The sequence below is a fragment of the Rhodococcus sp. T2V genome (genome assembly GCF_029269925.1).
Taxonomy (GTDB): domain Bacteria; phylum Actinomycetota; class Actinomycetes; order Mycobacteriales; family Mycobacteriaceae; genus Rhodococcus_F; species Rhodococcus_F koreensis.
Genome location: NZ_JARJBD010000079.1, coordinates 1 through 47,816 on the forward strand (window position 1 = coordinate 1; position 47,816 = coordinate 47,816).

Consider the following 47,816-nt stretch of genomic DNA (forward strand, 5'->3'; position numbering starts at 1 on the left):
CAGTTCGGTTTGCGTTCGATCGGAGTCTCCGCGTTTCGGATCTCGAGGCGGAGCAGCTTGCGGCCGGGCGGAGCCTGCACGGCCCCGGACGGTGTTCGTGGTGTGGCAGTCACGTGTCGATTCCTGGGTGGTGGTTCCCACCGAACCGCAGTGCCGGAGCGCAACCACGGTTCGGCGGGGAGTGCTACATGTTGATCGGGCGGCCGAGCGCCGACAGGACCGATTCGTGCATGGCCTCGGACAGCGTCGGGTGCGCGAAGACCACGTCCGCGAGATCGTCACCGGTGGCCTCCAGGGATCGTGCGATGCCGAATCCCTGGATCTGCTCGGTGACTTCGGGCCCGACCATGTGGGCACCCAGCAGTTCACCGCTGTCGGCGTCGAAGATGGTCTTGACGAAGCCTTCGGATTCACCGATGGCGAGTGCCTTGCCGGACGCCTGCAGATCGAACTGTCCGATCTGCAGGGAACGTCCGCTTGCCCGCGCCTGGTCCTCGGTGAGGCCGAGGCTGGCGACCTGGGGCCTCGAGTACGTGCATCCGGGGACATAGTCCTTGTTCAACGGTGTCACGTGCGGGGCTCCCGCCAGCTTGTCGACACACAGCACGCCTTCGTGACTCGCCTTGTGGGCGAGGCACGGGGCGCCGGCGAGGTCGCCGATGGCGTAGATCCCGAATGCGGTGGTGCGGCACCACTCGTCGGTGGTGACGAACCCGCGGTCCACCTCGACGCCGACGTCCTCGAGCCCGAGATTCTCGACGTTGCCCTGGATGCCGGCGGCGACCAGAACCCGCTCCACGACCAGTTCTTCGAGGGATCCGTCCGCGCACTTCACCGTCACGGCGACGGAATCCGCGCCGACGGTGAGTTCGGACACCGAGGCGCCGGTGTGGATCTCGATCCCGCGCTTCTCGAACTGCCGGCGCACGTGGCCGGCCACCGCGGCATCCTCGACGGGCATGATCTGCGGTGCCAGTTCGACGAGGGTGACCGCACTACCCAAATCGTGGTAGAGGCTCGCGAACTCGACGCCGATCGCACCGGAACCGATGACCAGCAGCGACTTCGGAAGTTCCTGGGGCACCAGCGCGTCGAAGTAGGTCCAGACCCGATCGCCGTCCGGTGTCACCCCGGGCACCGAACGGGGACGCGCACCCGTGGCGAGGATGATGTGGTCGGCCCGGTACTCGGTGAGCGGCGACGCCGAGTCACCGTCCTCCCGAACACCCACCACACCCTTTTCTGTCAGTCGCGCGGTGCCGCTGATCACGTCGATGCCGTTCTTCTTCATCAGATATCCGATACCGTCGGACAACCGCCCCGACACCCCACGGCTGAACTCGACCAATTGGGCCATGTCGAATTCGACACCGCTGGTGGAGAACCCGAGGGGACGCAGATTTGCCAGCGTGTGCGCCACGTCGGCGCCGTGCAGCAGGGCCTTGGTGGGAATGCAACCCCAGTTCAGGCAGATTCCGCCGAGCCGGTCCCGTTCGATCACCGCGGCGCGGAGTCCGTGTTGGGCGGCGCGGATGGCGGCGACGTAGCCGCCGGGTCCGCTTCCGATCACCAGGACGTCGTAGTTGTCAGTCATCAACACTCCCTAGACCAGCATCAACGCGGGTGATTCGACGAAGCGCCGCAGTTCCTGCAGGAACGTCGCACCGAGGGCACCGTCGATCACGCGGTGGTCGCACGACAGCGTGACGGTCAGCATCGTGCGGACCTCCATCCGACCGTCCACGACGATCGGTCGTTGCTGCCCCGCACCGACGGCGAGGATGGCGCCCTGCGGTGGGTTGATGATCGCGTCGAATTCGCGCACGCCGAACATACCGAGGTTCGAGATGGTGAACGTGCCGCCCTGGAACTGCTCGGGCGTCAGCTTGCCGGTCTTGGCCCTGGTCACCAATGCGTGAACCTCACCGGAGATCTCGGCCAGGCTCTTGCTCTCCGCTCCGCGAACGATCGGCGTGATCAGCCCCGACGGCAAGGCGACGGCCACCGAGATATCGACGGCGGAGAATCTCAGCACCGATTGCGCCGCTTCGTCGAACTGGACGTTGACGTCCGGGACCTTGCGCAGCGCCGCAGCGCAGGCCTTGACCACGAAGTCGTTGACCGACAGCTTGACGGCCGGCACCGTTGCGTTGATCTCCGTGCGGAGTGCGAGGAGATTGTCGATCTCGAGGTCCGCGGTGAGCCGGAAGTGCGGGGCGTTGCGCTTCGATTCCTGCAGGCGCTGACCGATCGCCTTGCGCATCGAGTTGAAGGGGATCGTCTCGAACTCGGGTATCGCGTGCAGGGTGTCCGTACCGCCGGCGGGCGCCGGTGTCGGTTCGGGAACCAGTCGGAACGTCCTTTCGGCTTCCCGGACGTCCGCCTCGCAGACGCGCCCCCGCGAACCGGTGGCCCGGCAGTCGTGCAGGTTGATGCCCAGAGATTTCGCCAGTCGACGTGCCACCGGCGTCGCATCGACCGCGCCGTCGTCCTCGGCGGAGCGTCCGGGCACACCTGAGCGAGTCGGCGACGGTGCCTCTGCGACGGTTCCGCCTGCCGAGCGAATCGCATCGTGGACGTCGGCGAGCGAGATCCGGCCGTCGCGGCCGGTCCCGGCCACCCGGCCCAGGTCGATCGACAGTTTCTCGGCCAACCGCAGGGAGTGTGGCGTCGCGAAGACGTCGCCATTCGTCTGTCCCCGTAGCGAATCCGGGACGGTGGTGGTGCCGGATGGCCGCGCCGATTCCTGGGCCGCCGGAGCGGACGGGGTAGTAGTCACGCGCGGCTCTGCGGGCGTGGGCTGCCCGCCCGGTGTCCGCTCCGGCTCGGACGCGGGGAGGTGATCCGCGCCGATTCCGGTCAGGAACTCCTCGATCTCGGCATCGGAGACGGCCGCGTCCGCCGACACCGCCAGGACCGCACCCACCGGCAGCGTGGCACCCGGCTCGGCGACGATGCGCCGCAGTGCGCCGTCGAACGGCGCCTCCAACTCGTTGGTGATCTTGCTGGTCTCGATCTCGCAGATCAGATCGCCTTTTGCGAAGGGCGATCCTTCGTCGATCAACCACGCGGTGACGGTGCCCTCGTCCATGGACAGGCCCCATTTGGGAACTTCGATCAGCTTGATGTCGCTCATGGTCAGGCAGTCACCACCTTGCGTACCGCGGCCTCGATGCGCGCCGCGTTGGGAAGCCATGCCTGTTCGAGCACGGGGGAGAACGGCACCGGGGTGTGCGGCGGGGTGACCAGTTCGATCGGTGCCTTCAGCGAACCGAACGCCTTGGTGGCGATCAGTGCGGCGACGTCGTGGCCGAACCCGCACCGCGCCGCGGACTCGTCGACGATCACGACCCGTCCGGTGGACGCGACGGATTCGAGGACGCCTTCCTCGTCGAGGGGCGAGACGGTCCGCGGGTCGACCACCTCGACGGAGATGCCCTCGGTGGCAAGTTTGTCGGCGGCCGTGTTGGCGGCGTTCACCATCGCCGAGAGCGCGATGATCGTGACGTCCGTACCTTCCCGGGTGTAGTTGGCGACCCCGAACGGGATCGTGTACGGCTCGTCGGGAACCTCGCCCTTCAGGTCGTACAGGGTCTTGTGCTCGCAGAACACCACCGGGTCGTCGTCGCGAATGGACTGGATGAGAAGACCTTTGGCGTCATACGCGTTGGACGGGGCCACGACCTTGAGGCCGGGGACCGCGGCGAACACGTTGTACGGGGACTGCGAATGCTGCGCCGCCGCCGAGAATCCGGCACCGATCATGCCGCGCACCACGAGCGGGGTGCGGGCCTTTCCGCCGAACATGTAGCGGAACTTCGCCGCCTGGTTGTACAGGGCGTCGTAGCAGACTCCGAAGAAGTCCATGAACATCAGTTCGGCGACCGGACGCAGCCCGGTCAATGCGGCGCCGGCTGCCATCCCGATGATCGCGGACTCGGTGATCGGGGTGTCGATGACCCGGTCGGAACCGAATTCGGTCCACAGGCCCTTCGTCACACCCAGCACCCCGCCGAACGCCTCGAGTTGTCCGGACTCGAGTTCCGGATTGGTACCCGCCTGGCCGCCACGCAGGTCTTCGCCGATCTGCACAACCGTCGCGTCGCGTTCCATCTCCTGGGCGAGCGCGGCCTTGATCGCTTCGCGGTACGTCGTCTTCGACGTTGTCATTTCTGTTCTCACTCTCAGTACGACACGTAGACGTCGGTCAGAAGGTTTGCCAACGGCGGATACTCGGCCTGCCGGGCCTTCGCCACGGCGTCGTCGACGCGGGCCCGGGCGTCGGCGTCGATCGCGTCGAGCTCCTTCGCGGACACCTTCTTGCTGTCCGGGTGGTTGCGAAAATTCAGCAGCGGGTCTTTCGTCTTGCGCAGCTCCGCAACCTGATCCGCGGTGCGGTACAGTTGCGCGTCACCTTCGAAGTGTCCGTGCCAGCGGTACGCGATCGCCTCGATCGACGTGGGTCCGCCTCCCATGCGCGCACGCTCGACGGCCTCACGGGTTGCCTCGTACACGGCGAAGAAGTCGGTTCCGTCGACGGTCACGGCAGGCATGCCGAAGGAAGCCGCACGGGAAGCGATACTGGGTGCGCCGACGGCGTAGTCCCGGCCGGTGGCCTCGCCGAAACCGTTGTTCTCGGTGACGAAGACGATGGGAAGGTCGAGCACGACGGCCATGTTCATGGCTTCGAAGACCGTTCCCTGGTTGGAGCCGCCGTCGCCGGTGAACGAGGCGGCGACACCGCCGTTGCGCAGTGTCTTCGCGCTGAGTGCCGCGCCGATGGCGAGGGAGGGTGCCCCGCCGACGATGGCGTTCGCGCCGAGCATGCCCACCGACAGGTCGGCGATGTGCATCGAACCGCCCTTGCCGTGGCAGAGGCCGTCGTCCTTCCCGAAGATCTCCGCCATCATTCCGTGGAGGTCGCACCCCTTGGCGATACAGTGTCCGTGACCGCGGTGGGTGGAGCCGATGTAATCGCTGTCCTGCAGGTTCTCGCACACGCCGACGGCAATGGCTTCCTGACCGGAGTACAGGTGGATGAAGCCGGGAATGTCGCCGGTGGCGTTCTCCTCGTGAAGCCGGTCTTCGAACGCTCGGATCTCGGACATCTTCCGATACGCGCTCAGTAACGAATTCTTGTTCAGCGCCATTGCACTCCCTTGGTTTCTGCGTTGTCGCCGGCTACCTCGGGGCCGACCTCCGATCGCGATGCGGCGCCGGAACGGTTCGTGCCTCGTGTAACCCGGGTCATGAATGTAGGGAGATATGACGTGCGCACTAAAGGTTGCAGCGGATTGCAATCGGGCGGAGCTTTCGATGCGCTGTCGGCCGGAGCGCCTATTTCCCTAAGCGAATCATCGATGACATCGCGAGCGGCGCGGAGGACAATGAAAGCCGACCGGCCCCGGCAGCTGGAGTCGGCCATGGTCGTGTTGTGTCAGAGTCTCGTTCCGCAGTAGTGGCCGAGGCTGCATGCCAGCGTGTCTCGCGTCAACCTGCATGGAGTGGAGATGTCTGATCACAGCCCGACCTCGACAACTTCTCCTCCGCCGAACGACGTCTCCAATGCGCTACTCGTTCGGTGGGCTTTCGGTCGGATCAACGCCAAGGACGTCGACAGCCTGCGAAGTTTCTGGACCTCCGACTCCACCGTGCACTTCCCGACCGGGACGTGTCGCGGGAGCGACGAGATCGCCGGCTACTTCGACCAGGTATTCGCCGCCGTCTCCGACCTCGCCTTCGAGATCGTCTCGATGGCCGAAGCCGGCAATGACGTCCTCGTCCACTGGCACCTGACCGGGCGGCACGTCGGCACCTTCGTCGGCGTCGCCGCCACCGGCCGGCGAATCGAATTCGAGGGATTCGACCATTTCGTCATTGCCGACGGAAAGGTTGTCACCAACACGGTGCGCTACGACCAAATGGAGTTCGCCCGCCAGATCAAGTTGCTACCGCCCGACGGTTCGATTGCGGATCGCGCGTTGAAGGTGGCTTTCAACGCCAAGACCCGTGTCGTGGGTATGGCTCGTCGGCGTTAGCTCGCGAATACGGGACCTCGCAGTAGAACTCGATCCGGGACGTCGTCTGCCTGCGCGTCAGATCAGGGTGCAAACTTTCCGACGGCGTCGAGGTTGGCGAACACCTCACCCGGCTGGACGAGATTGGCGCCGGCGGTGTCGTTGAAAACCTGCGCGAAATATGGGGAGAAGCGGAACGGCCAATATGTGGGTCCTATCCCGCCACCGTGGGGCGTCATGAGCGTCGGCATCATTTCACCCACGTTGTAGGTGGCGACCATCCTCTCGCCCTGTGGGACCCCGTTGATCGTCACAAGCCCGTAGGCGCCGTCCATCCGCAGCCAGATATTCTCGACCGCAACAGAATTCCCGGTCTTGCTGATCAATCTCGGGCCGCCGGGATAGTACACGCCCTGGCATGCGTCGATGTAATTGGTGTGCGATCCGATCGGCAGGTAGAGACCGGTTTTCCCGGGCTTGGCCTCGAACGGTGTGATGCCTTCGACCGCGATCTCGTTGTCGTTCACCAGCGCAACCATTCGCGGGGGGAAATCGAAGTTGGCATATCCGAAGGGCGTGAAGTACGGCATCCTCAGACACTCGGCCTGAGCAGTCGGCACGGGCGCGTGAAGAGATAGTCCCAGAACCAGAATGATCGCCCCGGCGATCCCTCCTACAAACGCACGTAAGATACGCATCTCTGCTCCAATCTTCGGGTTTGTATTGCGCGGCACCGGGCGGCAGGTAGCACCGAGAAGCGCTAGGAAGCGCCGAGAAGCCTCATGTAGTAGATTACGCGCCCAGCGCCCGACATTGAATCGCCATTTTTGCGGGGCTTGAACTTCTGTTGGGAGTATTGCCGCCGGGGACTGACGTTCGACTTCAACGCCAGCGTCCGGGCGAGGCCGTCAAGCGACCGGCACCCGACCGGCACCCGTGTGGTCGACCGCCAACCGTCGCCGCCGCGGGGTGCTCACCCTGCACGATTGTGGCGAAGTCCGGCTTGGGCAGATTCCGGCGGGTCGAGATCGACTCGGGCCGAGAATCACGGCTATGGAACCTTTTCCGGGCGCCGTCGAGCGGGACCGCTCTGTGAACACATGCTCGACGCCCCCGTACGAAGACCGCGAATCTGGCAGCGAGCCTGAAGGAGTGTTGGGGCGAGGTGGCCCGCCCCAAATCGGTACCGCTCGTGTGAGTTTCGCGCATTGCCATTGCGGAGAGTTGACCATTTGTGCGGTGCCGGATCGACTTCGGGCCATCCAGGCGTTTGACCGCCGGGAGTTCACACGGTCAGGGCCGCGGGCGCGCCGATCGGCAGGCCGGGGACCGCGTACACCGCGCCGTCGTGGTAATCGGTGACGTACAGCGTGTCGCCCGCGATCAGCACGTTCCGCAGCGGACCGTAGGGCCCGGTGACCGAGCCGTCCGCGTCGGTCACGAACGTTCCGACGACGGTGTTGGTGGTGGTGTCGATCACCGCGACGGTGCGTCCGTCCCCGACGGTGACGAATGCCCGGCTGCCGTCGGCGCTCAGCGCGAGATCCTGTGCGTCGCCGGTCAGTCGCACGGTCGCGATCTCGCTGCCGTACGTGGCACTCGCCAAATCGATGTCGATCACGGTGACGAGTCCGTATCCGCCCGTCACGCGCCACCTCCCTCCTGTTTGGTCGGTGATGAACTCTCCGTTGGAGTAGCCGCCGAAGGCACGCTCCACGGTGGTGACGTGCTGGGTGACGTACAGCCGGTTCCCGTCCACGACGGTGACGCTGTGCGGGACGTCGGTGAATGCGCCGCTCATGCTGTTGAGGTCCCACTCGGGACCGATGGCGAACTCCGCCGTCTCGGTCAGGGAGGCGCTGTCGATCACGCTGACCGTCGCGCCGCTCGCGCCGTACAGGTGACGACCGTCCGCGCTGATGCCGAGAGCGGTGAACGCGCCGAGCGGTTGCGCTGCCACGACGGTGTTGGTGGCGGTGTCGATCACCGACACCGTGCCGTCCTCGCCGGAGGCGTAGAGACGGGTGCCGTCGGGGCTGACGATCATCTCTTCGTTCAGGGTCCACCCCTGGTACTCCTCGGAGTAATACGGCCAGATGGTCGCGACGACGGTGTCAGTGCTGGTGTCGATCACCGAGATGGTGAACTGTCCCGGGTTGCTGACATACACCCGGCTGCCGTCCGGGGCGGCCGCGATCGTCGACGAACCCCAGTCGACCGCGATCGGTGTCCCGACTGTCCCGTCTGCGTCGATGACCCGTACGTAGCCGTCCTCGCTGAGGACGTAGAGCCGGTCGTCGACGAGGGCCGCGTCGGTCGGGTGCCCAACCGTGATCTCCGTCGACTCGACGTCGAGGACGGCGGGGGGAGGCGCCGGCGAGACGGGCACGGTGACGTCGACGTTGGTCACGTACTGGCCGTCTCTGACTGTGAAGGTGACCGTGTCGGTGTCCGGTCCCTCCGACTGTCGGGCGAGGTCGCGGGCAGCGGCGGTCGGGGTGAAGACGAACGCCCCGTCCCCGTCGGAGACGACGGAACCGGACGGTGGTGTGGTGTAGGTGAAGGTCACGGGGTCGCCGTCGGGGTCGGGCGGGAGCGTGATCGTGACCGCGCCGTCGGACGTGCTGGGAGCGCCGACCGTCGATGCCGCGGATGGCGCGGAGTTTACGAATGTGAGCGAGAGCACCCGCACCCGCCCGTCGACGGCGTCGGTGACGAGCATCCGGGAACCGTCGGCGCTCATGGCGATGCTGTGCGTGCCGGCCTCGGGGGACGTCTCGTCGATACCGACAATCGACACCACCTTGGCGGTCGCGGTGTCGATCACCCACAACCGATCCGAGTCGGTCACGACATAGGCTCCGCTGCCGTCGGGGGTGACGCGCACGGCGGTCGGCCGCGACCCGACGGCGACGGTGCCCACGACCTTGTTTGTGGTGGTGTCGATGACCGAGACGGTGTTGCTGCCGCGGTTGGTCACGTAGACCCGGGTGCCAGTGGGGTTGACGGCGACGGCGTTGGGTGTGGTGCCGACCCCGACGGTGGCGACGACCTTGTTCGTGGCGGTGTCGATGACGGAGACCGTGCCCGGGGAGAAGAGGCTGCCCGCGTTCGTGACGTACGCGCGGGTGCCGGTAGGGGTGTTGGCGACGGTGACGGCGTTGGGTGTGGTGCCGGTCGTGATGGTGGCGACGACCTTGTTGGTGGTGGTGTCGATGACCGAGACGGTGTTGCTGCCGCTGTTGGTGACGTACACCCGGGTGCCGGTCGGGTTGGCCGCGACGCCGGTCGGCGAGGTGCCGACGGTCACCGAGCCGACGACGACGTTGGTTGCGTCGAGCACGGAGACGCTCTTCGAACCCTGGTTTGCCACATAGGTTCTGGTGCCGGCGAACACCACACCGGACGGGTTGGACCCGACGGTGGTGGACTGCACGACCTTCATCTGTGCCGCGGACACCGGCACCTGCACCGGCACGTCCACCCGGTTGCCGGACTGGATGTCTGTGACGGTGACCGTGAACGAGTCGTAATTGGCGCTCGGGTCCAGCGCGGCCGGGTTCAGCGCGTCCGCAGAGGCCGCCTGGCGCGCTGCCTGGGTGGGGGTGTAGATGAAGCCGCCTGTGGCGTCGACGGTGACCGTTCCGCCGCTCGGCTGGGTGACCTCGTAACGAAGTTGGTTTCCGGACGCATTGATCGAGCCGAGTACCGCACCGGTGCGGCGGTCGGGCACACCGACGATCGGCCCGGCAGTGGAGGCAGAGCTCGTGTCGGCGGATGCGGTGCTCGCGACGGCGAACGATGCGATCGACTCGCCGGTCCCGACGGAGGATGTTCGTGTTCCGGCGAACGATTCGATCGGCTCGCTGGTCGTGACGGGTGCGACAGCCAGCGCTCGGCTCGACGACGTCTGCCGTTCGGATACGGCGGAGATGCGAGCACCAATCGGGTTCGTTCCAGGTCACGGCGCAGAGCGCTGTGGACGATCCCCATGCTTCGTGTATCGGCGGGCTCATGCAGGTCTTTCATGTCCCTCTCCCTTCCCTCGTCCGCACCGCGCAATCACGTTGGACCGCATCATTCCGCCGACCAACGACTTACGCGGTTTCGACAGGGCTGGACGCCGTCTCGCGATTTCGGCCGACAGGTATGTCGAATATCCGTCTTGGTGATTCGGCCGCTGGTGTGCACGAAGGTGGGCCCGGCTCGACCGAAGATCTCCCAGACGCCGCGGATCGCTCGCCGATTCGTGCGCCCGATGACCCGCGGGGTGGCGAGGGGTTCGGGTCGTTCACGACGACTCCAGGTTGTGATTGCGGTGCTATGGCGTCAGCCCTGATACATTAGGTTCAATCAGGTTGTACTCAAATTATCGGAGCTGCGATGGTCGAAGTCAAGAGGCGTTACGACGTTTCCGGCAGGCAGGAGCGGGCGAGAGCGAGACGGCGTGCCGTGGTCGTGGCTGCGAAGGAGCTGTTCGAGCGAGACGGCTTCCGTGCCACGACACTCGCGGCCGTCGCCGATCGGGGGGGTGTCTCGGTGAAGGGCCTCTACAAGAGTTTCGGTAGCAAGGCCGCCCTGGCGAAGGCGGTGTTCGATTTCGTGATCGCCGGTGACGACGAGCCGGTGTCGGTCGCCGACCGGCCGGAGCAGCAGGCGATGCGCGAAGAGCCGGACGTGCGCCGCAAGATCGAGATGTTCATCCACGCACTGGCGCGGCGGCAGCAACGGTCGGCCAAAGTGCAGATCCTAATTCGCGACGGACAACATGTGGACGACTCGCTCATTCCAGTCTGGCGGCAACTGAGCGAGGAGGGGTTGACCGCGATGACGATGATCGGGGGCCACCTCGCGGCGACGGGCCAACTTCGCGCCGGCATCGAACTCGACGAGGTACGCGACGTGCTGTGGAACTACCTCGCGATAGACACGTACGAGCGGCTCGTCCTCGAACGGGGATGGACACTCGACCGATACTCGGACTGGATGACGCGAACGATCATCGCCGCCCTGTGCCCGCAGGGGTAGGGAGCGCTCGGGAGCCGGTCCGAACCGCCGGTGAGATTGCGATGGCGTCGTCCCGCGTAATGATCGTTCCTCTATTGTCTTGCAGCGCCTTTGAGGATCCCGTGCGGCCGCCGACGATGAGTGAGCCGGCGGTATCCCGAGCAGGTGCCACACGAACGCGACCGCCACCTCGGGTGAGGTGGCGGCCGCGGCTGTTGTCCGTGGTGCTCAGGCCATTGCGGGAACGGCTACCAGGATGAACCAGCACAGCGCTGGTGCGACTGCGACGACGATGCCTGCGTTGAGGAGGAGCTGGCGGTAGAACGCCGGCCGCTCGATGTTCTGGGCGTTGGCGAGGACGAGGGCGCCGTTCGTGGAGAACGGGGACACGTCGACGACGGTCGCCGAGATGGCCAGGGCCGCGACGACTCCGACGACGGGGAGTGCGCCGGTCTGCAGCAGGGGCAGGGCGAGCGGGATGATCGCGGTGAGTAGTGCGGTCGAGGATGCGAATGCTGACGTGACGCCGATGACGTAGCAGAGGACGAACGCGACGAGCAGCGGTGCGCCGACGGTGATGGCCATTTCGGCGAGGTGGTCGATCGTGCCCATCTCCTCCATGATCGAGATGTAGGTGACCATGCCGGCGACGAGCAGGACGGTGGACCAGCTGATGCCGGCGATGGCTTCGTTCTGCTTCGACAGATCGGTGAAGGCGAGGACCGCGCCTGCGGCGATGGCGACGAAGCTGATCGGCAGATGCAGCACCAGCACGAGTACGAGCACGGTCGCGATGAGGAACAGGGTGAGCTTCTGGACCCGGGTCACGGGGTGCGCGTCGGGCACGATGCTGGTCGAGGTGTGCTTGCGAGTGAGTACCTGCGTCCCGCCCGACGAACCTGCACCGCCGGTGGTCGGCGTGCAGTCCGGTGCCTCATCAGTAGTGGGACGCGATGTACCGCTGCCGGTTTCGTCACTCGTGCCGGTGGCGGTGTATTCGAGGTCGCGGACTCGGGCGAGGACCGAGTAGCCGACCACGGTCAGCACCGACAGCAGGAGGTTGATGCCGTAGCTGGCGAAGAACAGCGTCCAGGGTGCGATGGTCAGGCCGCTGGAGTTGACGATGTCGGTGACGAGGACACCGGAGACCGAGATCGGCGAGAACGCGCCGGCGTGGGCGCCGTTGATCGTCATGATGCCCATCACGAGCGGACTCATCCGGGTGCGCGCGGCGAAGGACATCGCCGCGGGCGAAATCAGCGCGACCGCGGCGGGGCTGAAGGTGCCCAGTGCCGTCAGCACGGAGGCGGAGAAGAAGAACACCCAGGGAACGATCACCGTCCGGCCGCCGACGGCGCGGATACAGGCGTTGACGAGGAGGTCGATGGTGCCGTTCCTCTTGGCCATGCCGAAGAAATAGGTGACGCCGATGATCGTCAGGACGATCGAACTCGGGAATGCGGCGAGGATTTCCTTGTCGTCGTATCCGAGGGCGAAGGCGCCGACGAGGAAGGCGCCGATGAAGCCCAGGATGCCGATGTTGATCGGGAAGATGGTGGCGATCACGAACATCGCGACCAAGGCGATCAGGGGGAGTATTTCGATGGAGGTCATGGTCGTTCTTTCGCTTGCTGTCCGGCAGGGTCGCCTGTCCGGTCGTCGGCTGTTCCGGTTGCGTGAACAAGGGGGGCCTCGGCGCGTCCGCGGGCACTGAATGACGGTGCCGTGGTGCGCGTCTGCGGTGTCTCCCGACTTGTGACGGGGTCACGGTGTGGGGTCGGAGCGGGCGCGGTGGAATCGACCAGTTCGGTGGACAGCTCCTCGACCCGGTCCCGGTCGGCGGGAACGTCTGCGCTTCGGGGTAGCCGGCTCGTGGTTCGCATGTCACATCCTCTCGTCGATCATGTCCTACATCACGCTAGAGACGACGGAAGTTCAGAACAATGTCACGTTTCTATCCGGGGGTTTAGTTCTGCTTAAGTCAGTGCCGCGACCCGTCAATTGCAGTGCTGGTGCTATCCCCGCCTGGTTACCAGTAGCTATGCGCGCCGCCCGGCGGGACGATCGCCCCGTGATGTAAGTCAAACTTAAGGACGGTCCCCATATTCGAAATTGTGCTCCAACCTGGTGTGGCGCAGGGTGGACGGTGTCACCGCTGGAGATTCCGTTCCCTTACCCCGATCAGAGCCTTCGGCGGTGCCTCAGACTTCGTCACGAACGAAAGGTGGCCGGACGGTGTTCACACTCCGTGGAACCTGGATGCGAGGCGGCACCAGCAAGTGCTGGCTCTTCAACGCGGTTGATGTCGACCCTCTGGTCGAACAGGCGGGCGGGCTCGACGCCATACTCACGTCGGCCTTCGGGTCGGGTGACCCCCGTCAGCTCGACGGCGTGGGCGGCGGCAGCTCGACGACGTCCAAGGCCGCGATCGTGCGCCGATCCGCCGAGCCGGGCATCGACGTCGAGTACCTGTTCGCGCAGGTGGCGATCGGTGACCGCCGGGTCGAGTGGGGCAGCAACTGCGGAAACTGCGCCACCGGGATAGGGCTGTATGCGCTGCAGTCCGGGCTCGTCGCGGTCGACAGTGCGACGACGATCGTCCGGATGCGCAACACCAACACCGGTGCAATCCTCACCGCCGAGATCGCGACCCCGGGCGGGGTGATCCCCACCGAGGGGGTTGCCGCCGTGCCGGGGACCAGTGCGCTCGGTGTTCCGGTTGCCCTGACCTTCACCGGCCTCGCCTCCGGTACCGCACTGCTGCCCACCGGGTCGGCGTCCGATTCGATCACGCTCGGTGATCGCCGCTACCGGGGCACGATGGTGGCCGCCGGGGCGCCGGCCGCGCTGTTCGACGCCGCCGACCTGGGCCTGAGCGGGGCGGAGGACAATGCGGTGATCGCCGACCACGTCTCCGATCTCGTGGCTTTGCGGCGCGAATCGTCACTGCGGATGGGGCTGAGCAGGCCCGGTGACCCCATCTCGCATGCCATTCCGAAGGTCGGTGTGATCGGCCCGCCGCGGGACTATCGCACGAGCGCGGGCATCGACATCGCCGGTAAGGACTACGACGTCTCGGTCCGCATGCTGTCCATGCTCGCCCCGCATCCGGCGATCGGCCTGACATCGGCCGTCGCCGTCGCCGCGGCCGCCACCGTGAGAGGGGGAGTGGTGGCCGACAACGCCCGGGTGCGGTGGCCCGGATCGCTGCGACTGGGAACGGCCGCGGGCGTCCTCGACATCGACCTCACCACCTCCCCCGACGGAGTGATCGAGGCGGTCTCACTGCACCGCGCGGCGCGGCGCATCGCGGCCGCAGAACTGTTCGTCGCCTCGCCGGCCGCCGTGCTGGCGGGATCCGCACGGTGACCCGCTAAGCGTCGGCGAAACCTTCCTCGAGGCGCCGCGCTGCCGCCATGCACTGCGTGATGGCCTCCTGCGCGGCCGGGCTCAGCCGCCGCTCGGTCAGGTGCGCGACCAGGATTCGGCGCTGCGGAGAGCGGGTCGCGAGCGGGATCGACCGGACGTCAGGGCGGGGATTGAGGACCGCGAGCCGCGGCGCGATGGCCACCCCCAGCTCGACCCCCACCATCGCCTGAACCTCCCCGTAGTCGTGGGCGAGGAAGCTTGTCCGGGGCGTGAATCCTCCTTGCTGGCAGAGTCGTTCGAGGGTGTGGGCCACCGGGTGATCGTCGGCGCGCACCACCCACGACTCGTCTCGCAGTTCGGTGATCCGGATCGACTCCCGGTCGGCGAGTCGGTGTTTCTCCGACACCAGCAGCAGGGTCGGGTCGTTCATCAGGTGGTGGTACGTCAGGAGTGGATCGTCGATCCGGTTCCACTCGTAGTCCCACAACAGGGACAGTTCCGTCTCCCGGCGACGAAGCGATTCGACCAGCTGCGCGAATCGTCCACTGAGGACACGCAGGTCGATGCCGGGGTGGTGGGTCTTGAATTCCTTGACCACCAACGGCAGCAGCGTGGATCCTGCCGTGGGGAAGGTTCCTATTGCCAGCATTCCCGCGCGCAGTCCGCGGATCTCCGCGAGCTCGGCGTCCGTGGCCTCGAGTTCGACGAGGATCCGTTCGGTGTGTTTGACGACGGAGCGGCCCGCGTCGGTGAGCATGATGCCGCGTGCGTGCCGTTCCAGCAGCGGTTGCCCGGCCTCCTTCTCGAGTTTGGCGATCTGCTGCGAGACCGCCGACGTGGTGTATCCGAGCGCCGCGGCAGCCGCGGTGATGGAGCCGTGCTTCGCGACCTCGCACAGAGTGAACATCCGCGTCGTGTCGAGCACGTGGCCACCTGCCTTTAGAAGAATTTAAAGGGAGTCAAGATACTTGCGATTGTACTTCACTCGGGCGGATGACAGATTGGAGTCCGCACGCGCGGGAAAGGTGCCGTCCGACTTCCACACAGGCGCCACCGCACCTTCCCGCCTCCATCGCCTCTCGACAATGCCGAGGACTGCCCATGAGCGTGAATCCACACGATGACACCCCGACCTCGAGTTCGCCAGGGAAGGCGAACCGCGGTCCGCTGCGGGGGATCCGAGTTCTCGACATCAGCACCGTATACGCCGCTCCGATTACCGCGATGCTGCTGGGCGACTTCGGCGCCGACGTGATCAAGATTGAACACCCGACGGGCGACCCCGCCCGATCCCACGGGGCGAACAAGGACGGCCACGGACTGTGGTGGAAAGTCATTGCGCGCAACAAGAAGTGCATCACCCTCGACCTCGGCACCCCCGAGGGCCAGCAGATCCTGCGGGATCTCGTCGTCGACGCCGACGTGCTCGTGGAGAACTTCCGACCCGGAGTGCTGGAGAAGTGGGGGCTCGGACCCGACCGGCTGATGGCGCTCAATCCAGGCTTGATCATGTTGCGGGTCACCGGCTTCGGACAGGACGGGCCCTACGCGGAACGTCGCGCATTCGGTACCCTCGCCGAGGCGATGAGCGGATTCGCACACCAGACCGGTGAGGAGGACGGACCGCCGACGCTGCCTCCGTTCGGTCTCGCCGACGGTGTCGCCGGCATTACCGGCGCCTTCGGCGTGGTCACGGCACTGCTGCACCGCAACAGCCTCGAAGGCGACGAGCAAGGGCAGGTCATCGACCTCTCGCTGCTCGAACCCCTGGTCGGCATCCTCGGCCCGGGCCCCACCGCCTTCGACCAGCTCGGCGCGATCGCCGGCCGCCTAGGCAACCGCTCGCCCAACAACGCCCCCCGCAACACGTACCTCACCAAGGACGGCCGGTGGGTGGCGATCTCGGCCAGCGCCACGTCCGTCGCCGAACGGGTCATGCGCCTGGTCGGACGAGCGGACCTCGTCGAACAGCCGTGGTTCGCCTCCGCCGGGGACCGCAGCCGCAACGGCGATCTCCTCGACGAGGCGGTCGGGAAATGGATCGCCGCCCGCCCGTTCGACGAGGTCGTCGCCGAGTTCGAGCGCGTCGGCGCCGCCCTAGCACCCATCTACGACGTCGAGCAACTGATGAACGACCCGCACGTCCGCGCCCGCGACATGATCACCACCGTCGACGACGAGGACCTCGGACCCCTCGCCATGCAGAACCTCATGGTGCGCATGCTCGGCACCCCGGGCGCCATCCGATTCCCCGGACGGCGACTCGGACAGGACAACACGCAGATCTACCGCGACACACTCGGATTGAATATCGAGGATCTACAGGAGAAGGGTGTCATCTGATGGCCCGCAGCTACCTCTTCGTGCCCGGACACAATGAGAAACTCCTCGGTAAGGTCTTCGAAGCCGGTGCGGACGCGGTGATCCTCGACCTCGAGGACGCGGTCCCGCCGGAGTACAAGGATGCCGCCCGCGCTCGCGTCGCCGACACTCTGACCATCCACCCGGAGTGGGTGCGCATCAACGCTGTCGGCACCGCGCTCGCCGCCGACGATCTGGCCGCGGTCGCCGACCGTGCTCACGGCATCCGCATCCCGAAGGTCGACTCGGTCGACGACGTGCGGTGGGTGCGGGACCGGGCACCGGAGACGCCACTGATCTGCGCGATCGAAACCGCGAAGGGAGTTGCCAACGCCCCGGCCATCGCCGCCGAACCCGGCGTCGAACACCTCGCCCTCGGCGGCATCGACCTCCGGAAAGACCTCGGCATCGGCGACGGGGACGCCCCGCTGCAGTACGCGCGATCGCACCTGGTCATCGCCTCCCGGGCCGCGGGCATCGCACCACCGATCGACAGTGTCTACCCCCACCTGCGGGACACCGACGGACTCGCCCGGCAAGCCGCCCACGCCCGTTCTCTCGGCTTCGGCGGCAAATCCGCGATCCACCCCTCCCAGCTGCCGATCATTCACACCGCCTTCATCCCCGGCGAGGACGAACTCGCCTGGGCACGACGGGTTGTGAACGTCTTCGAGGAGTCCGGCGGGGCCGCCGTCCAGCTGCCGGACGGCGAGTTCGTGGATCTGCCCGTCGCCGAGCGGGCTCGCAGAATCCTCCAGTCTCAGTAGCCTGCAGGAACGGCTGTTGATCGCCGTGCAGGCGAGGGTGGCCGCGCAGCGACGGCGCGATCCTGCACGGCGAAGACATCCCGGCTTCTGCACGTGGCAGCAAATGTGCGAACCGGATCTGGCGTCCGCGGTGTGCCGCGACCACGGATGAGCACCACGGACATACATCAATCCTGTTCATGTCTGTACATGCCTAATATGAGTTGGATTTATGTGAGTGGACTCACTTCACTGGAGGCATGAACAGAAACACTCCGGCGAGTAGCGATGCGGACCTCTTCGCAGACGAGGTCGTGATCGACCCCTATCCGACGTACGCCGAACTCCGAGATCTCGGCGCGGTGGTACATCTGCCCGCCAACGACGTCTATGCCCTGACCCGCTACGACGTCATCCGCGACGCACTGGCCGACCCCGGTACCTTCTCGTCCCGGACGATCGGCTTCAATTCCGTTGTCAACGAGGCGCTTCAGGGCACGTCACTGGCATCCGACCCGCCGATCCACACAGAATTGCGCGCGACCCTTTCCGAGAACCTCTCTCCGCGGGCGCTGCGGGGGCTCCGGGATCAGATCCACACCAAGGCCGATGCGCTGGTCGCGGATCTGGTAGCCAGGGGATCGTTCGACGCCATCGATGCATTGGCGCGCGCCTTCCCGCTCGAGATCGTCGCGGACTTGATCGGTTTCACCGGCGAGGTGCGCGACAACATGCTGCGCTGGGGACAGGCCGCGATGGAAGTCATCGGTCCGATGAATCAGCGGACCGCGGAGAACTTCCCGATCGCCGGCGAACTCTACGGTTGGTGCACCGGGGTCGGGGCCGCCGATCTGGCGCCGGGGTCGGTCGGTCGCGGCATCTTCGACGCCGAGGACCGCGGCGCCATTCCTCCCGGCACCGCCGGCCACATCATCCACCAGTACCTGGGCGCGGGTGTCGACACCACGATCGCCGCGCTCGGCAACATCGTCGCGCTCTTCTCGGCTTTCCCCGATCAGTTCGACCTGGTCCGCAGAGATCCCGCGCTGGTGCCGGCCTCGTTCAACGAGGTACTCCGGTTCTGGGCGCCGGTCCATGCCTGGGGCCGCTCGGTGACCCGGGACGTGAACATCGACGGCACCCTCGTGCCGGCCGGATCCCAGGTGGCGATCCTGTTCGGCGCAGGCAACCGCGACCCGAGGCACTACGAGAACCCGGACGCCTTCCTGGTCCAGCGAAATCCCGTCGACCACCTCTCCTTCGGATACGGACCGCACGGCTGCGCCGGCCAGGGCCTGGCCCGCTTGGAAGCCCACGCCGTCATCGGGGCACTCGCCGTCCACGCGCAGCGGCTGGTGGCCGCCGAGCCGGTTCGGTTGCCCAGCAACATCACCCGCTCCATCGACGCACTCGAGATCCTGAAGGTGGTCCCAGCATGAAAAGAATCGTGATCGACCGGCCTCGCTGTGAAGGCCATGGACTGTGCGAAGAGATCGCTCCCGACCTGATGCACCTCGACGGCGCGGGCGAACTGATCCTCGACGTCGAGAACATCGCCGAGGGAAGCCCGGAACTCACGGACGCCGGCGCCGCGGTCCGGGTCTGCCCGGTGGCCGCACTCAGGCTCGCATGAAACTCACCGACGTTCCCCAACGAATCCTGGTCATCGGCAACGGGATCGCCGGCCAGACCGCGTGTGACAGTCTCCGCGCCGCGGGTTTCGACGGCGATCTGACCATTGTGGGGGCCGAACCCCGGGCGGCGTACTCGCGGCCCGCACTCTCCAAGGCGCTCCTGGTCGACGGCGGTTCCCACGAACTGGCACCGCCTACGCACGAGGCGACCGAGGTGCTCGGGGTGGCGGCCGTCGACCTCGACGTCGAGTCCCGCCGGGTGCGTCTCGACGACGGTTCGGACCGGACCTACGACGGACTCGTGATCGCCACCGGTTCCAGGGCACGGCGCCTGGGCGGCGACCACAGCGTGGAGCTGTCCTTGCGCACCGTGGACGACGCCCTGGCCCTCCGGGAACGGCTGGCGGCCCGGCCCACGGTCGTGGTCGTCGGTGCCGGTCCGCTGGGCATGGAGATCGCATCCGCGGCCCTGTCGGCGGGGTGCCGGGCCACGCTGGTAGCCGACGGCCCGCCGATGCTGTCGCACCTGGGGCGCTGCCTGTCCGAGACGTTCACCGCGGCCGCGGTGGCCAGAGGGCTCACGGTCGTCGTCGGCTCGGCTGCCGGGATCGACGACGCGCGTGGGGTGGTCCTGCGCGACGGATCGCGAGTCGACGCCGACCTGATCGTCAGTGCGATCGGCGACATACCCGACACGGAGTGGCTGGCCTCCAGCGGACTGCTGACCGGCGGCCGTCTCGAGGTGGACTCGCGCGGCCGGGTCCGGCCCGACATCGTCGCGTCCGGGGACGCCGCCGCCGTTCCGACGCCGACGGGAATACGTCGAATTCCACTGTGGAGCAGCGCTATCGAGCAAGCGAAGGTCGCTGCCCACGCGCTCCTGGCGGGCGACGATGCGCCGGAACTCGACCTCGAACCGTACTTCTGGACCGAGCAGTTCGGGCTGAACCTCAAGGCCACCGGGCACCTCCCGGCCGCCGGTGAACCCGAGTTCCTGCTCGGCGACAGCCCGCACGGACCGTCGGTGATGCGCTGGACCCACGTCGGCGGCGACGGTGTCGCGGTCGCCGTCAACCATCGGATGCCGATCCCGACGCTGCGCCGCATGGCCGCCGCGGCCGGATGACGTCGACCCCTCGGGAGGAGGACGCGTAACTTCGTGTGGATGAACCAACCCGGTGATCACTCGAGTGATCTCGGCCTGGAGCGGCTCGCCTCGGTCAACCTCAACTTGCTGGTGCCGTTGCTGGCCCTGCTGGAGGAAGGATCGGTCACCCGCGCCGCGGCCCGGGTGGGCATGTCCCAGCCCGCGATGAGTCATGCCCTGGGGCGGATGCGCCGACTGATCGGTGACGATCTGGTGACGCGGCAGGGGAGCGGGCTGATACTCACACCGCGTGCCCGGGAACTCATCGCACCACTGCGCGAAGTGCTGCGGCAGACCGCGCAGGTGGTGAATTTCCCGGGCTTCGACCCCGCGCGTGACAGCCGCACCATCACGGTTGCGATGACCACCAGCACCGCATTCGTGGTCGGGCCGGGTTTGGCGCGGCTGATCGCCGAGCGGGCACCGAATGCGACTCTGCGGGTGCGCAACTTCGTTCAGCCGCAGCCGAGCGACTTCACCGACGACGGCGTGGACGTCGTACTCCTGTCCGAGGCGTTCACCTCGCCGTACCCGCGCGAGCGCCTGTACGAGAATCGCTGGGTGGTGATCGCCCACCCGGACAGCGATCCCGGGGCATCCGCACTGGATCTGCTCACGTCTCTGCCCCATGTCACCTACGACTCCCGGCACCGGGTGGCGCCGTACGCCGCGATGGACGCGCACGGCGTGCAATACCGGATCGGGCAATTGATCTCCGACCACCTGCTCATCCCGCACATGGTCGCGTCGGCCGGCGGGGTGGCGGTGCACACATTCCGCGTTGCTGTCGCGATGCGGGAACGGGTGGACCTCCGCATCGAGGAGTTCCCGCTGCCGGTCTCGCCGTTGGGGATCGACATGGTGTGGAATCCGCGTCTGGCGGATGCGGCGTTCATCGCCTGGTTGCGGGAGATCCTCGTCGACGCGACGGCTTTCGAGTTCTAGTCGTCCGACGCGAGTAGGTGGCACCACGAGTCGGTGAGTTCGTCGAGGCACGCCTCGCGGGGAGTCTGCCAGCCGACCGCGAAGTAGCGGCGCGAGAGGTACTCGAGCTGACCGAACGCGAGCACGCAGCGAATCCGGCGCCGATCGGGAGGGAACCGCGTGGCCTGGTCCAGTCCGGCCGTCATGTCGCCGACGGCGGACTCGAACCACTGCTCGGTCTTGGCTGCGACGTCCGGTTCCTGGGCTGCCTGGTAGGACGCGGTGAGATAGGGCTTGATCTCGTCCCACTGGGAGAACTTGCGGTCCAGCCACTCCTGGATCCGGTCACGCGAGCCCGAGGCCACCACCGCGGTGAGCGTGGGGTCGTCGGCAGCGGTGAGTATTGCGTCGACCTTCGTCAGCAGCGCGCTCATTACGTCCGCCTTGGACGAGAAGTGCAGGTAGAAGGTCGTCCGGGTCGATCCCGCGGCGCTGGCTATGTCATCGATCGTGGTTGCGGCATAGCCCTTGGTGCCGAACAGCTCGAGCCCTTTGGCGAGGAAAAGGTCGTAGGTCATTTGCTTCTGTGCGGCGCGGAGCGACATGACCTCAGATTGTAGCCGCAGTCCACCCACGAATCAGGTAGGCCATTCACAAGACGATCAATCAATTCACTTGACGAGCTGTAATGTTAATGGCTACCGTGGCGAGTACCACGTCATGCGCACATGACGTTGACGAAAGGAAGTGCCGATGAAGGGCTCCCAGACCGCCGAGAGAAACACCGTCCACACCGTTCTCGGCCCAGTTCCCGCCGACGAACTGGGGGTTGTGTCGGTTCACGAAGCGCTGCTGTCCGTGGTCCCGGGCGCAGAGCACGCATTCGACATCACCCCGGACCGCGCCGCGACCTTCGAGGTGCTGGTGGGGAAGCTCACCGAATTCCGGGACCACGGCGGGCGGACGATCGTCGACAGCACCGGCATGTTCCACGGCCGCGATGTCAAGCTCTACGAAGCACTGTCACGCACGACCGGAGTGCACATCGTCGCGTCGACGGGAATGGGACCCGAGGAGATGCTCGGCGGATACTTCGTGACGCCGCAGACCAATCCGCCGACACCCTGGCCGGCAGACAAATTCGCCGACCTCTTCACCAAGGAGATCACCGAGGGCATGGTGGTTCCCCGGGTGGAGCGCCGGGGTGCCGCAGGCCTGGTGGCTACCGCCGCGAATCCCGGCGGAATGACCGCCACCGAGGAAAGCCTCCTCCGCGCCGCGGCCCGAACCGCCCGTGACACCGGCGTACCGGTGTCACTCCGCTTCGGTAAGGACGCGGTGCACGACCTCGGGATCGTTGTGGACGAGGGACTGCAGGCCGACCGCGTCGTCGTCGGCGGACTCGACCGCAGGGATGCGGTCGACGCCGGCGCGCCGCTCGAGATCGCCCGCCGCGGAGCCTACGTCGCCCTCGACCACGTGGGTGCGGACGGCGGCATACACGTCACCGACGACGAGCGCGCCACCCTGATCCGCGAACTGGTCGACGCCGGCCATGGCGACCGAATCCTCCTGTCGAGCAACGCCACCGGCGTGTCGGTGGGAGAACCGGGTCTCGATCTGCCGTTCAGCTACATCCTGTCGACTTTCGTGCCGCTCCTCACCGCGCAGGGACTCGGCGTCACCGACATCCAGCGCGTGCTCGTAGACAACCCGCGCGACCTACTGTCGGTGCGCTGAGCACCCGACCCCACATCATCGAAGAATCGTCCGCCCCGAAGGGGAGCTGCCTGTGTCAAGAGTGAACACCGTCCTGGGATCGATCCCGCCCGAAGAGTTGGGCATCGTCGCCGTCCACGAGCACATCGGATACGGCATGCCCGGCTCCGAGCTGGATACGAGGTGGTGGAAGACCCCAGAGGAGCGGTACCAGGAGACCGTGCCGAAATTGCGCAAGTTCCACGAGTACGGCGGCGGAACCTTCGTCGACGTCACCGGAATCTGCAACGGCCGTGACGTCGACTACTACAAGTCGCTGTCCGCGAAGACCGGCGTCCACATCGTCGCCTGCACCGGATTCGTCGGCGGCGACACCGCCCTGCCGTTCTTCGAACGCGCGAGCGTCGACTACCTGACCAAGCAGTTCCTCCACGAGATCACCGTCGGCATCGGTAATACCGGCAGCCGCGCCGGAGTCATCAAGGTCGGCGTCAGCCGCGGCGGCAAGATGACCGACCTCGACAAGCGCATCTACCGGGCCGCGGCTCGCGCCGCACTCGAGACCGGCGTACCGATCCTGACCCACCTGGCCATCGACGCCGAGAACGCCATCGCGATCTTCACCGAAGAAGGACTCCCGCTGCACCGCGTGCTGTTCGGGCACGCCGACGACGGAGTCAACGCGTCGAAGACACGCGACCGGTGGATCGCCGAACAGGGCGGCCGCGTCGGCTTCGACACCTTCGGCTACGAAACCGAACTCGAGGACCCGCCGTTCTGGGCCCGCCCGCGCAAGGAACGCCTCGACCACTTTCTCGGGTTCCTCGCCGCCGGTCACCTCGATCAGGCGCTCGCCGGCGTCGACGCCAACTGCAGCCCACTCGGTTGGCCCGGAGTCAAGGGTCACACCTGCAACTACCTGTTCGAGGACCTCATCCCGGATCTGCGCGAAGCAGGCCTGGACGAGGCGACCATCACCACGCTCTTCGTCGAGAACCCGGCCGACTTCCTGACCATCCAGAACTGACTAGGACGAGAATCATGCAATCTTCGGACCTGAAGAATCTGACCGTCGCCGTCATCGGCGCCGGGTACGCCGGCGCCGCATCCGCCAAGGCCCTCAGCCTGCTCGGCGCCGACGTCACCGTGTACGAGCAGGCCACCGAAATCCGTGAGGTCGGCGCCGGCATCGGCCTGCGCCCCTCCACCATGGACCGCTTCCGCCAGTGGGGCATCTTCGACGCGATTGCGAACGTCAGCTCACCGAGCGACTACTTCGAGATCCTCACCGCCACAGGCGAACCGATCATGAAGGAATCGTGGCCGGGGATGGACGAGTACACCGTCGAAACCCACACTCACCTGATCCACCGCGGTGACTTCATCGAGGCCCTCGTGAGTGTCCTGCCCGGCGGCATGGTCGAGCTCGGCCACAAACTCGCCACCGTGGATGACCGCGGCGAGCGTTCCCTGCTCACCTTCACGAACGGCACGACCGTCGAAGCGGATCTGGTCGTCGGTGCCGACGGCATCAAATCCGTCGTGCGCCGACAACTCTTCGGCGACAACGAACCGGTGTTCTCCGGCGAGCGGGCCTACCGCGCCGTCATCGACATCGCCGACGCCCACGGCATGGTCGTCGACGACAACCTCCGCATGTACATCGGCAAGGGCACCAAGGTATACCTGCTGCCCCTGCGCCACCGCAGCCAGGTCTCCTTCGACATCACCGCCCTGTGCCCCGACAGCGACTGGGCGCCACAGGTATCCAAGGACGACATGCTCGCCACCGTCGACGGCTTCGACCCGAGGATCGTCGACATCACTCGCGACCTCGACATGAGCATCGTCAACACCCGCGGCGTGTACGACATCGACCCGGTCGACACGTGGCATTCCGATTCGGCGGTCCTCGTCGGCGACGCCGCCCACTCGATGCTGCACCACCAGGGTCAGGGCGCGAACTCGGCGATCCTCGACGCCGGCGCACTCGCCGACGCCCTGCGGGACGCCGACACCGTCGCCGGGGCATTGGCACTCTACCAGGCCACCCGCAAACCGGTCACCGACGAACTGCAGCGCATCTCCCGTCAGGGCTGGACCGAGGACGAGGTCGACGACGTCTTCCCGGGGCAGAAGCCCACCGCTCGGGCACGGGCGTGACACGATGACCCTTCACCCCGCCATCGCCGACGTCCTCAGCACACTGCCGGCTCCGCCGGACTCTCTCGACCCGGCCGTCCTGCGCGCGATCGAAGAGTCGCAGGTCGTTCCGATCGACGAGCGCCTGCCCCTCCACGCCGTCGAGGACACTTCTGCGCACACACGCGTGGGTGAGGTGCCGATCCGCATCTACACCCCGGTCGAGGGCGACTCGTTCGGGTTGCTCGTCTACTTCCACGGTGGCGCGTTCTTCCTCGGAAGCCTCGACACCCACGACCACGTCGCCCGGAACCTGGCCGTCGAAACCGGATTGAAGGTCGTCTCCGTCGGCTACCGGCGCGCGCCCGAGGCGAAATTCCCGGCCGGACTGGACGACTGCGACGCGGTGGTCCGCTGGGTCGTGGAGCAGGGCGAGAGCCTCGGCTGGGACGGCGACACCCTAGCGATCGCGGGCGACAGCTCCGGCGGCACCTTCGTCGCGGCCGTCGCCGCAACGGCCCACGACGAGGGGTTCGACCGCATCACGCATCAGGTGCTGTTCTATCCGTCCTTGGACCTGGACTTCGACGTCGACCGCTACGACTCCCTCCGGGAGAATGCCGAAGGCTACGGAGTGGAGACGGCCGGGTTGAAACCCTTCAACGCGTTCTATTTCGACAGCGGCGCCGACCCCGCCGACCCGCGCGTCTCGCCCATCAAGCGCGAAGACCTCACCGGCCTGCCGCCGGCCCTGATCGTCACCGCCGAGTTCGACCCGATGCGCGACGAGGGCGAACTCTATGGCGCGCGTCTGGCCGAGGCCGGGGTGAAGGCGACGATCAGTCGCTACGCCGGCGCCAATCACGGCTTCGTCCAGAACTTCTCGTGGATCCCCGAGTTCCACCGGGCGTTCGAGGAGACCGCCGAGTTCCTGACGCGGCCGGGGGAGTGACGTGGCGAAGGACGGGACCATCCACCCGCTCGTCTCACCGTGGGGCCGGTTCGGGCTGTACAGCTTCTTCATCGATGCTCCGGAGCCGGCGATCGTCGACACCGGCATCGCGACGTCGCCCGTCGAGGGCATGGCGCCCGCCCTCGAGGCCCTCGGGCGCCGGATCGAGGACGTCCGATGGATCCTGTTGACCCACGGCCACATCGACCACATCGGCGGGGCGCACGCGCTGTGGGAACTCACCGGACGGCGCGCCCAGGTCGTCATCCACGAGGCCGACGCGCACCTGCTGCGCTCACGGCAGGCGCACGTCGACGAGTACCTGTCGGTGCGCGGACAGTACCTGCACGACCCCGAGGGTGAGGCGAAGCAGATCGCGGCGACGCACGCGGTGATCTCCGGTGAGATGGAACCGACGATGCTGGTCCGCGGCGGCGAGACCCTGTCGCTCGGAGGAGGTGTCACCGTCACGGTGCATTCCGTCCCCGGCCACACACCGGGATCGGTGGCCTACGTCGTGGACCGTCGGAACTCCGTGTTCGTCGGCGACGCCGTCCAGGTCCACGGAGCGGCCAACGGATTCCCCGGCTACGAGAATTCGGATGCCTACCGGTCGAGCCTGGAGTACCTGCGGGACGAGATCCGCCCGAATCACCTGTACCTCGGGCATCCCTACCGGCGGGCGGACGGGGTCGCCTACGGCGTCGAACTCGACCGGGACCAGGCCGCCGAAGCGCTTCGCGAAAGCCTCGACATCGAAGGCGACGTCCGTGGCGCAGCCCACCGGTGCCTGTGTGGGGGCCTACGCGAGATCGACTCGCCGTATTCGCCGTTCACCCCGGTGGCCGAGGACCTCGGCTACGACGGCGATCCCACCCTCGAACCGTCCCCGTTCTTCACAACGCTGCACGGCTACCGCACGCAGTATACCCAGAAAGCCTGACACAGAAGAGGAGTCGCGCCCCATGGCCGAGTTCCAGACGTTCGACGCGGGTGGGCAGACCATCCACATCCGCAAGGATCTCCGCGTCCCGATGCGAGACGGCATCGAGTTGGCAGCGGACGCCTACCACGGCGTCGGCGACACACCACGACCGGCGCTGGTGGCCCTGAGCCCGTACGGCAAAGAGCTGCAGGCACTCGCCCTCACCACACCGCCGCAGCGTCGCCCCTCCCCGATGTGGGACGGCTGCATCGAAGCCGGCGACATCGCCCGCGTCGTCGAAGCGGACTACGTCCACGTCATCGGTGATCTGCGCGGCTCCGGCGCCTCCGAAGGCGAGCACATCGGCAACTACAACGCCGGCGGCGTCTCCCTGGGCCAGGACGCGTACGACTTCATCGAGTGGGTCGCCGAACAGCCGTGGTGCGACGGCAACGTCGGCATGATCGGCATCTCCTACTTCGGGTCGATGCAGGTGCTCGCCGCCGCGGAGCGGCCGCCGCACCTCAAAGCGATCTTCGTCAGCGGCGGTCATTTCGACTTCTACGAGACCACCTATCACGGCGGCATCATGTGGTTCATGCCGCGTGCCGCCCGCGAGGGCCGCGGCGGCGACTCCGGCTGGGCCTTCACCGACAGCGTCAAGTCCCGCATGGTCGAGACGTGCTCCCCGGAGGAGCTGAGGAAGCGCGTCGCGGCGCGCCTGGAGGATCCGGATGTGGCCGCCTGGCCGAACCTGGTGCACGTGCTGAACTACCCGAATCACCACGAGGCCTGGTTCGACATCGTGATGAACGACCTGGACGGCGAGTGGTACGAGGAACGAAACCCCATCACGCTGGCCCCGAACATCGACATCCCCGTCTATCTGCAGATCGACCAGGGTCGCGGCTGGACGGTCGACGGCACGATCGCGCTGTTCGACGCGCTGCAGGGACCGAAGAAACTCGATATCGGCCCGTACCCACCCATGCAGTCGCGGCCGTTCATCGAGGAACACGACAAGATGTTCCGCTGGTACGACTACTGGATCAAGGGCATCGACAACGGTGTGATGGACGAGCCGGCGGTCACCGTCCACGTCGAGGGCGCACGCGAATGGGTCACCGGTGGCCAGTGGCCGCCGAAGGATGTGGAGTACCGGTCGCTGTATCTGCGACCGCGCGGCAAGCTGTCCACCGACCCCGAACCGATGGCCGCCCGGTACGCCGCCCCGGACGGCTTCTATCAGGCGCCGCTGACCGTCACCGACAAGGTCGAGATCCTGAAATGGGAGACCGCGCCGTTCGAGGAGCCCACGGAACTGATCGGCACCGGAGCCGCGCACCTCTTCGCGGAGATCGACCAACCCGACTCCAATTTCATTCTGCGGCTGTGGGATTACGCCCCGAATGGTCAACGCCAGCTGATCACCTCCGGGTACCTGAAGGCCTCGCACCGCGAACTCGACGAGCGCACCACCGAGGGAAACCCGCACCACCCACACACCCGCGCGCTGCCGGTCGAGCCGGGGACGATCGAGGAGTACGTGCTGCGCCTCTACCCCTTCGCCGCGACGTTCCGGCCGGGGCATCGCCTGGTGGCGGAACTGTCGAACGCCGAACCGCTGGCGGACGAGCACAACGCGCTGCTACCACCGGATGCGTTCCATCTGCCGGTCGGCCGCCCCGTGACCCACAAGATCTACCGGGACGCCGCCCACCCGTCCCGCCTCGTGTTGCCGTTCACGACGCGCACGTCGGAGGAGACGGTGTAGCAACAGCGGTGTCGGCCGAGCACTGGCGCCGGCCGAGTCATTCGGTCACGATCGACTGGTGGACCGCACCGCCCGACTCGCCCTCGCCGTCGACCGGCAGGGTGGGCGATGCCTGTGGTGTGGTCGGCGTTTCGGGCCGTTGATTCCGCCGACCACCGAACATCTGGTGCCGCGACTCAAAGGCGGGCCCAGCATCGTGGCCAATGAGGCCGCCGCGTGCCGGCGGTGCAACGCGGACCGCGGCCACATCGGTCCGGTCGACTGGCTCGCACAGTGCCGGCGTCGCCATGGATGGGCGCCACAGGCGACCCTGCTCGCGACGCTCCTGAACGCGCTGGACATCGAACTCGAGAACGTGGGTGGTCATCGCCGTGCCAGGCGGTACCTGTCCAGCCAACTACGACGCTGCCGGAGCAGTTACTGATGCGAGCCACGGCGCCGGACGCGTCGTGATCGGAGGACTACGAAGCGGGCAGTGAAGTGGTCCGCCCCTGCGTGACTCGACCAGGTGCGGTCGGTCGATCCGTTATCGTCGACGGATGATCGATGACGCGACTTCGTCCGGTCCAACCCGCGCTCCGACGAGCACCCGGCGGGCGGTGCTCAACACGATGAAGGGTTCGGCAGGAAACCTCGTCGAGTGGTACGACGTGTACATCTACACGGTCTTCGCAACGTATTTCGAGGCGCAGTTCTTCGACGAGAACGACTCCAACTCCACGGTGTACATCTATGCGATCTTCGCGGTCACCTTCGTCATGCGACCGGTGGGGTCCTGGTTCTTCGGGCGGTTCGCCGACCGTCGCGGTCGCAAGGCGGCCCTGATGCTCAGCATCACCATCATGTCGTCGTGCTCCTTCTTGGTGGCGGTCATGCCGACTCGCGACACCATCGGGTATTGGGCGGCGGTCATTCTGGTCGTCGCCCGGCTCGTGCAGGGATTTGCCACGGGTGGCGAGTACGGCACCTCGGCGACGTACATGTCCGAAGCGGCAACCGCGAATCGGCGTGGCTTCCTGTCGTCGTTCCAGTACGTGACCCTCGTGGGCGGTCACGTCCTCGCGCAGTTCACGCTCCTGATCGCGCTCAGCGTTCTCGATGTCGACGCGTTGCACGAGTGGGGGTGGCGGATCGGCTTCTTCATCGGCGGCGTCGCCGCCCTGGTCGTGCTGTGGATTCGGCGGTCGATGGACGAGTCGCTCAGCGAGTCGCATCTGAAAGCCATCCGTGCGGGTGAAGACCGGACAGCGGGTTCCTTGACGGCGTTGTTCACCCAGCACTGGCGTCCGCTGCTGCTGGTGTTCCTCATCACCGCGGGCGGCACGGTCGCGTTCTACACCTACAGTGTCAACGCGCCGGCGATTGTGAAGTCCACCTTCGGGGACGACCGGGCGCTGACGGCAACGTGGATCAACCTGCTCGGACTGATCCTGCTGTTACTGCTGCAGCCGGTCGGCGGCATCGTCAGCGACCACGTCGGGCGCAAGCCGCTGCTGATCTTCTTCGGCGTGGGTGGGGTCCTCTACACCTACGTCCTGCTCACCTACCTTCCGAAGACCACCTCGGCACTGGCGGCGTTCACGCTGGTCGCGGTCGGCTACATCATCCTCACCGGGTACACCTCGATCAACGCGATCGTGAAGGCGGAGCTGTTCCCCGCCGACATTCGCGCTCTGGGCGTGGGACTGGGCTATGCGCTCGCGAACTCCGCGTTCGGCGGTACGGCGCCGCTCCTCTACCAGGCGTCGAAGTCGGCCGGCCACGTCGGCTGGTTCATCGTCTACGTGACGGTCGTGATCGGGGTCAGCTTGCTGGTCTACATCTTCGGGCTGAAGAACAAGGCGGTCACCGTGCTCGATCGGGAACAGGGGAGCGCGTGGGCTGTGCCCGCGCCTTCGGGTCCACGCTGATTCCCCGCGGTGTGTCGTCGTCGGCTACGGGTACGGCGACCCCGCGGCGAGCCCCTGCGCGGCCGCGGCGGCACGGACGGCGTCGATCACCAGTTGCAGCGGCTGCCGGTGCGCTTCCGTCCCCCGATGGGCGATGGAGATCGTCCGCATGACCGGTTCGGTGAGCGCGACGACGTCCATGCCCGGCGGGCGCAGCGTCAATCCGAGATCGGAGACGAGGGTGACCCCCAGGCCCGCGGACACCATCGCGAGTGCCGTCGCCTGCTCGCCGACCTCATGGTTGATCTTGGGTTCGAATCCGCAACGCTGACAGGCCGAGCGCACCGCGCGGCCGAAATGCGACGTGGGTCCCGCGAGTATCCAGGGATGCTCGGCGAGGTCTGCCAACGCCATGGTTCTGGCGGACACCGTTCCCGGAGGCAGCGCTGCGTGTAGTCGCTCGACCGCGATCACCACTCTGGTCAACTCCGGGTCCCACGGCATCGGGTAGTCGGAATAGTTGATCACGAACGAGAAGTCCAGCGAGCCGTCCCGTACTGCGACTGCGGTGTCCTCCGGCGCGAGTTCCTTCGTCCGCACCTCGATGCCGGGATGTTCGGCGGCCAGCAATGACAGCGCACTCGGCAGCAGGCCCGACGCGACGGACGCCCACACGCCAACGGTCAATCGGGCGGTGACGCCCTCCTGCGTTTGTTCGAGGGCGGAGGTCGCGCGGTCCACCGATCGCATGATCTCCTCAGCGTGCTCGGCGAGGAGCAGGCCGATCTCGGTGAGCTGTACCCGCCGACCGCGCCGCTCGAATAGCTTTGCGCCGACGTCGCGTTCGAGCTGGGTGAGCTGTTGGGATACCGCGGAGGTGGTGTAGTGCAAGGCCTGCGCGGCGGCTGTCACGGTGCCTCGGCGGTGCAACTCCCGAAGCATCCGCAACCGGCGCAGAGACAGCTCCATGCCCCCCAGCCTATGCATCCGGTTCGAACCGTCCAATCGGACCACGCGTCGCGCTGTGTAGAAAGCGTGAACGCAATTATTCAAGTTTCTTAACTGGACGCCCGGTCACCGGGGCGCGCACTCTGACGTCATCGGCCGAATGGCCGAAACGGCGATGATCTTCCGAGGACGATTGGGGTAACTCGAGGTGACGACGACGACGGAATCCGGGTTCGGGCGCACCCCCGAGCACCGTGAGTACGACCACCGTGAGAACACTGTGCCGCAGCGTCGGGTCGATGTGGCGACCGTGCGCAGCGGTGAGCCCCTGCTGCGTATGACCTGGTCCGATCCGGTCACCGGAGCTCAGGGCTACCTCGTCGTGCACACGTTGGTGTCCGGCCTGGCCACCGGGGGCACCCGCATGCGGGCAGGCTGCACGATGTCGGAGGTGGAGGACCTGGCGCGCGGCATGGCTGCCAAGACCGCGGTTTTCGACCTGCCCGTCGGCGGCGCGAAGGGCGGCATCGACTTGGACCCGAAGGACCCCCGTGCAGTCGGTGTGCTGGAGCGGTTCTGTCAGGCGATGCGCCCGTGGCTGGACGCGCACTGGGTGACCGCAGAGGATCTGGGGGTGCCGCAGCATCTGATCGACGACGTCTTCGCGCGGCTGGGACTTCAGCAGTCCTACCATGCGGCGATTCGCCGTGCGGAAGATCCGCAGAGGACTCTGCGCCGGGTGCGGGCCGCGTTGAACGCCCCGGTGTCCGGCGGTTTTCTGCTGGGCGATGTGATCGGCGGTTACGGAGTCGCGCAGGCCTGCATCGGTACCGTGAATGCCAGTGGATGGGCTCCGGCCGACACCACGGTGGCAATCCAGGGCATCGGCACCATGGGGGGCGGCGCGGCGTGGTATCTGCACGAGGCCGGTATGCGCGTGGTTGCTGTCGCCGACGCCGTCGGCACGCTGTACTGCCCCGACGGCCTGGACGTTCCCGCGCTGCTCGACCTGCGGAACGGCTACGGCGAGATCGACCGCTCGCGCGTCCCCTCGCATGTTCAGCGGTTGCCGCGCGCGGCTGTGATCGCCACTGCGGCAGACATCCTCGTCCCGGCCGCGATCTCCTATGCGATCACAGCGGACAACGTCGACCACGTCGCCGCGAAGGTCGTGATCGAAGCTGCGAATGCCGCGACGACCCCGCAGGCCGAGGCGGTGCTCACCGGCCGGGGCATTCCGGTGGTCCCGGACTTCGTTGCCAATGCCGGAGCAGTCGCCTGGGCCTGGTGGGTACTGCTCGGCCAGGTCGGCACCGACCCGGAGGACTCGTTCCTGCGGTTGCGTACCGAGATGCTGGCCAAGGTCGCGTTGCTGCTCGGCCAATGGACGCTGGACGGCGTGACGCCGCGGCACACCGCGTGGGACCTCGTCGCGGCCAACCGCCGAGCGCCGGCGCCGGGCGATCCTCTGGCCGTGCCGCTCACCATCCCGTAAACGGTCGAGCGAACGACTCCGTCCTCAGGACAGCAGACCGACCAGGAGGCTGCGCAAGGCATCCTCGAAGAGGTCCCGATCGGTGGGCGCCGGAGTTGCGTCAGCGGAGATCGCCCTGGCCACGTGCGGATACGTATGGCTGTCGATCGGGGGAAGTGCGGGCTGTGAGGCGAGCTCGCTGCGAGCGAACAACGTCGTGACTCCCGTTGCCATCGCGATCGCTTCAAATTTTGCCTGACTGGAGGCCGTGACTGGTTCGAGTACCTGCAGGCAGTGGTCCAGCCAGGCCAGGGCTTCGGGACCGAAGGCAGGCGATTGCTGGGTGACGTCGACGAGCCAGGAGTGACGCCGATACAGGTGCAACTGTCGACGTGACATCTCGAGCATGGCGTCCAGCCACTGATCATGGCCGGCCGGGTACGGGCGGAGCTCGCGCATGACGTGATCGGTCATCAGCGCGAGGAGTTCGTCCCGCGATGCCACGTACCGGTACAGCGACGCTGCGCCGGTACCCAGCGCCGCGGCAACGGCCCGCATGGACAGACCTGCCAAGCCTTCGTGATCCGTGAGTGTTATTGCGGCGGCGGCGATGTCGTCGCGGCTGTGCGCGGGGACCGGACCTCGTCGGCGCGGCGGTGTCTCCCTGGCGGAGGCATTGTGTTCGTGGGGTCGGTGTGGGTCGTCGCTCACCTCACAATCCTAAACTGCGAACACTGTTTGCTATTGTTGTCACGCACTCAGGGAGGCGGCGATGCAAGAGCGGGTTGAACGAGCGGGCGACGTCGTCCTGCACACAGTTGGTGACGGCCCTGCTCTGGTGGTCGTTCACGGCGGCGGGGTGACGATCGATTCCTATCGCCGACTGGCGGGCAAACTGTCGGATAGGTTCACTGTGCATCTCTACAACCGACGCGGACGCGCGGATGCGCCGCCCCGTTCGGAGCCCTACGACGTTCAGCAGGACGTCGACGACCTGCGGACTGTGCTCGAACACACCGGCGCAACTGACGTTATCGGCCACAGCAGCGGTGGGTTCATCGCCCTGACGGCGGCCCTGCAACTGCCCATCGTGCGTCTCGCGCTCTACGACGCAGCAGTGTCCGTGAACGGTCTCTTCCCCGCGCAGTGGCTGGAAAGCGCCAGGGCAGCGGCCCGGGACGGTGACGTCGCACGCGCGATGGCGATCACCGGGGCCGGCATCAACACCCAGTCGCGGGCGAGCACCCTGCCTCTGGGGGTGCAGATCGCTATGAGCCGACTGTTGTTGCGCACTCCCGTCGGGCGCACTATGGGTGCCTTGTTGCCCATGACGTTGGACGAGTCGCAGGCAATCGCACGCGCCGACGGTCCGCCGAGCCGCTGGGCGGGGGTGACTGCGGAGGTTCTGTTGCTGAGGGGTGCGGACGGACCGCCGTATTACGAACAACTCAACGAGGCCCTTGCTGCTGCACTGCCCCACGCCCGTGCAGCAGCGGTCCGCGGGGGCCATGACGGCATCAACCGCGCCTCGGCCCAGCTGGTCCGGACATTCGCGGCCTTCTTCGGACCTACGGCGTCAAGGTGACGATCGGTCCGCTGATCTGGGGTTTTTGCGCTGGTTGGCCTGGAAACGCGCCTTCTTCTGGCGATTCCCGCACGTGTTCATGTCACACCATTTGCGGGTGCGACTTTGGCTGGTGTCGAAGAAGGCGGCCCGGCAGGTCGGCGATGCGCACAAAGCCAATTTTCCGTCTCGTTCGCCTGCGATGATGCTGATCGCGTCGGCGGCGATCACGCCCAGGGCATCTTCCACGCACGACGCCGAGTTGAGCCGCCATCGACGATTGCCCTCGGGCGTCAGGACGGCCGCCGCCCGACCCTGACTGCTGCGGTCATTGATGATGTGGACGGCGGATGCAGGGAGAGCGTCCCGGATCGCGGTGGCTGTCGCGGCGGCGTGAATCGCCTCTCGCAGTTCCCGAGCGAGTTCGAGCTGGGCGGTGGTGCAGGAGTCCACGGCGAGGCCGCTCACTGCCAGCCAGTCGACGAGTCGCTGCGGCGTGGGAATGCGCTCCACGGCGTCGCCGCGACGCTCCGTCAGAGTCGCCGTGAAGCTGGTCGCCAGCACGCTACCGAGGCGGAAGTCGGGGAACTCGGCACGCATGGAACCACCTTAGCTGGTTGCGCGGCGGCATGAAGGCATGCTAGAACCGGCTAAGACGGTTCGCAAAGTTCCTAGCCGGTTCCACGGTGACCAGGAGGTCTCATGCCCCGCCTGACCAGCGACGTCCACGCCTTCGAAGCCCACGCACCCGACGCCGACCTCGACGATCTGCGCGCAAGGCTGGCCGCGGCGCGGCTACCGGAGGCCGAGACGGTCTATCGCGCCGCGCCCGGCCCTCGCCGATGGGAACAGGGCGTACCTCTCGCCGACCTCGTCGACGTCGTGGACTACTGGCGCACCGGGTACAACTGGCGGTCGTTCGAGGAGCGCCTCAACCGGATCGGCCAGTTCCGCACGACCATCGACGATCTGGGAATCCACTTCCTGCACCGACGATCCGCGCGCGCAGATGCCACCCCACTGATCCTGACCCACGGCTGGCCCGGCAGCATTGCCGAGTTCGTCGATGTCGTGGACGAACTGGCAGATCCGAAAGATGCAGACGCGCCGGCGTTCCACGTCGTCGTCCCGTCGTTACCGGGATTCGGCTACAGCGACAGGCCGGCCACCACCGGCTGGGGAACCGAAAAGATCGCGGCCGCATGGGTAGAACTGATGGGACGGCTCGGCTACAGCAAGTTCGCGGCCCACGGCGGCGACTGGGGAGGCAACATCACCACGGTCCTCGGCGGCAGGTTCCCGGCGCACGTTCTCGGCATCCACACATTGTTCGCGGAGGCACCACCCGGTTTGACGACGGACGGGCTGACGGCGGTCGAGCGCAAGTGGACCGAGGAAACCCGCGATTTCTGGCGCCACCGCGCGGCGTACGCGAAGCAGCAGGCGACGCGACCGCAGACCATCGGCCACTCGCTCGTCGACTCACCGGTCGGGCTTCTCGCCTGGATCCTCGACAAATTCGCCGAGTGGTCGGACACCGAAGACAGCCCGTTCGAGACGATGTCCAGAGACAGAATTCTCGACGACGTCACCCTGTACTGGCTCACGCGGACCGGCGCATCGGCGGCCCGCATCTACTACGAAAGCCACAACTCGCTCGATCCCGAACTCCGGGTCGACGTCCCGTCGGCAATCACCATGTATCCCCGGGACATCGAGAAGTGTCCGCGCCCCTGGGCGCAGGAGCGGTACCGACACATCGTCCGATGGCGGTCACCCGAAACCGGGGGGCACTTCCCGTCCCTGGAGGTTCCCGAGTATTTCGTCAAGGACCTGCAAGTAGGCCTCGGGGCAGTGCTGGCCGCCAATCGGTGAACGCGGCGGGGTCGACCCTTATGTCCAGCCGCTCCAGGCGCGGAATGGCGTTCGCATCCAGGCGACCGCAGTCGACGCGCCGGACAGTTGCAACGCGATTTACGGCGCACTTCCGAAACCTTCGGGTGGATTCGAGTACAGGGTTTCGCATCGTGCTTTGACGAGTTCGAGTGTCTCTGCGACGAGCGGATGACGTGCGGCGCCCTTGCGAGTGGCGGCGACGATCTTGCGGGCGGGCACAGGTTCACCTGACAACCTGATTCGGGTGACTGCCCACTCCGAACTCAGTAGCCACAGCCGTGGCACGAGCATGACCCCCATATCCTGAGAAACTATCGCCGCACCGGTCTCCCACTCGTCGGCCTGGTGAGCGATGTTGGGTGTGAATCCAGCTGCGACGCAGGCGGTCACGGTGAGTTGGTGGTATGCCCCACCAGGGGTCCCGACTACCCAGGGCTCGTCAGCGGCGTCGGCGAGCGTGACTCGTCGACGGGATGCCAATGGATGATTCGCGGGAACGACCAAATCCAACGGGTCGTCCACCAGCAACTGTTGATCAAAGCGGAGATCGTCCAGGGGAGGGGAGTCCGCGGTCACCATCACCAAGGCGAGGTCCGCCTCCTCCATCTGTAGCAGCCTGAAGCATTCGGCGGGATCGGCCTGAACCAGACGCACACGTAGGCGGGGATGCCGATCGCGTAGAGTTTTGCCGGCATAGGGCAGCAATTGTGTTGACGCCGTTGAAAACCCACACAGGGTGTATGGGCCGGACGGCTCGTCCACCGTTTCTGCGAGCTCGCTCTGGGCTAACTCCCACTGAGCCCGCATGATGGCGGCGTGCCGTAACACGGTGCGTGCGGCCGGTGTGAGTTTGATGCCGCGGCCCGAGGGTTCGATCAATTCGACCCCGAGTAGCTCCGACAACTGGCGCAGTTGGTACGAGATCGCCGATGGAGTGTATGACAGGGCCGCCGCAGCGGCTGTGACAGTGCCGTAGTAATCGACTGCCTGCAGGATCTTGAGCCTGGGGTCAAGCATCGGACCGTCCGAACTCGAGTAGTGCCTTCACCCGATCAACAATAGATGCAGTACCTCTTGCGGCCGCCCTTGTGCAGGTTCCTCACTGCTTCCGGGTGGGAGCGAGAGCAGCTATCCCTCTCCACGGGTGTTGATTCGGGAGTTCCACTGGGCGGGTGCTGGGCCGAATTCGTAGTGTTGTTGTCCGAGGGATTCAGCCGGAAGTAGTTCGGTTTCGCTGTCGTGGTAAATGACGAGGAAGTGTTCCTGGTCGTGTGCGGTCGATGTGGTGAGTATCTGGGCCCATTGGCCGGTGCGGTGTCCGCACGGGTTGAGCCTTCGAATGAAAGATCCGGGGCGAGCTGGTGAACTGGTGCTCATGTTCATGGGTGGTCCTTTGAGGTTGAGAACAGCGTCTTCCGCCGAGTCACTTCTCCGATGGCAGAGTTGGGCCACCAGCCCAGGCCATGACGACCGGGGCCGCACTGCGGTTGTGGATGCGGTGGGGAACGGTGGGCGGCACGGCCCACGCGTCACCTGCCTCGAGGAAGTACTCGTTCGAGCCGTCGTCGAGGTACCCCTCGCCGGAGACACAGAAGAACACCTCCCAAGTACCCGCGTGACCCTGATCCACATCACCAGTGTCGCCCGGCTGAACCGTGGAAGTACCGAACCACATCGCGTCGTTGCGGAAATACTCCCGACACAGTTCCGGGCCCTCGTAGAAGACCTCAGCGTCGTCCTGCCGAATGATGTACGGGGTCTTCGTCGTCATATCATGCTCCTTGATGATTCTGGGAAACTGACACAGTTGCTGAGATCATTAGTTGTCTACAACTATGAATCGGGTAGAACATTCGATGCGTATACCCATCTGTCAATGGTGCTGTCTTCACTTTCCGTTTCGCACTGTCTGCCAGCCGCTGCTACCCCGCCGCGCGTGCCCGCAACGCCTCAAGGACAGTGGTGCGCAGCGAGATTTCGGAGAGAGGCTCCACCCGCGAAGTGCCCGGCGTGCGGACGCCCTGCGCGCCCAGCCGGCACACGTGCGCATCCGCCCTCGAGACGAAGTCGTGCTGGAGCTTGCTCACGTCGATCGCCAGTATGAACATCCCGACCCCGGGATTCTCCGCGCCTGCGTCGAAGGACGGGGCGTCGATCGACCAGTTCCCGCCCGACATACCTGCAAGCAACTCGACCATCCATGCGATGTTGGTACCCTTGTAGCCGCCGAACGGGAGCATGGCCCCATCCAGCGCAGCTTCGGGGTCGGTCGTCGGTTTGCCGGCGGCGTCGATCGCCCATCCCTCGGGGATCGGCCGACCGTTCGCCGCCGCTTCGCGTACGTTGACGTACGCGGCCGCGCTTGACGACTGGTCGACGGTCATGACCGCGCCTGCCGGCCGGGGGAACGAGTACGACATCGGGTTCGTGCCCAATACGCGACCGGTGCCGGGCGCAGTGGCGAGAAGTGCGTTGGAGTTGATAGCGCCGAGCGCCGCGAGACCGTGGGTCGACAGGCGCTCGGTGAACCACCCGAGCTGGCCACCCGCGAATGCTCCCGACTGCAGGAACATCGCCACCCCCTCGGACCGTGCCGCTGCGACGAGATCGTCGATCGCCGCACCGAATCCCGTGTGGAACGGCCCTCCGTGAGCGTTGCAGGAGAGGATGGCAGGCGCGAGTCGGTCCACTGTAGGTATTGCAGCCGCATCCAGACGGCCATCGTCGATGGCGCGAAGATAGTCGAGAAGGTGAGCGACACCGACTCCGCGCATGCCCCGGTCCTCGGCGAACAATGCGGCGTCGACGAGTAGTTCGGCTACTTCCTCCGATGCCCCTGCACGTTTCATCGCGTTCTCGGCGAGTCGGGCGACCTCCTCTCGAGGGACCGGCAGCTCGAGCAATGCCGTCATGCGTGGTGTCTCCTTCGTTGTCTGTGGTGTGTGGTGGGGCAGCGCTGATTCACTGGATGGCTCCGAATACGGCCGCTCGCATCTGGATTGGACCGATGCGGTCTCGGTAGAACAGACAGCAGTGGACCTCGACTGCTATCGAAGCCCACTGCCGGGTGCCGGTCAGGCGTGGGCGGTCAGGATCTCGGGCTCGTCCCGCAGGTGCGGGTACACGTGCGTGAACCACTGGGTCTTGTACTCGCCGCAGGTGAACGGGTTCGGGTCGGCCGGGTGCTCGGCATCGATACAGGTCGGCAGCGTCTCGACCGGCGCGTCGAAATCGAGGTCGATGAAGAACGCGACCGAGTAGCGCTCGGCGCCGCTCTCGTTCACCACGCGGTGGACCGTCGACGAGTACTTCCCATTCGTCATCTTCGCGACCAGGTCGCCGATGTTGATGACGAAGGCGTCCTCGACGGGCGGGGCGGTGATCCACTCGCCGTCCTTGTTCTGCACCTGCAGACCGCCGATGTTGTCCTGAGAGAGGATGGTGAGGATTCCCTTGTCGGTGTGGGCACCGATGCCGATCGCCTGGTCATCGTCCGGGTTCTGCGGCGGGTAGTGCAGGAGCCGCTGGATGGTGATCGGGTTGGTCTGAATGCGCTCGAAGTAGTCGGGTTCGAGCCCCAGGCTGATTGCGAATCCACTGACCAGCTTGCGGGCCAGCGCCCGCATCGCGGCGTAGTACTCGTCGCATGTCGCCTCGAACTCGGGGAACTCTGCCGGCATCAGGTTCGGTCCGAAGAACGGCGCCACGGTGTCCTGCTTCGCGCCGTAGTCGAAGGCCTCCTTGAGATCTGCGGTCTTCTTGTCCTGGTCCGCATTCTCGGCGGACGGCGGGATGTAGCCGCGCACCGTCGGCCCGGACTTCGCGACGTGCACCTTGTCCTTCACGTCTTCGGGCAGGGCGAAGAACTCTTCGGTGACCGCGTACATGCGCTTGACGAGGTCGGAGGGAACACCGTGGTTCTTCACGTAGAAGAACCCGACCTTCTCGCACGAGTCCCCGATCTGACGCGCGACGCCCTCGGGGTCACTGCCGTCGACAAGGGCTGCGACATCGATGACCGGGATCTCGTGAAATGCGGTCTGCTTGCTGGCGAACCGGTTGACAGATGCGTCGGACATGGAGTTACTCCTGAGGTCTGTTTGTGTGATGAGCCGATGTGTCGGGCTGACCGCCGGGGCGGTCGCTCAAAGGCGACACATGAATGGTTGCGCAGATCACAACAGCAGTAAAGCGCATAAATCTCGACGAAACCGTGCGAAAAATTTTCACAGTTAGGGTGCTGGCGCCGATGACCGGCGACGTGGGTCCACGACCCAGAAATAGTTGACGCGTGTGCGGGCCAGGTCATCTCGCCGGCGTTCGTCAGGGTCGAGATTTTACGGGAACACGAAGCCTTGACCTGCAGATCTGATCTGTCGGTCGGCGCCCGCCTGCCGTCCGTCCGAGTGTCCCGCACTTATGACTCATCTTGGACGATCTTGGAAGCGAACCTGGCGGGCTATGACCTGTCGCACACACACTCGACTGATCAGCGGCACGTCCGACGCCGCATCCTTGCTCCCAGTTTCCGGTGAAGGTTCGAGACATGACCGATTCGTTGTTCACGCCCATCGCCTGGGCCACCCCGCGCAAACGGAGCGTGACCACAACCCACTGTTCGCCAGACTCTCCGGCTGGGCATGCTGAGCGCGAGGAGCGCACGTACTCGCGGAACGTGACGGCGGTATCTGAAATGGGCACTAGCAGCGAGCTAGCCAAGATCAGCGCCTCGGCTCGAGCAGCACTCTTGTTGCGCCGCCGGTTGTCTGATGGGTTCTGGACCGCGGGGGATCGACTTCCGTCGGAACCCGTGCTCGCCGAACAGCTCGAGGTGAGCAGGGTCAGCCTTCGCGCCGCGCTTGCGCAACTCGAGACCGAGGGGCTGATCACCCGCCGACACGGTTCCGGAACTTACGTCAATTCGGTACGCCCGCTGGTGCGCAGCCTGCACAACCACATCGGCACCGACCAACTCATCAGGTCGAAGGGGCACACTCCGGGGATCTCGGAGATGTCCTGGCGGAGAACCAAGGCCGACGCCACAGTGGCGAGCTGCTTGGGACTCGAGGTCGGAGCACCGATCGTGGATCTGTATCGCGTACGAACATCCGACGAAACGCCGGTCACCATCGAGCACGACTACTTCTCCGCCGATCTCGTCCCTCCCGGCCCGATCACCATTGGGCCGTCCCTCTATTTGTTCCTGTCCGACATCTGCGGCACCGAGGTCGTGTTCGGAGTTGCCGAGCTCGAGCCCGCACGAGCGGGATCTGAGTACGGTGCAATCTTCGGAGTCGACCCAGACCAGCTGTGCATGGTCATCCGGCAGGTCGACTACACGGAGGCGGAGCAACCGGTTTCCTACTCGGTCGAATACCACTTGGCGAGCGCCTTCGATTTTCAGCTGGTCCGACGTCCCGCTAGCCCGGCGGGCGACTGAACAACTCCACCGGCATCTCTGAATGACGCTGCCGAGCATGGTAATCCGATCGAACAGGTGGCCATTCTCGCGTACTGCGCCGCCGATCAAGCATTGACAGGGTCGGTGACCTTCGCGACGACCCTTCATTAACACGTACGACAACGACATCAGATATCGAACCAATCGGCGGTTGGCGCCGATGCAACCAAGTGAAGTAGGAGAACATGAAGCCTGAGATCATCGTCATGCTGACGCACAATGACGTGACGGTGCCGAATGCCCGCGCGGTGTTCGACGAAGCGGCGGATCTACCGGTGACGTTCTGGGGGTTCAAGGACGTCGGTCTCTCGGCGACGGAGTCCGAGCGGTTGGTCGCAGACTTTCGCGAAGCCGGCAAGACCGCAGTGCTCGAGGCCGTCAACTTCAGCGAGGCCGAAATGTTGGAGGCGGTGGCGTTCGCTGCGGACTGCGGCATCGAATACGTCACCGGCGGCCAGTTCACCGAGACGGTCCGTGACCGGGTACGGGAAGCCGGTATGAAGTACTTCCCGTTCTGCGGCGAGACGAGCGGCCCGCCGATCAGCCTGGCCGGATCGATCGAGGACATCGAACGAGACGCGACCCGTCTGCTGGAACGCGGCGTGGACGGCGTCGACCTGGTTGCGTACCGCTCCACCGGAGCCGACCCGGTCGAGCTGGCACGGCGCCTCGTGACGGTGGTCGGGGGCGAGCAGATCATCGTCGCGGGCAGCATCAATTCCGTCGATCGGATCCGGCTGATGCACGAGATCGGTCCGATGGGCTTCACCATCGGCGGTGCACTCTTCGAAGGCACGCTGCTGCCCGGCCAGTCCTTCCGGGACAATCTCCTGGCCGTCGTGGAGGTTGGAGAGAACGTAAGCGAGGCGCGGCTATGAGCTGGTACGTCCTGGGTGTCGATGTGGGCACCACCGCGATCAAAGCGGCGCTCTTCGACGAGGACGGCGTCGAGATCGCCGAGCACGCCGAGGAATACGACCTGCTGACTCCGCGGGCCGGCTACGTCGAGCTGGAACCGGGCACCTATACCGAAACCTTCGCCGAGGCCGTGGCCTCGCTGCTGCGGGAATCCTCGGTGGACGTGCAGCAGATCCGTGCCCTGGGTCTGTCGGCTCAGGGTGAGACGATGCTGTGTCTGGATTCCGCCGATCGGCCGCTGGGCCGCGCGATCGTCTGGATGGACAACCGCGCTTCGGCGGAGTCCGACGAGCTCGAGGCGCACTTCGGCCGGCCCGCCATCCACGCCGTCACCGGACAGCCTGCGATGGATCCGATCTGGCCGGCGGCGAAAATTCTCTGGCTCGAGCGGAACGACCCCGATCGGTTCGCCGCGACCGCGCGGTTCGCCCTGCTCAAGGACTTCCTCGTGCAGCGGCTCACCGGCCGTCTGGTCAGCGAGGATTCGCTGCTGTGCTCGACCCTGCTCTGGGACATCAACACCCGAAAGTACTGGCCGGAGATGCTCGACTACCTCGGTATCGACACCGAGAAGCTGCCCGAAATCGCGGAGCAGGGCGAGATCGTCGGCGCGCTCACCGAGTCAGCGGCCGCCGAACTCGGCCTGCCCGCGGGGCTGCCGGTCTCGGTGGGCGCGCTGGATCAGGCGTGCGGTGCGCTCGGCCTCGGGAACGCCGTGCCGGGACTCTTCAGTGAGAGCACCGGCTCGGCCCTGACCACCGTCACCGTCGTCGACGAGCTGCGGCTCGATGAGGCCGGGCGGGTTCCATGCTTCGCGGCCGCCCTGCCCGGTCAGTACATGCTGCACACGTTCTCCACCGGCGGGATGGTGATGCGCTGGTTCCGCGACGAGTTCTGTTCCAGCGAGCGCCGGATCGAGGAGCTGTGCGGGATCAACGCCTATCAATTGATCGACGAGGAGGTGCGGCGGGTCGATCCCGGCTCCGACGGCCTCGTCGTTCTCCCGCACCTGCAGGGCTCCGGCCCGCCCGACCTCGACCCGCACGCCCGAGGTGCGTTCTTCGGTCTGACGCTGTCGCACACGAAGCAGCATCTCTCGCGCGGGATCATGGAAGGTGTGGCCATGGTGCTACGCCGCATGATCGAGTCGACCGAGGACCTCGGCGTGGAGATCACGGAGATCGTCTCGCTGAGCGGCGGCGCGAAGAGCGCGGCGTGGTGCCAGATCAAGGCGGACGCCACGGGTCGGCCCGTGCATACGGTCAAGGGCGCCGGCAGCGCAGCCTGCCGCGGCGCCGCGATCATCGCGGGCGTTGCCGCCGAACTGTGGCCGTCAGCGGTCGACATTGCCTGCGCGGGACTGGAGTTCAGTAGCACATACAAGCCCAACACCGCGAACGCCGCCATCTACGACGACCTGTACACCCGCTTCCTCGCCCTGCAGGAGGCGACGAAGTTGCTCCCCCGACCCGCGTCCACCGCGAGCTGAACGAACGGAAAGAAGAACAATGAAAGACGTAGTGATCATCGGCGGCGGGCTCGCCGGACTGTCGGCGGCTTGGCGGCTGCGACACTGGGACCTGCAGGTTCTCGAGGCCGACAGCCAGCGGGTCGGCGGCCGGATCCGTTCCGAGCAGCACGGCCAGTACGTGATGAACTGGGGCGGGCACATGTTCGCCGGTGCAGGCAGCTCGAGTGCGGAGCTGGTCGCCGAGACCGGTACGCGGTGGGCGGCGATCCCGGGCTCGCTGCAGGGCATGGCCATGAACGGGAAGTTCTTGAGTACCGGCCTGATCCAGACATACCCGTTCCGGATCCCGATGACGACCAGGGATCGGTTGTCCCTGCTCAAGGTGGGCGCGCGGCTCGGTGCCGACGTCCTGCGGTACAAGCAGGCTGCGCGGCGTCGCAGCGGCGAAACACCGGAGGTCCGGCAGCAGCGTATCTTCAACTTCGAGGACGAGCGCACGTTCGCCGACTACCTCGGCCGCACCACCGACGCCGCACGAGACTTCTACTGCTCGGTGGCGATGCGGTCCGCCGCAGACCCCGACGTACTGTCCGCGGGCGCCGGTATCGGCTACTTCAACCTGATCTGGAACATCGGCCAGGGGCTGGGCAACTACATCGTCGGCGGCGCCGCGACTTTGACCGAGACGATCGCGCAGTCGATCCGCGACCGGGTCGAGCTCGGCGCGGTCGTGAACGAGGTCGTCCAGAACCGCGACCACGTGGTCGTCCGTTACACCCAGGACGGGACCGACCACGAGGTCAAGGCCCGCACCGCGGTGCTCGCAACCCCGGCGTCGATCACCAACAAGGTCGCTGTGAACCTGCGTCCCGAACTGCGCGACGCGCTCGGGCAGATCAAGTACGGGCCGCACGTGGCCGGCGCGTTCCTGACCAACGAGCAGCAACCGATGCCCTACGACGGCACCTACGGCATCGCAACCCCCAACAGGTCTTTCACCGTGGCACTGAACCAGGGCAACCTGACCCGCGGCCGCGAGACCACCCGCCAGCCGGGCGGCAGCATGATGACGTTCTCACCGGCGAGCCTCGGCTACAAGCTGTGGGACCTGCCCGAGAAGGAGATCGTCGACATCTACACGAACGATCTCGACCAGATCTTCCCGGGATTCGCGAACATCGTCACCGACGCGCGGGTGGAGAAGTTCGAATTCGGTTCCCCGTTCTGCTTCCCGGGCCGCCACAAGCTCCAGCCCGAGCTCACCCGCCCCTCCGAGCGAGTCTTCCTGGCGGGCGACTTCCTCGGCACCTTCTACACCGACACCGCAGTGAGCTCCGGTTTCACCGCGGCGCAGGGGGCGGCCAGCGTCCTGGCCACCGCACGACAGACCGCCGGCGCCTGACCTGACCACCCCAAGACACCACAAGGAGGCCGACATGGCCAAGGAACTCCGCGGCGTTCTCACCGCACTTCCCACCCCGTTCACCGCCGACGACCAGATCGACGCCGGGCTCATGCAGAAGGTCATCGACCGCAACATCGACGCCGGCGTCGACGCACTCGTCGTCGGTGGCGGCACGGGTGAGTACACCTCGCTGACGAATGCCGAGCGCCGACAGATCTTCGAGATCGTCGTCGAGCACACCGCCGGCCGCGTCCCCGTGGTCGCGCACACCGGGTCGCTCACGACCCGTGAGGCGGTGGACCTGTCCCGCGCGGCCGAAGCCACCGGCGCCGATGCCCTCATGCTCATCACCCCGTTCTACGAGCCTCTCACCGAGACCGAGATCAACCGGTATGTCGAGACCGTTGCGGGTTCGGTCAGTGTGCCGATCATGCTCTACAACAACCCCGGCGTGACCGGTGTGAACCTCGGTGCCGAGGGCATCGCGCGGTTCGGGCGCGAGATCGACAACATCGAATACGTCAAGGACTCGAGCCACGACTGGGAGCAGGGCCTGCGCCTGATCCACCACCACCGCGACGACATCAAGCTGATCATGGGCTGGGACAGCTTCAGCTTCGGCGCCCTCACCGAGGGAGCGGCCGGCATCATGGCCGGCGCGGCGAACGTCGTTCCGAACGAGATCGTTGCGGTTGTCCGGGCAATCCGCGAAGGCGATCTGAACCGTGCCCTCGAAAACTGGCTGCGAGTGTTCCCGGCCATCGACGCGATGATGGCGGTCCCGTTCACCCAGGCGGTGAAGGCGGGACTGCGCCTGCAGGGCCTGGACATCGGGAGCCCCCGGTCACCCCTCGCTGATCTCGAGCCCGAAGCCGAGGCCAGTCTCAAGGCAGCCCTGGACCGCCTGAACCACTAAATGACGAACCGCGGCCCGACCCCGTCCTCGGGGCCGGGCCGCATCGCATTTTCCACAGCACTACCACGACGAACATGTGGTTTCTTGCTCGACGGTGAGCGGGTGCGTGAGCCGATGCGCATGCTGCGCAAGGTCGGCCATGTGCATTTCGTCCGTCCAGCCGCATCGCCCAGCGCCGGCGCGACGTGAGCCGGGAGCTGATATCTGCTTCAGTGCTGCTGGCCTGGGCGACACGTGTCTCCCACGAAAATTAGGTGACCACCGCGGGTGAGGACAGGGGTCGGTGACCCGCCGGGATTACGACGGGTTGACCGGGTCCGGCGGTGGTGGGTTATGCGGTGTCGGCGAGTGGTTCGAGGATGACGCGGTAGCCGAGTGCCTCGAGCTGGCCGACCGCGCGGGCCCTTGTCTTGGTGGGGGTGCGTCGGGTGAAGTAGTCGGCCCCGGGATCGCGGTAGAGGTCACCGTTGGTGAGCATGTTCCAGGCGGCGACGAGCATCGCATGCTCGACGGCGACGAGCGCCTTCATCGGATCCCGGTGGGATGCGATCCGCTTGTACTTGGCCGAGAAGTAGGTGCCCTTCGAGCGGGACACGGACAGCGCTGCGGTCCCGAGGGCACCCTTCAGGTGCCGGTTGCCGGGCCGGGTCTTGGTCGACTTCACCCGTCCCGCGGACTCGTTCGAGCCGGGTGCGGTCCCCGCCCACGAGGCCAGATGACCGGCGGTCGGGAACACGCTCATGTCGCCGCCGGTCTCGGCGAGGAACACCTCAGCGACGACCGTCGAGAAACCCGGGATGCTGATCAGCAGGTCCCGGGCCGCGCGAAAAGGCTCGATCGCCTCCGCGATCCGGTCATCGAGCTCACCTAGAGCCTGCCCGTACTGGTCGATCAAAGTCAGGTGCATGCGGATCAAGAACCCGTGATGGGCGGTGAACCGTCCGGTCAGCGCCTCGGTCAAGGCCGGGATCTTCACCCGCAGCCGCCGTTTCGCGAGATCCGCCATCGCCGCCGGATCGTCGGATCCGTCGATGAGGGCCTCCAACATCAACCGACCGGAGACACCCATGATGTCGGTGGCGACCGAGGACAGTTTGATCCCGGCTTCTCTGAACTAAATGATCTTGACTTGTGCTGTTGAGCGGCGGTCTTCGTTG

Annotated in this window: 41 protein-coding genes and 2 pseudogenes; 25 read left to right on the top strand and 18 right to left on the bottom strand. The window is 66.2% G+C overall.

Annotated features, from left to right (window positions below; translation table 11 throughout):
- From P3H15_RS40425 to P3H15_RS40445, 5 genes and pseudogenes are all read right to left on the bottom strand, one after another.
- Positions 1 to 113, bottom strand: a pseudogene (locus P3H15_RS40425) (lipoyl synthase); the annotation flags it as partial.
- Positions 114 to 184: 71 nt separating this feature from the next.
- The gene (lpdA, locus tag P3H15_RS40430) at positions 185 to 1,594 is read right to left on the bottom strand and encodes a dihydrolipoyl dehydrogenase (protein ID WP_276142410.1); all 1,410 of its coding nucleotides are present in this window, start codon (positions 1,592 to 1,594) and stop codon (positions 185 to 187) included.
- Between the two features lie 9 nt (positions 1,595 to 1,603).
- Entirely contained in the window at positions 1,604 to 3,136 is a 1,533-nt protein-coding gene (locus tag P3H15_RS40435; protein WP_276142411.1) for a 2-oxo acid dehydrogenase subunit E2, read from the bottom strand.
- A 2-nt stretch (positions 3,137 to 3,138) separates the two neighbouring features.
- Positions 3,139 to 4,170 carry an alpha-ketoacid dehydrogenase subunit beta gene (locus tag P3H15_RS40440; protein ID WP_276142412.1) on the bottom strand — a complete coding sequence of 344 codons (1,032 nt, stop codon included), beginning with the start codon at positions 4,168 to 4,170 and terminating at the stop codon, positions 3,139 to 3,141.
- Positions 4,171 to 4,184: 14 nt separating this feature from the next.
- Complete coding sequence (locus P3H15_RS40445; protein ID WP_095863522.1) at positions 4,185 to 5,150, bottom strand: thiamine pyrophosphate-dependent dehydrogenase E1 component subunit alpha; 966 nt, start codon at positions 5,148 to 5,150, stop codon at positions 4,185 to 4,187.
- A 360-nt stretch (positions 5,151 to 5,510) separates the two neighbouring features.
- Between P3H15_RS40445 and P3H15_RS40450 the strand changes: the two genes are divergently transcribed.
- The gene (locus tag P3H15_RS40450; RefSeq protein WP_276142413.1) at positions 5,511 to 6,038 is read left to right on the top strand and encodes an ester cyclase; all 528 of its coding nucleotides are present in this window, start codon (positions 5,511 to 5,513) and stop codon (positions 6,036 to 6,038) included.
- 62 nt (positions 6,039 to 6,100) lie between these two features.
- On the opposite strand, the gene P3H15_RS40455 is transcribed toward P3H15_RS40450, so the two are convergent.
- Together P3H15_RS40455 and P3H15_RS40460 are read right to left on the bottom strand one after the other, a co-directional pair.
- A complete protein-coding gene (locus tag P3H15_RS40455) occupies positions 6,101 to 6,715 on the bottom strand; it encodes a hypothetical protein (RefSeq protein ID WP_276142414.1) in 615 nt (204 codons plus the stop codon).
- Between the two features lie 587 nt (positions 6,716 to 7,302).
- The gene (locus P3H15_RS40460) at positions 7,303 to 9,750 is read right to left on the bottom strand and encodes a YncE family protein (RefSeq protein ID WP_276142415.1); all 2,448 of its coding nucleotides are present in this window, start codon (positions 9,748 to 9,750) and stop codon (positions 7,303 to 7,305) included.
- 650 nt (positions 9,751 to 10,400) lie between these two features.
- Between P3H15_RS40460 and P3H15_RS40465 the strand changes: the two genes are divergently transcribed.
- On the top strand, positions 10,401 to 11,045 hold the full coding sequence (locus tag P3H15_RS40465; RefSeq protein ID WP_276142416.1) for a TetR/AcrR family transcriptional regulator: 645 nt from the start codon (positions 10,401 to 10,403) through the stop codon (positions 11,043 to 11,045).
- A 207-nt stretch (positions 11,046 to 11,252) separates the two neighbouring features.
- Here P3H15_RS40465 and P3H15_RS40470 read toward each other — a convergent pair whose 3' ends face one another.
- Positions 11,253 to 12,638: an SLC13 family permease gene (locus P3H15_RS40470; protein ID WP_276142417.1), complete on the bottom strand. Its 1,386-nt coding sequence runs from the start codon at positions 12,636 to 12,638 to the stop codon at positions 11,253 to 11,255.
- 645 nt (positions 12,639 to 13,283) lie between these two features.
- Between P3H15_RS40470 and P3H15_RS40475 the strand changes: the two genes are divergently transcribed.
- Positions 13,284 to 14,393 (top strand): PrpF domain-containing protein, encoded by a 1,110-nt coding sequence (locus P3H15_RS40475; protein WP_276142448.1) that lies wholly within the window; start codon positions 13,284 to 13,286, stop codon positions 14,391 to 14,393.
- Positions 14,394 to 14,397: 4 nt separating this feature from the next.
- Here P3H15_RS40475 and P3H15_RS40480 read toward each other — a convergent pair whose 3' ends face one another.
- Positions 14,398 to 15,318: a LysR family transcriptional regulator gene (locus tag P3H15_RS40480; RefSeq protein ID WP_276142418.1), complete on the bottom strand. Its 921-nt coding sequence runs from the start codon at positions 15,316 to 15,318 to the stop codon at positions 14,398 to 14,400.
- Between the two features lie 176 nt (positions 15,319 to 15,494).
- On the opposite strand from P3H15_RS40480, the gene P3H15_RS40485 reads away from it, so the two are divergent.
- The 6 genes from P3H15_RS40485 to P3H15_RS40510 all read left to right on the top strand — a co-directional run bounded on the left by P3H15_RS40485 (position 15,495) and on the right by P3H15_RS40510 (position 21,226).
- Positions 15,495 to 16,736, top strand: coding sequence for a CaiB/BaiF CoA-transferase family protein (locus P3H15_RS40485; protein WP_276142419.1), 1,242 nt, complete (start codon positions 15,495 to 15,497; stop codon positions 16,734 to 16,736).
- Positions 16,736 to 17,521 carry a CoA ester lyase gene (locus P3H15_RS40490; protein WP_276142420.1) on the top strand — a complete coding sequence of 262 codons (786 nt, stop codon included), beginning with the start codon at positions 16,736 to 16,738 and terminating at the stop codon, positions 17,519 to 17,521. The genes P3H15_RS40485 and P3H15_RS40490 overlap by 1 nt, the downstream gene beginning before the upstream one ends.
- Positions 17,522 to 17,760: 239 nt before the next feature.
- Positions 17,761 to 18,939: a cytochrome P450 gene (locus P3H15_RS40495; RefSeq protein ID WP_276142421.1), complete on the top strand. Its 1,179-nt coding sequence runs from the start codon at positions 17,761 to 17,763 to the stop codon at positions 18,937 to 18,939.
- Positions 18,936 to 19,133, top strand: a complete 198-nt coding sequence (locus P3H15_RS40500; RefSeq protein ID WP_276142422.1) for a ferredoxin — start codon at positions 18,936 to 18,938, stop codon at positions 19,131 to 19,133. The genes P3H15_RS40495 and P3H15_RS40500 overlap by 4 nt, the downstream gene beginning before the upstream one ends.
- Positions 19,130 to 20,260 (top strand): NAD(P)/FAD-dependent oxidoreductase, encoded by a 1,131-nt coding sequence (locus P3H15_RS40505; protein ID WP_276142423.1) that lies wholly within the window; start codon positions 19,130 to 19,132, stop codon positions 20,258 to 20,260. The genes P3H15_RS40500 and P3H15_RS40505 overlap by 4 nt, the downstream gene beginning before the upstream one ends.
- 39 nt (positions 20,261 to 20,299) lie before the next feature.
- The gene (locus P3H15_RS40510) at positions 20,300 to 21,226 is read left to right on the top strand and encodes a LysR family transcriptional regulator (protein ID WP_276142424.1); all 927 of its coding nucleotides are present in this window, start codon (positions 20,300 to 20,302) and stop codon (positions 21,224 to 21,226) included.
- On the opposite strand, the gene P3H15_RS40515 is transcribed toward P3H15_RS40510, so the two are convergent.
- A complete protein-coding gene (locus P3H15_RS40515; protein ID WP_276142425.1) occupies positions 21,223 to 21,810 on the bottom strand; it encodes a TetR/AcrR family transcriptional regulator in 588 nt (195 codons plus the stop codon). The genes P3H15_RS40510 and P3H15_RS40515 overlap by 4 nt on opposite strands.
- 148 nt (positions 21,811 to 21,958) lie before the next feature.
- Between P3H15_RS40515 and P3H15_RS40520 the strand changes: the two genes are divergently transcribed.
- From P3H15_RS40520 to P3H15_RS40555, 8 genes are all read left to right on the top strand, one after another.
- Complete coding sequence (locus tag P3H15_RS40520) at positions 21,959 to 22,945, top strand: phosphotriesterase (protein WP_276142426.1); 987 nt, start codon at positions 21,959 to 21,961, stop codon at positions 22,943 to 22,945.
- 52 nt (positions 22,946 to 22,997) lie between these two features.
- Positions 22,998 to 23,951: a phosphotriesterase gene (locus tag P3H15_RS40525; protein ID WP_276142427.1), complete on the top strand. Its 954-nt coding sequence runs from the start codon at positions 22,998 to 23,000 to the stop codon at positions 23,949 to 23,951.
- Between the two features lie 14 nt (positions 23,952 to 23,965).
- Positions 23,966 to 25,087, top strand: a complete 1,122-nt coding sequence (locus P3H15_RS40530) for an NAD(P)/FAD-dependent oxidoreductase (RefSeq protein WP_276142428.1) — start codon at positions 23,966 to 23,968, stop codon at positions 25,085 to 25,087.
- A 4-nt stretch (positions 25,088 to 25,091) separates the two neighbouring features.
- Entirely contained in the window at positions 25,092 to 26,018 is a 927-nt protein-coding gene (locus P3H15_RS40535) for an alpha/beta hydrolase (RefSeq protein ID WP_276142429.1), read from the top strand.
- Between the two features lies 1 nt (position 26,019).
- Positions 26,020 to 26,961, top strand: coding sequence for an MBL fold metallo-hydrolase (locus P3H15_RS40540; protein WP_276142430.1), 942 nt, complete (start codon positions 26,020 to 26,022; stop codon positions 26,959 to 26,961).
- A gap of 22 nt (positions 26,962 to 26,983) precedes the next feature.
- Entirely contained in the window at positions 26,984 to 28,717 is a 1,734-nt protein-coding gene (locus P3H15_RS40545) for a CocE/NonD family hydrolase (RefSeq protein WP_276142431.1), read from the top strand.
- Between the two features lie 58 nt (positions 28,718 to 28,775).
- Positions 28,776 to 29,141, top strand: a complete 366-nt coding sequence (locus tag P3H15_RS40550; protein WP_276142432.1) for an HNH endonuclease — start codon at positions 28,776 to 28,778, stop codon at positions 29,139 to 29,141.
- A 115-nt stretch (positions 29,142 to 29,256) separates the two neighbouring features.
- Complete coding sequence (locus P3H15_RS40555; protein WP_276142433.1) at positions 29,257 to 30,627, top strand: MFS transporter; 1,371 nt, start codon at positions 29,257 to 29,259, stop codon at positions 30,625 to 30,627.
- Between the two features lie 24 nt (positions 30,628 to 30,651).
- Here P3H15_RS40555 and P3H15_RS40560 read toward each other — a convergent pair whose 3' ends face one another.
- Positions 30,652 to 31,575 (bottom strand): LysR family transcriptional regulator, encoded by a 924-nt coding sequence (locus tag P3H15_RS40560; protein WP_087555106.1) that lies wholly within the window; start codon positions 31,573 to 31,575, stop codon positions 30,652 to 30,654.
- 187 nt (positions 31,576 to 31,762) lie between these two features.
- Between P3H15_RS40560 and P3H15_RS40565 the strand changes: the two genes are divergently transcribed.
- Positions 31,763 to 33,049, top strand: a complete 1,287-nt coding sequence (locus tag P3H15_RS40565) for a glutamate dehydrogenase (protein ID WP_276142434.1) — start codon at positions 31,763 to 31,765, stop codon at positions 33,047 to 33,049.
- 24 nt (positions 33,050 to 33,073) lie between these two features.
- Here P3H15_RS40565 and P3H15_RS40570 read toward each other — a convergent pair whose 3' ends face one another.
- Complete coding sequence (locus tag P3H15_RS40570) at positions 33,074 to 33,739, bottom strand: TetR/AcrR family transcriptional regulator (protein ID WP_276142435.1); 666 nt, start codon at positions 33,737 to 33,739, stop codon at positions 33,074 to 33,076.
- A 61-nt stretch (positions 33,740 to 33,800) separates the two neighbouring features.
- Between P3H15_RS40570 and P3H15_RS40575 the strand changes: the two genes are divergently transcribed.
- Positions 33,801 to 34,613: an alpha/beta fold hydrolase gene (locus tag P3H15_RS40575; protein ID WP_276142436.1), complete on the top strand. Its 813-nt coding sequence runs from the start codon at positions 33,801 to 33,803 to the stop codon at positions 34,611 to 34,613.
- Here the strand turns inward: P3H15_RS40575 and P3H15_RS40580 are convergent.
- Positions 34,605 to 35,192, bottom strand: a complete 588-nt coding sequence (locus P3H15_RS40580) for a CGNR zinc finger domain-containing protein (protein ID WP_276142437.1) — start codon at positions 35,190 to 35,192, stop codon at positions 34,605 to 34,607. The two genes, P3H15_RS40575 and P3H15_RS40580, sit on opposite strands and share 9 nt — an antisense overlap.
- 102 nt (positions 35,193 to 35,294) lie before the next feature.
- Between P3H15_RS40580 and P3H15_RS40585 the strand changes: the two genes are divergently transcribed.
- Positions 35,295 to 36,467, top strand: a complete 1,173-nt coding sequence (locus tag P3H15_RS40585) for an epoxide hydrolase family protein (RefSeq protein ID WP_276142438.1) — start codon at positions 35,295 to 35,297, stop codon at positions 36,465 to 36,467.
- A 99-nt stretch (positions 36,468 to 36,566) separates the two neighbouring features.
- Here the strand turns inward: P3H15_RS40585 and P3H15_RS40590 are convergent, their stop codons facing one another.
- From P3H15_RS40590 to P3H15_RS40605, 4 genes are all read right to left on the bottom strand, one after another.
- Complete coding sequence (locus P3H15_RS40590; protein WP_276142439.1) at positions 36,567 to 37,505, bottom strand: LysR family transcriptional regulator; 939 nt, start codon at positions 37,503 to 37,505, stop codon at positions 36,567 to 36,569.
- A gap of 406 nt (positions 37,506 to 37,911) precedes the next feature.
- Positions 37,912 to 38,259 (bottom strand): cupin domain-containing protein, encoded by a 348-nt coding sequence (locus tag P3H15_RS40595; protein ID WP_276142440.1) that lies wholly within the window; start codon positions 38,257 to 38,259, stop codon positions 37,912 to 37,914.
- Between the two features lie 151 nt (positions 38,260 to 38,410).
- Positions 38,411 to 39,400 (bottom strand): Ldh family oxidoreductase, encoded by a 990-nt coding sequence (locus P3H15_RS40600; protein ID WP_276142441.1) that lies wholly within the window; start codon positions 39,398 to 39,400, stop codon positions 38,411 to 38,413.
- Between the two features lie 162 nt (positions 39,401 to 39,562).
- A complete protein-coding gene (locus P3H15_RS40605; RefSeq protein WP_276142442.1) occupies positions 39,563 to 40,567 on the bottom strand; it encodes an isopenicillin N synthase family oxygenase in 1,005 nt (334 codons plus the stop codon).
- A gap of 614 nt (positions 40,568 to 41,181) precedes the next feature.
- Between P3H15_RS40605 and P3H15_RS40610 the strand changes: the two genes are divergently transcribed.
- From P3H15_RS40610 to P3H15_RS40630, 5 genes are all read left to right on the top strand, one after another.
- On the top strand, positions 41,182 to 41,928 hold the full coding sequence (locus P3H15_RS40610; RefSeq protein WP_276142443.1) for a GntR family transcriptional regulator: 747 nt from the start codon (positions 41,182 to 41,184) through the stop codon (positions 41,926 to 41,928).
- 206 nt (positions 41,929 to 42,134) lie between these two features.
- Entirely contained in the window at positions 42,135 to 42,827 is a 693-nt protein-coding gene (locus P3H15_RS40615; protein WP_276142444.1) for a 1-(5-phosphoribosyl)-5-((5-phosphoribosylamino)methylideneamino)imidazole-4-carboxamide isomerase, read from the top strand.
- Entirely contained in the window at positions 42,824 to 44,356 is a 1,533-nt protein-coding gene (locus P3H15_RS40620) for an FGGY-family carbohydrate kinase (RefSeq protein ID WP_276142445.1), read from the top strand. The genes P3H15_RS40615 and P3H15_RS40620 overlap by 4 nt, the downstream gene beginning before the upstream one ends.
- A 19-nt stretch (positions 44,357 to 44,375) precedes the next feature.
- Entirely contained in the window at positions 44,376 to 45,740 is a 1,365-nt protein-coding gene (locus P3H15_RS40625) for an NAD(P)/FAD-dependent oxidoreductase (protein WP_276142446.1), read from the top strand.
- A gap of 34 nt (positions 45,741 to 45,774) precedes the next feature.
- Entirely contained in the window at positions 45,775 to 46,659 is an 885-nt protein-coding gene (locus P3H15_RS40630; RefSeq protein WP_276142447.1) for a dihydrodipicolinate synthase family protein, read from the top strand.
- Between the two features lie 331 nt (positions 46,660 to 46,990).
- On the opposite strand, the pseudogene P3H15_RS40635 reads toward P3H15_RS40630, so the two are convergent.
- Positions 46,991 to 47,816 (bottom strand): annotated as a pseudogene (locus tag P3H15_RS40635) (transposase); the annotation flags it as partial.

Coding starts and splice junctions, on each gene's coding strand:
- lpdA (WP_276142410.1), bottom strand. CDS start 1,594: ATGACTGACAACTACGACGTCCTGGTGATCGGAAGCGGACCCGGCGGC.
- P3H15_RS40435 (WP_276142411.1), bottom strand. CDS start 3,136: ATGAGCGACATCAAGCTGATCGAAGTTCCCAAATGGGGCCTGTCCATG.
- P3H15_RS40440 (WP_276142412.1), bottom strand. CDS start 4,170: ATGACAACGTCGAAGACGACGTACCGCGAAGCGATCAAGGCCGCGCTC.
- P3H15_RS40445 (WP_095863522.1), bottom strand. CDS start 5,150: ATGGCGCTGAACAAGAATTCGTTACTGAGCGCGTATCGGAAGATGTCC.
- P3H15_RS40450 (WP_276142413.1), top strand. CDS start 5,511: ATGTCTGATCACAGCCCGACCTCGACAACTTCTCCTCCGCCGAACGAC.
- P3H15_RS40455 (WP_276142414.1), bottom strand. CDS start 6,715: ATGCGTATCTTACGTGCGTTTGTAGGAGGGATCGCCGGGGCGATCATT.
- P3H15_RS40465 (WP_276142416.1), top strand. CDS start 10,401: ATGGTCGAAGTCAAGAGGCGTTACGACGTTTCCGGCAGGCAGGAGCGG.
- P3H15_RS40470 (WP_276142417.1), bottom strand. CDS start 12,638: ATGACCTCCATCGAAATACTCCCCCTGATCGCCTTGGTCGCGATGTTC.
- P3H15_RS40475 (WP_276142448.1), top strand. CDS start 13,284: ATGCGAGGCGGCACCAGCAAGTGCTGGCTCTTCAACGCGGTTGATGTC.
- P3H15_RS40485 (WP_276142419.1), top strand. CDS start 15,495: ATGAGCGTGAATCCACACGATGACACCCCGACCTCGAGTTCGCCAGGG.
- P3H15_RS40490 (WP_276142420.1), top strand. CDS start 16,736: ATGGCCCGCAGCTACCTCTTCGTGCCCGGACACAATGAGAAACTCCTC.
- P3H15_RS40495 (WP_276142421.1), top strand. CDS start 17,761: ATGAACAGAAACACTCCGGCGAGTAGCGATGCGGACCTCTTCGCAGAC.
- P3H15_RS40500 (WP_276142422.1), top strand. CDS start 18,936: ATGAAAAGAATCGTGATCGACCGGCCTCGCTGTGAAGGCCATGGACTG.
- P3H15_RS40505 (WP_276142423.1), top strand. CDS start 19,130: ATGAAACTCACCGACGTTCCCCAACGAATCCTGGTCATCGGCAACGGG.
- P3H15_RS40510 (WP_276142424.1), top strand. CDS start 20,300: ATGAACCAACCCGGTGATCACTCGAGTGATCTCGGCCTGGAGCGGCTC.
- P3H15_RS40515 (WP_276142425.1), bottom strand. CDS start 21,810: ATGTCGCTCCGCGCCGCACAGAAGCAAATGACCTACGACCTTTTCCTC.
- P3H15_RS40520 (WP_276142426.1), top strand. CDS start 21,959: ATGAAGGGCTCCCAGACCGCCGAGAGAAACACCGTCCACACCGTTCTC.
- P3H15_RS40530 (WP_276142428.1), top strand. CDS start 23,966: ATGCAATCTTCGGACCTGAAGAATCTGACCGTCGCCGTCATCGGCGCC.
- P3H15_RS40535 (WP_276142429.1), top strand. CDS start 25,092: ATGACCCTTCACCCCGCCATCGCCGACGTCCTCAGCACACTGCCGGCT.
- P3H15_RS40545 (WP_276142431.1), top strand. CDS start 26,984: ATGGCCGAGTTCCAGACGTTCGACGCGGGTGGGCAGACCATCCACATC.
- P3H15_RS40555 (WP_276142433.1), top strand. CDS start 29,257: ATGATCGATGACGCGACTTCGTCCGGTCCAACCCGCGCTCCGACGAGC.
- P3H15_RS40560 (WP_087555106.1), bottom strand. CDS start 31,575: ATGGAGCTGTCTCTGCGCCGGTTGCGGATGCTTCGGGAGTTGCACCGC.
- P3H15_RS40575 (WP_276142436.1), top strand. CDS start 33,801: ATGCAAGAGCGGGTTGAACGAGCGGGCGACGTCGTCCTGCACACAGTT.
- P3H15_RS40580 (WP_276142437.1), bottom strand. CDS start 35,192: ATGCGTGCCGAGTTCCCCGACTTCCGCCTCGGTAGCGTGCTGGCGACC.
- P3H15_RS40585 (WP_276142438.1), top strand. CDS start 35,295: ATGCCCCGCCTGACCAGCGACGTCCACGCCTTCGAAGCCCACGCACCC.
- P3H15_RS40590 (WP_276142439.1), bottom strand. CDS start 37,505: ATGCTTGACCCCAGGCTCAAGATCCTGCAGGCAGTCGATTACTACGGC.
- P3H15_RS40595 (WP_276142440.1), bottom strand. CDS start 38,259: ATGACGACGAAGACCCCGTACATCATTCGGCAGGACGACGCTGAGGTC.
- P3H15_RS40600 (WP_276142441.1), bottom strand. CDS start 39,400: ATGACGGCATTGCTCGAGCTGCCGGTCCCTCGAGAGGAGGTCGCCCGA.
- P3H15_RS40605 (WP_276142442.1), bottom strand. CDS start 40,567: ATGTCCGACGCATCTGTCAACCGGTTCGCCAGCAAGCAGACCGCATTT.
- P3H15_RS40610 (WP_276142443.1), top strand. CDS start 41,182: ATGGGCACTAGCAGCGAGCTAGCCAAGATCAGCGCCTCGGCTCGAGCA.
- P3H15_RS40615 (WP_276142444.1), top strand. CDS start 42,135: ATGAAGCCTGAGATCATCGTCATGCTGACGCACAATGACGTGACGGTG.
- P3H15_RS40620 (WP_276142445.1), top strand. CDS start 42,824: ATGAGCTGGTACGTCCTGGGTGTCGATGTGGGCACCACCGCGATCAAA.
- P3H15_RS40625 (WP_276142446.1), top strand. CDS start 44,376: ATGAAAGACGTAGTGATCATCGGCGGCGGGCTCGCCGGACTGTCGGCG.
- P3H15_RS40630 (WP_276142447.1), top strand. CDS start 45,775: ATGGCCAAGGAACTCCGCGGCGTTCTCACCGCACTTCCCACCCCGTTC.